This window comes from Bacteroidia bacterium (genome assembly GCA_026932145.1).
GTDB lineage: Bacteria > Bacteroidota > Bacteroidia > J057 > JAIXKT01 > JAIXKT01.
The window spans coordinates 32,429-82,330 of record JAIXKT010000050.1 but is presented as its reverse complement, the minus strand read 5'-3'; the positions used below and the strand labels follow the sequence as shown (position 1 = coordinate 82,330).

Genomic DNA, 49,902 nt, shown 5'->3' with positions numbered 1-49,902 from the left:
AAAAATAATAAAAAAAAACATAACCCAATGATACACAAAGAAAAAAATTAAAAAACTATCTTTTCGGAAGCCATCATTTGCTCTACAAGTTCTACATCGTGTGCATTTCCAATAAAAATTGGGGTTCTTTGATGCAGTTCAACGGGTATTGTATCCATAATACGGTCATTTCCGTTGGATGCTTTTCCGCCTGCTTGTTCTGCAATAAAGGATAATGGGTTGCATTCATATAGTAATCTTAATTTCCCTTTTGGGTTTTTGGTAAGTCCGGCATAAATGTAAATACCTCCTTTGATAAGATTTCTGTGAAAATCGGCAACTAATGTTCCGATATACCGGCCTGTGTAGGGGCGGTTAGTGGCTTTATCTTCTTGTTTTAAATATTGCAAAAAGGATTTTAGGCCGGGTTCAAATCGTTCAAAGTTACCTTCATTAACAGAATATGTATTTCCGTTTTGTGGGAATTTAATATTTGGGTGAGATAGTAAAAACTCTCCTAAGGATGGGTCTAAGGTGAAGCCATTAACGCTGCGTTTGGTTGCATAGACCAAAATTGTACTGGAACCATATAAGACATAGCCGGCTGCTATTTGTTTGTTTCCGGGTTGTAGGCAATCGGCAATACTTGGGGGTGCATCCTGATTTAGTCTTCTATAAATGGCAAATATAGTTCCGATAGGGGCACTTACGTCTATGTTGCTAGAGCCATCCAGTGGGTCAAATAGTACAACATATTTTCCTTGTGAGTCAGGGAGGAGAATGACTTCATCATTTTCTTCGGATGCGAGCGCGCAGACTTGCCCTCCCATAGAGAGCATTCTGATAAGTTGGTGGTTTGCAAAAACATCCAATTTGGTAACCTGTTCTCCTTGGATGTTGGTTTGGCCGGTACTTCCCAATATATTGGCTAATCCGGCTAAGTTTACTTCTCTATGAATAATCTTAGCGGCAAGCATTAAATCTCTTAATAATTTTGAGAATGAGCCTGTTGCATCTTCTGTATGATATTCTTGCTCTACAATGAATTGTTCTAAGGTTGTTGTCATTGCGGTTTTATACGAAAAATAGTGGATAATGTTTAAAATTCGGCGTTTTTGGGTGTTCTTGGAAAGGGGATAACGTCTCGGATATTGGTCATTCCTGTTATGAATAGTAGTAAGCGTTCAAAGCCGAGGCCGAATCCGCTATGCGGAGCTGCACCGAAACGCCGGGTATCTAAATACCACCAATAATTAGCCTCCGGTAATTCTAATTCGCGGATACGTTGCAGGAGTTTGGTATAATTTTCCTCTCGCTGTGAGCCGCCTATTATTTCGCCGATTCCCGGAAAAAGTACATCCATTGCTCTTACGGTTTTTCCGTCATCATTTTGCTTCATATAGAAGGCTTTTATTTCCTTAGGATAATCTGTTAAAATTACCGGACGCTGAAAATGTTTCTCTACTAAATATCGTTCATGTTCTGATTGCAGGTCTGCGCCCCAAAAAACTGGATATTCAAATGGGTGTTTACAGTCTGTTAGTATTTGTATTGCCTGCGTGTAGGTAATTCTTTCAAAAGGGTTTTCTAAGACAACGTGCAGTTTTTGGAGTAAATGGTCTTTGGGTTGGTGTTCTTCGGCGGTTTGGGCGGAAAGATAGGTTAAATCTTCAAGATATTCGTTTAGTGCAAATTGAACTACGTTTTTCAAGAGTTCTTCGGCAAGGTTCATGTTGTCATTTAGGTCATAGAATGCCATTTCTGGTTCTATCATCCAAAATTCGGCTAAATGTCTGGCTGTGTTTGAGTTTTCTGCCCGAAAAGTAGGGCCAAAAGTATAGATTTCCGAAAGTCCCATTGCAGCTAACTCTCCTTGTAGTTGTCCGCTAACGGTTAGATGAGTAGGTTTCCCAAAGAAGTCTGCCGAAAAATCAATTCCGTGTTCATTTTTGGGGATATTATTTAGGTTTAGGGTAGTAACTTGAAACATTTCGCCTGCGCCTTCGCAGTCAGAGCCGGTGATGATGGGGGTATGGATATAATAAAATCCTTTTTGGTGAAAGAAATGGTGAATCTGATATGCCATTGCATGGCGCAAGCGTAATACGCTGCTAAATGTTTTGGTTTTGGGGCGTAAATGGGCTATTTCCCGTAGAAATTCCAATGAATGGGCTTTTTTTTGTAAGGGAAAAGTATCTGGGTCTGACTCCCCAAATATCTCGATATGAGATGGTTGCATTTCTATATTTTGTTCTTTTCCGGAGGAAGCTACGATATTACCGGTGGCCGAAATGCAGGCACCGGTTGTTAATTTTTTTCGTATATCTTCTCCCAAAATAGTGTTATCTAAAACCAACTGCAACCCGGAAATAGTTGATCCGTCATTGAGTTCAATAAAGGAATATTTTTTTCCCTCCCGTTTGGTTTTTATCCAGCCCATAACTGTTTGGGTTTCATTAGCAGGCTGTTTCTGAATCAATTCTTTTATTTTTGTCCGCTTCATTTTTAAAGCTAAAAAAGTTCGCAAAGTTACGACTTATCGGTCTGTGTTTGGTTGTTTTTCTAATAACTTATGGTTTTCATGCCAAAAACTTAGTATTTTAGGTTAAGCAGTATGAAACCGATAATTTTTTGAAGCCTAAGCTATCTTTTTAGGTAGGCCATGCAATTGGTTTTTTGGATTCTATAATTCCTATGATACTGATTGCAAGTATTGAGATTAGCATTTTTAACATAAATTCATTTAGGTTAAAAATGCCAATAGTTGTAAGTTTTTGGTTTAATAAGGAAGCGGTTATGAGCAGGATGGCGTATCCAGAGATTCGCTTAATTGGATAGGGAATCCGATAGTATTGTTGCCCCACAAGATAACATAAGACTGTCATTGTTAGGTAGCAAAAAAAAGTTGCCCATGCGCAGGCTATAAATCCGAAATAAGGAATAAATACTACATTTCCGAAGATAGTTATTAACGCACCTATAATGGCAAAAAACAACCCAAAACGTAACTGTCCGGTAATTTTAAACCAGATACTTAACTGATAATAAGTAGCTAAGAAAACGTTTGCTAACAATATTAGCGGGATTGCTTTTATTCCTACCCAATAAGAATTTGGGAGTAAGGTTTTGCTGGTAAGCCCCCAAAAGTGAAATGATACTATTTCAAAAGAGAAGCTGGAAATTATAAAAAATGCAAGTAAACAAAGTAATACAAAGTAGAAGAAGCTACGTGCCAGAAAAGTTTGGCTATTTTTATTTTGGATATTTTTAAAAAAGATGGGGTCTGCTGCATACCGAAAAGCTTGTGAAACCAATGTGATGATCATTCCAAGTTTATAATTAGCGGAATAAATTGCATTGAGTTCTAAGCCTGTACGCACTGCGCCGAAATACCAACCCGTTTTCCATAAGCGCGGCAGCAAATTCCTATCTAAAGTTTCATTTAAAGAGCCTACTAAGCCAGCTACCATAATAAAACTACCGTAGTAACCCAATTGCTGCACTTTTTTTAATGACAACTTATACGGATTAGGTAAGTTTTGATACAATGCACAAAGTAACCGTACCAAAGATGCTATTAGATTTGCCAACAGCGCACCAGATACTCCCCAAGATAAAATAGTAACAAATAAAATACTTAATAACAGCGTGATAGCGATACTTACCAATGAGGTAAATACAAACTGCTTGGCCTTTTGGTCATAACGTAACTTTGCCATTGGCAAGGCTGCCCAGCAATCTAAGATAATAATTCCAGCTACCAACAAAACCCACTCAGGGTTACTTGAGTAACCTAATATTTTTGAAATGAAGGGATTAAAACTAATAATAACTATTCCGAAACAACAGGATAGTAGAAAAATTGCCCACGTAGAGTTTGCATAATTTTTATCCGCTGATTCAGTATTTTGAGAAAATCTAAAGAAAGAGGTTTCTAAGCCAAGAGTCAGCAAAATTTGGGGATAAAACATCCACGCATATAGGTCAGAGAATGCACCAAAGTCAGATAAAGAAAAATGGTGAACAAAATAGGGCGTTAATAACCAATTAATTAATCTTCCGATAATAGAACTAAGTCCGTATAAAGCACTTTGAGATGCTAACCGTCTTAGTTGCATAAGGTATAGTTCTGTAGCCGCCCGGAATTAAGCAGTTGCTGTATATCCGGATGTAAAACTGTTTTGGAAATTAATTGTAAATGTCTTTCGTGGTGTGTATCTGTTCCCAGAAAATCTATAAGATTATTTTGAATTAAATATTTAGCTGCCTTTACTGCTAACGGAGCATATACTCCGGATAAGGAGTTGATATTTAGCTGGAGTAGTAAGCCTAAGTCTTTTAGCCGGTGAAATTGCTTAAAGTCTTGCCAATAAAAATTATATCGTTCTGGATGCGCCAATATTGGGCGATAGCCGCTTGTTTTTAATTTGAAAATAATTTCCTCAAAAAAAGGCGGTTGAACCATCATAGAAGTTTCTACTAAAATATGCTGATTACCAAATGTAATGAGTTCTTTATTTTCTAACTTAGCCTCAAATCCGTCGTCAATCATATATTCGGCAGATGCTTCTATCTGAATCGATATTTGAAGGTCTGCTAATTTAGCTTGGACTTCTGCTAACTTAGTTTGGATTATTTCTGGTGTATTTCGATACTGGTCTGCCATCACGTGAGGGGTGGTGATTAACTTGCGGTAGCCGAGTTCATATAATCCGCGAATTAAAGTGATAGATTCTTCTATAGATTGCGAACCGTCATCAATACCGGGCAGTAGATGAGAGTGCATATCAACCTTCAAGATAGCCAAACTTAAAGAAGATTGGCTATCTTTTGATTTTCTAAATAAGTTTTGAAACCAGCTCATTTTGATTTAATAATTTTTTTCCACCACGGCCTATGGTCAGAATCAATATAATATCCGTAACCATAACCATAGTTGTAACCATAACCATAACCATAACCTTCGTGTTCCATATCTACATAGTTAAATACGATATAAAGGTTTTTCAACTGATTTTCATTTTGAATAGTTTCTATATTATTCAAAAAAGTTTTCTTAGAGTAATCAGAACGTATCACATATAAGGAGAGATCACTCATCTTGAGTAGGCTTAATGCGTCGGTTACTAAACCAACCGGCGAAGTATCAAAGAAAATATAGTCATATTTTTCTCGATAATAATTTATAATGTCTTTAAGTTTCTCGTTAGCAATAACTTCTGCGGGGTTTGGTGGTAAACTACCCGCAGTAATCATATCAAAGTTTTGAAAGCCTGTACTCTTTATGACGGCATCTGGTGTTTGTTCACCAAGTAAAACAGAAGATATTCCAATATCATTCTTTATATTAAAATACAGATGTAAGCGAGGTTTACGTAAATCGAAGTCTATTAGTAAAACTTTTCTACCTGTATTGGAGGCAAGAGCCGCTAAATTTATAGAAATAAAAGATTTTCCTTCTCCGCTTATCGTGGAGGTAGTAGAGATACAATATCCTTGTTTAGGTTCTCTAATAATTGAAAAGACATTGGAGCGCAGATGCCTAAACGATTCTGTTAATGCTGAACGAGTGTCTATTAACACACTAAGTGTGGACTGATTATTCTTAGAAGAACGAATAATTGTGCCCACTATCGGAATAGATAATCTGTCTTCAATTTCGCTTTTGTAGGAAATATTTTTACGTAACAGCTCTCGAAGAATAACAACTATTAAACTGGCGACAAAACCGGCTGAAATCGAAAGTCCGATTGTACGTGCTTGTAGAGGTGAAACCAACTCTACATTAGACACCTCGGCCCTATCAAGAATCCTGCTCTTAGAAACAGTAGCTGCCATACTGATTGAAGATTCAGTACGCTTTTGTAGCAACAAATTATATATCCCCTCATTAATCGTAAATTCTCGTTTAGCATCTGAAATATTACGTTGATCGGCTGTGGGAAAATTAAAAATACTTTGTTCTAATAAGCGAATTCTATTTTGAACAAATGTCTTTCTATCAGCTATTTGTGCGTAGTTAACTTGTATATTCTCATAGATAAGTTGCTGTAATTCAACTAGTTCAACGTTTAATTGTTGAATAATAGGGCTATTATGGGTATGCTTAGAGAGTAGTTTTGATTTAGTAGATAATAACTCGTTAAGTTTTAAAATACTTGCAGTCAATATTTGGCTAAATACATTTTCAATGTTAGGGGCAAAAACAATGGAGTCCTCAGGGTTTACTGAAAATTTTTCAACCATGTACTTATATAAGCCATCCAATATTTTTCTTTTAGCATCTATTTGAGCTATTTCTAAGTTTAACTCCTTTAATTCATTATTAATTTGCTCTTTTCTGGCTTGTATCTGTACTTCGTTATACTTAAGCTCATAGTTAGATAACTTCTGCTCTGATTGATTTAGATTAGATTTTATTACATTAAGTTGTTCATCAATATAATCTACGGTTTGTTTTGCAGAGAGTCTTTTGATATCCAATTCTTCACTGAGATAGACTTCACAAACCTTATTGGCGCAATCTATAGCACGTTCTGAAACAGGATCTGTAAAGATAACAACATAACCAGTACCTGTTTTACCAAACCAACTAAGGCTAAAGTTTTGCTTCATCCAATTAATCATTTGCTCAACTGTATTTACCTTAAATCTAAATTGATGCCCAGATAGTTTTTGTTTTATTTGCCCTCGCTCTATAACAAACTCACTTCCTTTAAAGTTACATTTCTTATAAAAACTACAGGTTATTGGATTTTTAGGATCAGATTCTACGAACAACTTAAAGGTATTTTCATCAATAAAATCAACTATTATGGAAGTATTGTACAGCAAAAATGCTGACGAGTCATATTTTACAATAAACGGGCTTCGTTTATACAGTTCGGAACTAACAACATTCCCTTCCTGATAGTAGGTAACAAATAAGTTTAGCTCCCGTACTGTAGTTTCTATAATTCCACGAGAGTTAATGATATCCGGAAAATCAATCCGCTGAATTTTATTATTATTATTGCTAAAAAACAGACTTTGGTCGGGGTCAGCCTCTATATTGATGCTGCAAGATGCCTTATATTTTGGAATCGTATATCTCAAGTAAATAAAATCCCCCAATAAACAAGTTAGCAGAATAGATATAATAATCCATTTACCTCGTAACAGAATAGTCGCTATCCGAGTAAAGTTAATTTCCTCTACCTTAGTAATCTCTTGATTATTCCCTTCCATAAGGCTAATTACGTTTGGTCATTAAGTATATTAAGTTATACAGATTTAGGGAAAAATTAGCTATGGAGATTATTCCCATTAATGGAGCTATTTCGCGCACAAAAGCTGATAGTGCTTTAGTTTGAATATAAACAATATCGCCAGGCTGCATATACAACGTAGGGTCATCTAAACTGCTTAACTTGGTAAAATCTACCCAAATAATATCCGGATTAGAATAAGAACCACGTATAATCTTTATTTTATGGGGCTTAGCCGTTGGAACTATTCCGCCTGCTTCTGCCAAAACTTCTATTAAATGAGTTCTTTCTTTTTGGAGTAAAAACGCTTTTTGGGAAGTCTCCCCAATAAAAAAAACTTTTTGATTTATTAAACGAACGTCTATCTGCGGGTCACGATAATAATGTGCGTATGCTTTTTCCAACTTTTGGCGAACTTCTATAGAGGTTAGCCCTGCTACCTGAACCCTTCCAATTAATAGCAAACTAATATTCCCCTCAAAATCAACGGTATAACTTTCTTTAGCTTCTGTTCCTTTTATTTCTGGGCTAAGTTCACTCGGCATATTTAAAAAGCGAATAGCCAACTCGTCATCAACCTTTATCTTACGGCGAGAAAGAAATGAAACGTTTGTATCCTCCTCTGAATGAAGATACTTAATTACCGGTGCCTTAGTTGTATGCTTTTCTTGTGAATATATCTTATCAGCAGGCGATTGTAATAAACTTGCCATAAACTTATTACAGCTACTCATTACTACACAGCACACAATAAAACTAACTACTGAATAAAACCGTACAAATTTAGTTGAAGCCAATATCAATTATATATCTAAAAAGCCTCGCAAAGGTAGATAAAATCCTTTTGATGTAAAAAACCTAAAAAATAAAGTAACCAACCCCAAAATAAACAGTAGTTTATCTAAAAATATCAAAGCTATCTAAACGAATGCTATGTATAGCCAATCAAGGATGATTCTCATCATCTTTTTGCGTAACTTCGCGGTGTGATCCCTATAAGGATTTACGGTTTATTCTAATAAATGTAGGATAACTTCCTAATTATCAAAAAAGAAAATCAATATAAATGGACAAAATAGAAACAGTTAATGACCAGACTAATCTAAATTCGAATTACACCGCAAGTAATATTCAGGTTTTAGAAGGTTTAGAGGCCGTTCGGAAACGCCCAGCGATGTATATCGGAGATATTGGCGTTAGAGGGCTACATCACTTAGTTTATGAAGTAGTAGATAACTCCATAGACGAAGCCATGGCCGGCTATTGTACAGACATCTTTGTTACGATACACCCCGACAATTCAATAACTGTTAAAGACAACGGACGCGGAATACCCACAGACATTCACCCCAAAGAAAATAAATCCGCCTTAGAAGTAGTTATGACCATTTTACATGCCGGCGGCAAGTTTGATAAAAGTACCTACAAAGTTTCCGGTGGGCTACACGGAGTAGGGGTATCCTGCGTAAATGCCTTATCATCAACCTGCATCGTGAAAGTCTATCGAGAAGGAAAAATACACACGCAAACTTATCACGGTGGAGTACCCGAAGAACCGGTCAAACAAATTGGAGAAACTACTCTACGCGGTACAGAAACCCGATTCTGGCCTGATACCTCTATCTTTACCGCTACCGAATATCGCTTTGAAACCTTAGCTTCCAGATTGCGAGAACTCGCCTACCTCAATAAAGGTATCAAAATTACCCTCGTTGACGAACGAGAAGAAATTAAAGAAGACAATAACCTATTCTCCAGATTTTTAACAAAAGTATTTTATTCTGAGGGCGGAATATCCGAGTTCGTCAAATTCTTAGACCAAAATAGAGACCCGCTGCATAGCCCCCCAATCTATATTGCCGGCGTAGATGAAAGCCAAACAACACCCGTTGAAATCGCTATCCAATATAACACTTCCTATAACGAAAACATACATTCTTATGTAAACAATATCAACACCCATGAGGGTGGAACCCACGTCATGGGCTTTAAAAAAGCACTTACCAGAACCTTAAAATCCTACGCTGATAAATCCGGCCTAACCAATAAATTAAAGTTTGAAATTACCGGAGATGACTTTCGAGAAGGTCTGACGGCTATCATTTCCATCAAAGTAATGGAACCCCAGTTTGAAGGACAAACCAAAACAAAATTGGGAAATGGAGAAGTAGCTGGCATTGTAGAATCTATTATCAATAAGCAACTTGCATATTATTTAGATGAAAATCCGGCGATAGCTAAAAAAATCATAAACAAGGTAGTTTTGGCAGCGGAAGCGCGAAATGCGGCCAAAAAAGCCCGCGAAATGGTGCAACGAAAAAGTGCCATGACAGGCGGAGGCTTACCCGGAAAATTAGCCGACTGCTCCTTTACCGACCCACAACTTTGTGAAGTCTATCTCGTTGAAGGAGATTCCGCCGGCGGATCCGCAAAACAAGGCCGCGATAGACGATTCCAAGCTATCTTACCCCTACGCGGAAAAATACTAAACGTAGAAAAAGCACACCCTACCAGAATCTACGAAAATGAAGAAATCAAAAATATGGTTATCGCCTTGGGTATCAGCGGAATCGGCACTAATGACGAGCCCGACTTATCCAAACTTCGATACCATAAAGTCATCATTATGACTGATGCTGACGTTGACGGATCACACATCAGAACCCTGTTACTAACATTTTTCTACCGATATATGAAATTTTTAGTAGAAGCCGGGCACGTTTACATCGCTTTACCACCTCTATACTTAGTCAAAAAAGGTAAAGAAGAAGTCTATTGCTGGAACGAAGAAGAGCGTACCGCCGCTATTAAACGTATCAGCGGAGGAGACGAAACCAAAGTTAATGTGCAACGATACAAAGGTCTCGGAGAAATGAACCCCGAACAACTCTGGAGTACCACCATGAACCCAGAATACAGGACACTGCAACAAGTAAGTATCGAAAGTGCCGCCGAAGCTGACTATCTATTCTCGATGCTTATGGGCGATGACGTTCCACTGAGAAGAGATTTTATAGAACAAAATGCCCGTTACGCACGCCTCGATGTCTAAAAATCTAAAATATCAGTACCATGCCTACCTATATAGTTATCGCTTTATCCCTCCTTATCAGCATACCCGCTTTCGCAAAAGATATTACCAAGCGCATCGTTGATTTTAGACATACCCGCAAAGAAGTAAGGCAAGTCATTTTCAAAACCCTAAACGGAAAATATTCCATTTCAGATTCTCCCGATGATTATGCCTACGTTAGGGTAACGCTGATAGTCCCAAATGAAAAAAAATTAGCAGACTTTGAAAGAGAACCTAACATCAAACAAGATTTCACAAACGAAACCCTGCTGATTGAACAAACTAACAGCAACTTTGAATACCTATACGAAATAAGTTTACCGGAAAAAATATCGTTGGACATCACCTCTGACGCTTCTCCGCTGAGTATCAAAAACTTGAAAAACGATATTTCTCTCAAAACCAATCATAAAGATGTTTTGTTGGAAAATATCAAAAGCGGTATGATTACCGTTAATTCAAAGTCTTCCAAAATTACGGTAAAAGGCTGCTCGGCTGCATTTAAGTTTATCACCGATAATTCTGATATGGACTTAAACCTTTTAGATGGTAAACTCGAAATTATTGCCGGAAAAGGAGAAATTCAAGTGAACCTAAGCGGTGAAATACCGGTAGAAATCACCTCTAAGTCTGCAAACGTTACTCTTTCAATACCTAAATACGTAGGATATAATTGTAATTTTTCCTCAGCAGACAATATCTTATATGACTTTCGAAACGTAAAGTTTGAGGGAAATATCAGCTATAAACTCTTAGACGGTAAGTTAAATGGCGGGGGCAAAACCCTAAAACTAACAACCAGTCGAGGAAAAATAACCGTTTACAACGCACAGTAAACACATAAATTTACCGAAAAATCATGACCAAAGTTTTTTTTGTTTTCTTGTGTCTAAGCATTGTTTATGATTTTTTGTATAGCCAAACAATTGATACACAAAATATTGAAATTATTCGGGACGAATGGGGTATTCCAGATATTTTTGCTAAAACAGATGCCGAAGCCGCCTATGGACAACTTGTATTAAATAAAGAAGAACTGCTAAAATCTACCTCCAAGGTGTATCATCCAGAATAAACCTAACCATGAACCTATTTATGAGATATTTATATTTAATAGTTCTCTTAATAGTTTCTTTTTCTACTGAAGCTCAAACTACTGCGTACTTTGCAGAGCAAACTATGTTTGGTACTTCAAAATGGCTCGATTCTACTCTTCAAAACTTATTACCGGAATACCGAGCTATTTGGCAAAATCCAAAACGATTTAAAATTCAAATTATTTATACACAAATTGATAGGGACGAAGACCAAACACCTCATTTGCGCCATTATTCTTATCAAGTAGATACGGGTTCATACTTCTATCCGGCAAGTACTGTTAAACTTCCGGCTTGTGCATTAGCCCTTGAATACATTAAGAATTTAGAAACTCTTGGTGTAAATAAGTTTACAGAGGTTCAGCATATCGCTCAAGGTACTTGCCAAACTTCGGCAACCATAGATACTACTACGCTAAGCTACAAGCCTTCTATTGCTAATTATATCAAAAAAATCCTGCTCGTTAGCGATAATGAAGCCTACGACAGACTCTATGAACTGCTTGGTCAGCAAAAATTAAACGAGTCCCTTTGGGCAAAAGGTTTTTTAAGTGCCCGACTTTTACACCGTTTATATCATCTATGCTCTACCGAACAAAATAGAGAAACAAATGCCGTAATTTTTAAACAAGGAGATTCTACTTTATGCTACCAACCAAGACAAAAAAACCCGAATATTTTCAGAAACCGGTTTAAAGACTTTCCGGTTTCTACTATTAATCCCAAAACTAAAGTAACTTCGGTCAGAACTTATCCGGTAGAATATCATACCTCAATAAGTTTACCGGACTTACATAAAATCCTGATAGCTATTATGTTGCCAAATTGTATGCCTGATAGCCAACGATTTCAAATATCAGAAGATGATTATGACTTTCTCCGAAAATATATGGGAATGTATCCCAAGGAATCATTATTTCCAAATTATCAAGACAGCCTAAGGTATCCTTCAGGCTTTATGAAGTATTTTTTATATGGAGGCATTACTTCACAGGTGGATTCAAACGTTCGCTCTTTCAACAAAGTAGGAATTGCTTGGGGATTTGCTACTGACGTTGCCTATATTGCTGATTTTAACCATAATGTAGAATTTATGCTCAGCGCAACAATTTTTGCCGATAGTGACGGAGACCTCAATGACGGTAATAACGAACTTTACTTATTAGCCCTCCCATTTTTAAAAAGACTTTCGGAAGTTTTATTACTGCTTGAACAAAAACGATTTAGGCTACACCCTCCGGATTTAGAACCGCTAAAATCGTATTTTAAATAACCCTACAACGAAATAACTTAGTTAGAAATAATAAACTTACCGATAAGTTGCTGGTTTTTAGAATTAACAGCCTTAAAGGAATACAAGCCGTCCGGTAAATCATTCACATAAAAAAGTGATTCTGCCTGAATAACATCACGAACACACTTACCGGTTATGTCATAAACAGATAATTGGCAAGATTGATGATCAGATAAAAATCCTGCCGGCATAACTATTGAAACTTTGTTTTGAGCAGGATTCGGAAATACTTGGGCAGTGTAAGTATTTGACTCTAACAGCGTTTCGTTTGATGTCAATATTTTGGATCTTACGTATTCTGTAAACTTTATGTGGTTATTTTTATCTGCATGAACGATACAAGCTGGATACGAAATTGAGTTTGTTAAAAATAGGTAGTTATTTAACGTATCTCGAATAGCTTCAACGCCATACAATAAATTCCCATTTTGATATGCATAAATACTATCTACTTTGATAACGTGCTCATGCACACGCACAACGTCTGAATAGGAACCTAAGGGTGTAGTAAGGCTACCAAAGGCATCTGTGGTAAGCGTTTTGGTAGTTGAACAAACGTAGAGCGTATCCATATTTGTAGGCACATCGTTTAAGAACAATTGCCATCTGCTAAAGTTCTGATAATTACTATTATATGTAGAAGGTGTACCAATCAATAATTCATGGGGGGTGTAATAAACGTTTCTGCCTGCGTATGGGCCGCCGTCTGCGCGGAATCCTTCAACCCAAAAGCCTGTGTTGTCTCTACGCCAAAATACATATCCGTTATTTATACCCTGAGTACCAACGGGTGCGCTTCCATAAAAGCCGCTATACAAAATAGCCGGGCCGTATGTATATAAATCCGATGTGGGAAATAAACCTGCATAAGGAGTCTTTTGGGTGCTATCATACGTAGGGACTTTTTGATAATGGTTTAAAAGATTAGTAAAATTCCAAGATTGAGCAGTGGCTGCAGGTGAACCTATAGAAACCTGAGTAGTGGTATCTGCAACCACAATATAGGTAAAACCAGCCTCCGGAAAATCACTGCTCGTAATGGTAATCTGTGCCGAAACCAAATTTATACTTAAAATAAATCCCCAAAAATATAAAACCCTTAGTGTCATAACTAATCTAATTTATCAATTACTCCGCACACAATTTTACAAAATATTTTTATTTAAATGAATATTTTTTTATTCATCTGCGAGATATAGCGGATTATTGGTTATTTACTAATGTTATTCTACGTATTTAAAAAAACACGTAGAATAACATTAGTATGAAACAAATTTCCTAACAATACGTACAAACAAAAAAATATTTTTTATGATTCGCTATATAGCTTTAGGAGTTTTGATATTTATGTTAGCAAATACATTTCTATCGCTTCACAGTTCCATTGATTTTCCGCCTTTATACTGGTTAGATGCCTTTAGGGGAATTTCATTAATGCCATTTGTTTCTGGTTTAGCTTGCATCGTTGCTTTTATCATCAGCCAAATTACGGGCTGGGCAGCTTTTCGCAATCAAAACTATGGATTTTCAATGCTTTGGGCTACCGTTCCCGTTGTGGCAGTTAAAGTAATAGCCACCTTTTTGCTCTAACTATTTTGATAGTTATTGTATAACTATCTTCTTTCGGTAGCGGATACGGTCAGTTGTAGCCAATATCCAATAAGTGCCGGCAGGGATATTTTTCAGCACTTGGATAAGTAGCTGTGATTCTGCATTGATATAGTTAGAATACACTGTTAGTCTATCTCGCATAGTTGTATCCAGCAAAATAACCCTGATATATTGTGAATATGCTGAGTAAATTCTGAGGTTAAATCCTTGTCCGGTATGTGGTGTATCGGGAAAAATATCCATCCAAAATTCAAGAGAAATTTCTTTGGTCTGAACCTCAACCGTTTTAGAGTAAACCTCTTGTCCGGGTATCCCCACAGCCTTAATCCGATAATAATACAGTTTGTTGTAGGCAATTTCTGAATCTAAATATAAATATTCTTGATTAGATCGATTACTACCTGTTGGAGTTATCGTAGCAATATCCTTAAAATGCTCTTGGTCTGTACTGCGCTGTATAGTAATTATTTGCGGGTTATCTTCGTATTGGGTATCAAAGCGGAGTTCTACTTGCTTTCCCTTGTATCTTCCCGAAAAGTTTCCAAAACCAACGCTCTGATGTGTTTTATGGATATTTGAACTAATTGGCCTCCATTTACCATTTTGTTGTGCAAAGCCAATGGCAGGGTCGTCTCCTATTGAGAAATATTTCCAAACAGGATTTTTTTCGGTAGGTATATTAAAGTGAATAATATCTTGATTCGCTAAAATACAAATTCCGGAATCCGGCAAAAAAGGCACTTCTGGAATCCAACTATAATAGAAAGCATCCATAATTCGCATAGCATGGTCAAAAACAATAACATAGTTGCCTTCCACTTTTTTGCTATACATCCGAATCAAAAAATCAGCCGCCGAAGACAGCTCTAAGTGCAACTTTTCATATTGCTGCTTTTTCCCAATTCTATAAACTTGTTTAGCTTGAATATTGGCTTTCAGCGGGATACGTACCGAATAATCTCTGGTTACAATCAGCCAGCCTCCTATAGAAACAGCCGAATTTCCGTAATTATACAATTCTATAAGGTGCAGGTTATCTGCACGATAGCTTCCGGGAACAAACCGCAAAAGACGAACTTGCCCAATACTAAACAGTGGTAAAAAGATGCCCCAAAACAGCAGAAACCTTATTCGCATATCCAACTTCCTATAAAATTCCAAGCCGGAGAACCCTTCTACGCAGATACAACGGTTTTAAGGTAGCTTTTCGTTTGCCAATAGCTCTATTTGGTTCAAGTTTTTTAGAGATTCTGCTTTTAAAGCAGTTACTTTGGAGATTAAATCTTTAGTTATTTCCTTATCATCAATGCTTTGTAGATTTATCTGCACATTATAGGCGCATCCATAAACGCAAGTATATGCGCATAACGCACCCACCAACGCATCTGTTACAGAACTCGGATTCCCATTTTGTATGAGTTCTATCAATGGTGGGTAAAGTGCTATTGCTGTTTGCATTGCCCGAAAAGGTACAAGAGCAGCCTCTAAATTTGCTTTTTGAATAGCCTGCTGTCTATCTTTTTTTTCTGATTCCGAAGACTTAGGTAACGAAAAAGCATCCATAACAGCTTTGAAAGCATCTGTATCTTGGTCAACAGTTTCTAACAATGATTGCTTAATAAGCTGTAACTCACTTGATATATCACTGAATTTCAGCAATTTATCTTCCCAGCCGCGCTTTCCGGCAGAAAGATTAGCAACCATAGCTCCCAACGCTGCTCCCAATGAACCTATCAAGGCGGAAACAGATCCACCGCCCGGTGCCGGAGATTCTCGGGATACCTCATGCACAAAATCAGATACCGTCAATGCTACCAATGAATTAGCTGACTTAAATGCAGCATATTCAATCACCCGTTCTGGCACTACAAATGGTGATAGTTCATTTAATCCCAGTGATTTAACTGCTATTTCAATGAGATCATTTTCAGGGATTCCGGTACTACGGCCTTGCCGTTCCAAAAAATATCTACCGGCTTCTATCAAGCACTTTTGGGGTACGAGACCCACTATTTCTGAGCCGGTAACCCTTAGACCACGCTGTTGGGCTGAAGTCTCACAGGCTTCAAAGGCTTTGTGTAAAGGAGTTTCCCCTAAATTGGTCAGGTTCATGGAGACTTGGGCAATTCCGTATTCTTCTACATACCAGCCAATTCCCTTGCAGTGTTTCAGCATACCGGGGATGCGTTCCGGCTCTCCGTCCGGCCCGATGATGGGTTTTCCGGTAGGTTTCCCATCTACTGTACGAACTCTGCCATTTTCACGAACATCGAATGCTACCGAATTTGCTAAACGCACAGATTTTGTGTTTAGGTTTACATTATAAGCAACCAAAAATTCCCGAACGCCAATAACCGTAGCACCGCTTTTTGCGTTAAACTCGAGTGGGCCAAAATCCGGTGCCCATTCAGGATGTTTTATTTTGGTAAAAAAGCCTTCGTATTCGCCCTCTCGAATAACCGAGAGGTTATTCCGGTAAGAGGCAGAAGCCGAATATTCATATAAATAGACCGGAATATTTAATTCTGTTCCTACCCGTTTAGCTAATTGTATCGAATAAGGCACTAATTCTTGCCAAGTGATACCGGATAGTGGCACTAAGGGACAAACGTCTGTTGCGCCCATACGCGGGTGCGCACCTGTATGCAGCCGCATATCAATCAAAGTTGAAGCCGTTTGGATTGCCTGAAAAGCTGCTTCTATTACATCTTCAGGGCTTCCGACAAAGGTAAATACGGTTCGGTTAGTGCTTACACCCGGGTCTATATGCAAAAGGCTGACTCCAGATACTGCACGTATTGACTGCGCAATTTCATCCAAAACTGCCTTATTTCGCCCTTCACTAAAGTTAGGAACGCATGAGATTAATATCTTTGACATAGATTTAAGTTCGTGAGTTTAAGCAAATTGCATTTCCGGAATATCTTCGGAGGGGATTATCAGGCGGCCGGCTGTCTTTGATTTTATTTCTGCTACTGAAATTCCCGGAGCGCGCTCTTTGAGCAAAAAGCCTTCTGGAATAATATCCAACACAGCTAAGTCAGATACGATTCGTTTAACACACTTTAAGCCGGTAATTGGCAGGGAACATTGTGGTAGCAATTTTGAGTTACCTTTTTTGTCGCAATGTTGCATAGCTACGATGATATGTTTTGCGGAGGCGACTAAGTCCATAGCTCCTCCCATACCTTTGACCATTTTGCCGGGAATTTTCCAGTTGGCAATATCGCCGGTATCTGAAACTTCCATAGCTCCAAGCACCGTTAGGTCCACGTGACCGCCGCGAATCATAGCGAAACTTTCGGCAGAATCAAAGAAAGAGGCTCCGGGTAAAGTAGTTACGGTTTGTTTACCTGCGTTTATCAAATCCGGATCCACAGCATCTTCTTTGGGAAAAGCTCCCATACCTAAAAGTCCGTTCTCTGACTGTAAAAAGACGTTCAGCCCTGCTGGAATATAATTTGCAACCAATGTTGGAATACCTATTCCTAAGTTTACATAAGTGTTATCCTTGATTTCCAAGGCAATACGGCGGGCTATTTGAAATTTATCAAGCATAAGTAGTTTATTTTTGGGTGGTGCGCTGTTCTATTCGTTTTTCGTAGTTAGTTCCTTGAAAGATTCGCTGCACATAGATTCCGGGGGTATGAATGTGATTGGGGTCAAGAGTTCCTGCCGGCACAAGTTCTTCTACTTCTGCAATGGTAATTTTTCCGGCGGCAGCCATCATCGGGTTAAAGTTTCGGGCGGTATATTTGTAGATAAGATTCCCGGCTGTATCTCCTTTCCATGCTTTTACGAATGCAAAATCTGCCGTTAAAGCGGTTTCTAACACATACATTTTGCCGTTGTATTCGCGGGTTTCTTTGCCCGTGGCAACTTCTGTTCCATAGCCTGCCGGAGTAAAAAATGCTGGAATACCTGCCCCGCCAGCCCGCACCCGCTCCGCTAAATTTCCCTGAGGCGTTAAATCAACTTCTAATTCTCCTGAAAGTAGTTGTCTTTCAAACTCCTCATTTTCACCAACATAAGAGGAAATCATCTTTTTTACTTGCCGTGTTTTAAGCAAAAGACCAATTCCAAAATCATCTACTCCTGCGTTGTTAGAAATGCAAGTCAGTTGATTTACTCCTAAGCGCAGTAATGCGGCAATACAATTTTCCGGAATACCACACAGGCCAAAACCGCCCAACATAATTGTAGCACCAGAAAATATATCTGCAACGGCTTCATCAGCACCAGAAACTACTTTGTTAATACTCATGTGCGTTTTTCTTTGGCTGCAAAGTTAAAACTCTACGGCTTGCTTTCAACTCTAAATTTGAGAAAATCTATACTTTTAAGGAAGACGTTTGTGGGTTCAGTATATGGAAAGGGGGGTGGCTTCAGGTTAATAGATTAATTGGGTTTTTCGGGCTGAGAAATGTTGGTATTTGAAGCCAATTATTTTTGACAACGGTTTGCGGAGTTGGGTTTTCTAAAAAAGGAATTTGGCCAATGACTGGTAGCTTGGCAAAATGGGATATTGTCTGAATGACTTCGGGCTGAAAATCCCCACAAAAAATTAATTCAATTGGGGTAGAAATTCGATTTTTAACAACTTCTATGGTAAGTAATGTATGATTTATACAGCCTAAATAACTGTTTATCACTATGATAACAGGTATTTTTAAAGAAGCTATCCAATCTCCGTATAGTGTAGTTTGGTTAAGTGGCACCAAAAACCCGCCGGCTCCTTCGATTATTAATGTTTGGTATTGATTATTCGGGACGTTAATTTTTTCCGGTAATATTTCTGCGCTTTCGGCGGCAGCAGCGATGTTTGGGCTTGCTGGCAAAGAAAAACAGTATTCTGTGGGATGTATCCGGCATTGGGTATCCTCCAACCACTGTTTTACCAGAGAATCATCGCGATCTTGCTCATGGCCGGTTTGTATTGGTTTCCAGTAAGTTCCATTGGTTAATAACGTTAAACTTGCTGCTACTAAGGTTTTGCCTGCTCCGGTATGGATACCGGTAATAAAAACAGTGTTAGCCATTTATTTTTCTTGACATAATTCTATCAAAACGCCGTTTGTGTCTTTGGGGTGCAAAAAGCATATCAGTTTGTTATCAGCACCGGCTTTGGGATGTTCATTGAGGGTTCGGATTCCTTTTGCGCGTAGCTGCTCCATAGCTGTTAAAATATCCGGCACTTCAAAGGCGATGTGGTGCAAGCCTTCTCCGCGTTTTGTAATAAAATTATGAATCACAGACTGCTCATCTGTTGCTTCCAATAACTCTATCTTACAGTTTTGAGTTTGAAAAAAAACAGTTTTTACATGCTCAGAATCAACAACTTCTGTTTTATATGGGTCTTGATTTAATAATGCTGAAAAGATGGGGATAGATTTTTGGGCATCTGCAACTGCTATGCCGATGTGTTCTAATTTCATGGTTTAGTGTGTTTGTTTCGGATAATTTGGTAGTCGGTTAATATTTGTTGGACGATAGTTGGGTCAAGGAGGCTGGTTGTGTCGCCAAAATTTTGGGTTTCTCCTTCTACGATTTTACGTAAGATTCTACGCATAATTTTACCGGAACGGGTTTTGGGTAAACCCGGCACCACTTGAATAAAGTCTAATTTCGCAAAAGAGCCAATCTTTTGAGTAATTATTTGCTGGCATTCTGGAATTAGGTTCGGGTATTCAGAATGGTGTGGTTCGCAGATAACGAATGCGTAAAGTCCTTGTCCTTTTACTTCGTGAGGGTAGCCTACAACTGCGGATTCAATGACGGCGGGATGCTCTGCGAGGGCGCTTTCTACTTCAGCAGTGCCAATTCTATGGCCGGAAACGTTCACTACGTCATCAACTCTGCCGGTAATTCTATAAAAACTTCCTTCATCCCGTCTGCATCCGTCTCCGGTATAGTATAATCCGGGAAAAGTAGAAAAATATGTTTGTTTAAATCTTTCGTGGTCTCTCCAAGTGGTTCTGGCTACTCCTGGCCAAGAACTTCGGATGCAGAGGCGGCCTTCCGCTACAGTATCGGTAATTTCCTTTCCGGTTTCATCTACCAAAACAGGGTCAATGCCCGGAAAAGGAAGCGTTGCAAAGGTTGGTTTTTCGGCGGTTACGCCCGCTAAATTACTAATCATAATTCCGCCGGTTTCGGTTTGCCACCACGTATCTACGATGGGGCATTTTTCCTTCCCTATTTGCTTATGATACCAATTCCATGCTTCAACATTGATAGGTTCACCTACCGTTCCCAATATTCGTAACGATGCTAAGGAATATTTAGCCGGCCATTCAGCCCCAAAAGCCTCCAAAGCCCGTATAGCTGTTGGCGCTGTGTATAAGATATTTATCTTGAATTTATCTACAATTTCCCAAAATCTACCGGCATTTGGCCATGTTGGTACACCTTCAAAAAGAACGGATGTGATACCATTCAATAACGGCCCATAGACTCCATAACTATGGCCGGTAACCCAACCTACATCAGCAGTACAGAAATAAATGTCTTGGGGCTGTGATTGAAATATATTGCGAAAAGTGTAGCCAATGTAAACCATATAACCGCCGGTTGTGTGAACAATTCCTTTGGGTTTACCGGTAGAGCCGGAAGTGTATAAAATAAACAATGGAGCTTCAGCATCCATAGCTACTGCTGTATGCGTTGAAGGTTGATTTTCCATGAAGTCATGCCACCAAATATCTCTGCCCTGATTCCAGTTTATTTCGCTTCCGGTATGTTTTAACACAATTACGGATTGGATAGATGGGCAACTTTGGCAGGCTTCGTCAGCTATGGCTTTTAAGGATACTTCTTTATTTCCTCTGAATATACTGTCTGCCGTAATGAGGATAGCACTGCCGGTGTCATGGATACGGTCTGCGAGGGCGCGAGCCGAGAAGCCGCCAAAAACAACAGAATGAATAGCCCCGATACGTGTGCATGCAAGCATAGCTACTGCGGCTTCAAAGCCGTTTGGCATATACAAGCAAACCCTATCGCCCGATTTAATACCGTGCTTCTCTAAGGCATTTGCAAACATACATACTGCGTTATACAGATCTTGATAAGACACAACCTTTGCCGGAGTAGTCGGGTCGTTAGGCTCTACAATTAACGCTGTTTGATTCGCTTTTTCCGGCAAATGCCTATCTATACAGTTATAGCACAGATTAGTTTGGCCTCCCACAAACCATTGCATATTAACTTGCTTAAAATCACCCTCTTTTACCTTTGTAAAAGGTGTGAACCAGTAAAAACTTTCTGCAACCGTTTTCCAAAAACTTTCCGGATTATGAATGCTATTTTTCCACGCTTCTTGGTACTCCGCAAGAGAACGAATTTCCGCTAACATAATATCAATTTTAAACGCAGCAAGTTACAACATAAAGAAACATTTTATCAATAGTTTCTTAAACAACAACCGTAAAATAGATAGTTTCTGGCAAAATATCTGAAACAATTCACCGAGAGAATCGTAAAAATGCGTAATTTGCTTGCACAACTTTAAAAGCTATTATTATGGGTCTTTTTGATTTTATTAAGGGGCAACTTGTTGAAGTAATCGAATGGGTTGATGACTCACGGGATACTTTGGTTTGGAAATTTCCGGACAAAGATAAGGAGATAAAAATGGGTGCGCAGCTAACTGTGCGTGAATCACAAGCTGTAGTATTTATTAATGAAGGGGTTTTGGCGGATGTTTTTCAGCCCGGCCGCCATGAGCTGATTACCAGAAATATGCCGATATTAAGCACCCTAAAAGCTTGGAAACACGGCTTTAACTCTCCCTTTAAAGCAGATGTTTACTTCGTAAACACCCGTCAATTTACCCAGCAAAAATGGGGCACTAAGCAGCCAATTATTGTTAGAGATCCGGAATTTGAAACTGTACGCATACGGTCATTTGGTGACTTTGCATTCCGAATACATGATGCCGGAGTTTTCTTTAAAGAATTTGCCGGTACGGATAGCCACCTCACAACTGATGAAATAATCGAGATGTTCCGAACTGCCTTAATTACCAAATTCAGTGCAGCTATCGCTAAATCAGGGCTTTCTGTTTTGGATATGGCCGCAAATGCACTTACGGTCGGGGATACATTACTGCCCATCATCGCTGCGGATTTTACCGGAATGGGGATAACTATCACCAAGTTTAACATAGAAAGTATCACACTTCCCGAAGAACTTCAAAAAGAACTTGATAATATGTCTTCGGCAAATATGCAGATTCGGACAAAGCGTAAGGAAAAAATGCTGGATAACGAAATGGAACTTCAAAATATGATGAACAAAGTAAATTTATCTCAAAATGTTCAGGATGTAAACAAGTTTTTACAGTTCCAAACCGGTATGGGCATGGAAAAAACGGGAGATAACCCATCTTCTGACATGATGAAAACGATGCTTCAAATGAACCTCGCCCAACAAATGATGCAAAATCAGCAAAATCTGGTCAATAATCCCAATAACCCTGCTTCAAACAATACTCCGCCACCGGCAAAAGAATCCCGCGAAACTATTATGGCTACCCTAAAAGAATTAGGTGAACTTAAAGCAGCAGGTATTCTGACTGAAGATGAATTTAACGAAAAGAAAAAAGAACTATTATCAAAACTATAACTCTCTCATCATTATTTATCCAACGGAGTATTCTACTTAGAATACTCCGTTTTTTTTATTCGCACTCCAATAAACCAGCCAGCTATAGCCGGAAAAACTTGATTGATTAAATAAATCAGTGCAGTAACAGATAGAATTGACCCGGCAGATATACCCGTAGGTGCTAAAACCCACAAAGCAATAGAGCCACGAACCCCCAACTCTGCAACTGCAATACTCGGAATAATTGATTTAATAAAAAAAACTAAAGAAACACAAGTAGATAAATCCAGTAGGCTAACATCCCCTGTATCATCGAAGAGTAGCCAATATTGCAGTAAAAAAACAATATATCGGAGACAAGATGCCCAAAAATTAATTAAAAAAAATCTCTTGGGAATAACCACTATGAGGTAAATAAAATCCCGATACTTTTGGGTTAAATAGCTGGTAGCTTTAACAAAAAAATCTGGCCTTAATACTATTGCAGAATAAAGTCCTGCAATAAAAACTCCTATGGCTAACAATAGCCACTCCGGAATTATTTCAAAAATAAAAAGGAGCTCTTTAGGAACTCGATTTGAGTTATACAATATTAAAACGCCCCAGATAGTTACAGAAAGTTGGGCTAATCTGGTTATGAACACTAAAAATAATCCCGGTGCACGCAATTCTTTGGGAATATTCCACAACCGTCCCAAATATTCTCCTAAGCGGCCTGGTGTTATTATGGCTGCCGAAAGCCCCAGTAATGTTCCGCGAATACCGTCTTGCCAACTAAATGTTGGATGTATTGATCTTGCTAAGATAAACCACTTGTAGGCTTCCAAGGCTATGTTGGCCACAGTCAAAAGAGCAGTCAGTATCAAACTAAGCACATAGCTTAGGGAAATATCAAAATTTTGATAATATTGATAAAACTGAAAGTCTTTTAATTGGAAATATAATACGCCACAAGTTAATACCGTAAAGAGGAATTTTCCGCTTATTAACCAGATTTTTTTGCTGATGGAGCGTTGCAATTAATTAGCGTAGTACCGAGGGCGGGAATCGAACCCGCACCGCCTTTTTCTGGCGACAGGATTTTAAGTCCTGCGTGTCTACCTGTTCCACCACCTCGGCACAAAAACGAAAGCGACAACGTGATTGCCGCTTGAGCGGGAGACGAGTCTCGAACTCGCGACCTCAACCTTGGCAAGGTTGCGCTCTACCAACTGAGCTACTCCCGCTTATTTCGCACTGCAAAGGTACGAACGTTTTTTTTACTAAGTCAAGAAAAAAAAACTATTTTTTTAGCAGATTTTTAATTTCCAAATTTTGGGCATCGTACAAAATCCAAGATATAGGAAACAGAAACACAAGAATACACATACCAATCATCTTGGGATTTAAACCCGCGAATATCATTTTGCCAATAGCCGGAAAGTAAACGGCCTTGTCCATCTCTGGCTCTATCGGCAAAAGGTAGTGTTCTCCCTAATTGTGTAGGGTCAGCTGCGGAACGAACGTAATTACTTCTATCGGCTAATTCAAAAGCAATAGCTCCCATTTGTCTATACATCTCTTCTGGGTTGGCATATTTATCACTTACATCATCCAGATAATCTGTAAATACTTTGCGCATTCCTATTTCCACACGTAAATCCCATTTTTCAGATAATCTGCGTTTTACTCCAACTCCAATGGGAATACAAATTTGCGTGAGTGAATACGGTTTGGGGGTTCCACTTACACCCACTAAATACTGTCCTTCTGTTCCTAAGGGCTGTAAAGCATACCATTTCCCGTCATTGGCTTTTGCCTTTGGATTAAAGGTAAACACACCTACACCTGTGAAAGCAAAAGGTGTCCAATCTCGGCGATATTTATAACGTCTATTAGAGCCAAAAAAATCATAAATGAGCTGAACACTTAACTCCGTTATGGGAGAACGAAAACTAAGATTCCGATAATTCCGCGAAAAGTTTTTGGTAACAGAATCACTTGCTCCCATCCAGCCTTGGCTAAAATTCAGGCGCAAGGACATATGCGGATGAAATTGATAGTAACCCATTGCACCTAAGCCAAACTTCGTAAATTTAAGGGTAAAGTCATCATCTAAATCTCCTTTATAGTTAGTGGTTCCAAGTGAAGGGCCAACACTAAAATAAGTATATCCCTTTCCTCTCTGGGAAAAAACAGATGAGATGCCTGCTACAAACCACGCACACGTCAACGCAATAATTAGGACTTTTTTCATGATACACAATAGCTTTCAGGCGCAAAGATAAAATAAAGACAAGATAAATGCAAAATTTTTTCCAACAACTATCTTAGGTAGTTGAAAAAACTGGGGATTGTTACTTGTGAGTGCTGTATCTAATTTTTCTTGAGTTTCTATTCGTAGTTTAATTCGCGCATATTGTTAATTTCGCGGCATGGGTTCAGTTGTGCGGATTTTAACACGATTGCTTTGGTGTGTGTGGTTAGCTGGGGTTACAGTTGGCTATGCCCAAACAATCACCGGCTTGGTAAAAGACAAAACTACCGGCGAGGCACTCATCGGAGCGCGAATTATGGTAAAAAATAGCCAAGTCGGCACAATGTCTGATGCAGACGGAAAGTTCAAATTAAACTACACTGATAAATTTCCAGTTGTTTTGGTTTTTCATTATGTTGGTTATCAGCAACTTGAAGTTAATGTTACAACTGCTGCGAAGCCGGTTGTTGCAGAAATGCTTGAGGTAGAATCCGTAGGGCCGGAAGTAGTCATTGTAGATACACGTATTACCGAAAAGCAAAAAGAATCTCCACTTACCGTAGAGTCTATGGATGTTATCGGAATAAAAGAAACCCCTGCGGCAAATTTCTATGAAGGGTTAGCCAATTTAAAGGGAGTAGATTTAACGGCATCGAGTTTAGGATTTAAGATTATCAACACACGGGGATTTAACAGTACACGCCCGGTTCGTTCTTTACAGTTAATAGACGGAGTTGATAATCAGGCTCCTGGCTTAAATTTTTCGTTGGGAAATTTTATGGGAGCTTCGGAATTGGATGTTCAAAGTGTTGAATTGGTCGTTGGGGCTAGTTCTGCCCAATATGGACCTAATGCCTTTAACGGAGTAGTAAATATGACTACCAAAAGTCCGTTTTTACATCCCGGCTTTTCTGCAATGGTAAAAGTAGGTGAACGGGATTTAACCGAAATTGTAGTTAGGCACGCATTCGTTATCAATAATTCAGCCGGAGATGCTAAGTGGGGATTTAAGTTTAATTATTCTTTAATGAAGGCATACGATTGGATGGCTGACAATATGGCTCCAACAACTCAGTCATTAGCAGGAACTAACAATCCCGGAGGATATGATGCTGTAAATCGTTATGGGGACGAAAACATAACCACAGGTGCGAATAATTTTTCGGATAATTATGGCCGGAGAAACTTCCCCGGCCTGAATATTTACCACCGTACTGGATACTTAGAAAAAGACTTAGTGGACTATAACACCCGCTCTATCAAGTTAGCTGCTGCCGCTTACTTTAAACCAACAGCTAAAACAGAACTTATTTACAGCTATAATTTTGGAACAGGAACTACTGTTTATCAAGGGGATAACCGTTATAGTTTGAAAGATATTATTTTCCAGCAGCATCGTTTGGAGTTTAAGGGGGATAAATTTATGGTTCGTGCTTATACGACCCAAGAAGATGCCGGCCGGTCTTATGATGCTGTTTTTACAGCTTTACTTCTTGAACGATACTCTAAAAGTGATAACTTCTGGTCGCAAGATTATTCTAATTACTGGAGTCGTATGTATCCACGCATTCGGCAGTTGCCGGGTATGCCCGGTGTTCCGGTATTTGACCAGCCCGGACAAACGACCAACCTGCATATTGCTGACTCAGTCTTAGGAGCTAACTATGATTCACTATTAATTTGGCATCAACTTGCTCGGAACTATGCTGATGGTATTGGAAATCCGCTATTTGGTGGCCTTCCCCGCCTACAACCCGGCACTCCAGAGTTCGTCCGAGAGTTTAACAGAATAATAAATAACACAACATTTATCGGCGGCGGATCTCGTTTTTGGGATAAATCCGCCCTTGCCCACATCATGGGAGAATATAAATTTACCCCCAAGTTTGCCGAAATAAAAGTTGGGGTAAACTACAGACTATATCTTCCGAATTCTCAGGGAACAATATTCAGTGATACCAGCGGAAAGAAAATCACCAACGATGAAATCGGCAGCTTCATTACCGCCGAGAAAAAATTTCTCGCAGATAGATTGAAAGTCAATATAGCCCTTCGGATAGATAAAAATCGGAATTTTAACACTTTATTTTCTCCTGCAGCCTCAGCTGTTTACAGTATCCGCAAAAACCACAATTTCCGCCTTTCTTTCTCTTCTGCGTTAAGAAATCCTACCTTACAAGACCAATACCTTTACTACAACGTAGGTCGAGCTATTTTAATTGGAAATATTGAGGGAGTGGATACCTTGGTTACGTTATCTTCATTGGTTAATTTTTATAATTCTGCGTTTAACTATGATACGCTTGAATTTGCCAAAATCAAACGTGTACGTCCGGAAAGAGTCCGTTCTATAGAAATAGGATACAAAGGAACACTTTTTGGCCATTTATTCATTGATGCAAGTGCCTATATGAGTTGGTACTACGACTTTTTAGGCTACCGCTTAGTAAGCACTGCTCCTTCCCGAGATCCAAATGTAAATAGACCAATTACTGTTTATCGGGTTTCTGCAAATACAGATGATATGGTTGTTACCAACGGGTTTTCCATAGCTACAACCTATTTTTTCAAACAGCACTATTCCGTTAATGGAAATTATTCTTACAATGTCTTAGATCGCTTAGGTTCTATCGACCCAATCATACCGGCTTTTAACACTCCTAAACATAAGTTCAACATAGGCGTTTCTGGCCGTGAATTTCAGCTAAAAATGGGAAAAATAAATATTCGCAACGTAGGTTTTAGTGTTAACTATAAATGGGTTGAAGGATTTTTATTTGAAGGTTCTCCGCAATTTACCGGATACGTACCCACTTATGACTTAGTAGATGCTCAAGTTAACTACCGTGATAACAAGCTGAAAACAACTTTTAAGTTGGGTGCATCTAACTTGCTGAATAATGCTCAGTATCAAGTATATGGTGGCCCAAAAATCGGGAGATTAGCCTATTTCTCGGCAACTGTTGATTTACAATAATCGGTTGAGTTTTATTTGACTATGCTGTTATAGCTTCGGGCAAAAAACTTGGGATAGGCAAAGTTTCACTGGTAAGCCCGCGCTCATAGATGGTGTCTAACAACTTAGGAAGAACGTATTCTATCTTGTGTTGGCACTTTAAACTGTCGTGTAAAACATAAATTGCACCGGCTTTGATATGGGTAAGTGCATTAGACAAGCACATTTGCGAAGAAATAGTTGGATCAAAATCTCCGGGTAAAACATCCCACATAACAATTTGGTGGCGTTGTAAAATTGCCGGTCTGGCGAATCGGCTAAATTTGCCGTAAGGTGGCCTGAAAAGAGTAGGTATTCTTCCCGTAGTTTGATAAATGACATCATTTGTTCGGTTGATTTCCTCCAGATATTTTTCTGGATGTGCTTTCCAGCCATGTAAATGAGTGTAGGTGTGGTTTCCTATCTCATGGCCTTCAGAAATAATCTGGCGAGTAATTTCCGGAAACTTTGAAACGTTATTACCAACCAAAAAAAAAGTAGCCTTCGCTTGATAGCGAGCTAACTCTTTTAGCACCCATTCCGTTACGTTTGGAGTAGGGCCGTCATCAAAGGTTAAATACAGTTCTTTGGTTTTAGCAGGAAGCTGCCACCAATATTTAGGGAAGAGTAAAGGTATAAATGGCGGAGTTTTAACCAGATACATCATGGCTCATAGGGTTACTTTTGAGCATATTTAATAATGACGCTAATTTCGTTTTTAGTTTATCTCGTGATACGATAAAATCTACAAAGCCGTGTTCTAAAAGGAATTCTGCTGTTTGGAAGTCTTTGGGTAAATCTTTACCTATGGTTTCTTTGACTACGCGCGGGCCGGCAAAGCCAATAAGTGCTTTGGGTTCCGCAATATTAAAGTCGCCTAAGGTGGCAAAACTGGCTGTTACGCCGCCGGTAGTCGGGTCAGTAAGAATAGAAATATAGGGGATTTTTTGCTGGGCTAAAAGAGCTAACTGTGCGCTGGTTTTAGCCATCTGCATCAAACTAAGTGAGCCTTCCATCATACGTGCCCCACCGGATTTTGAAATGATAATCAACGGATAGCGGTTCTCACGAGCATATTGAATTGCTAAGGAAACTTTTTCTCCCACTACGCTACCCATACTTCCGCCAATAAATCGAAAATCCATACAAGCTATTACCACCGGGCTGCTATCAATATTGCCGGTTGCTACCCGTGCGGCATCGTTTAATCCCGTAGTTTTTTGGGCGGCTTCTAACCTTTTTGCATATTGTTTTGTATCTTCAAAAGACAGGGGATCTGCCGGTAAAATATTGGAGAAAAGCTCTTTAAACTGATTATTATCAAATAAAATGGCAAAATATTCAGCGCTGCCAATTTGAAAATGGTATTCACAAGAGCTGCAAACATGTAGGTTTTCCCGTAAGTCCCGTATGTGGGATGCCTTTTTACAAGTGGGGCATTTTATCCACAATCCGTCAGGAGCTTCTATCTTTTTTTCCGTAGAAGTAGTAATTCCTTCCTTAGAGCGTTTAAACCATTCTAATGGCATATTTGTTCTTATTTTAAGGGTTTCAAAGTTACAAAATTATATTTTGCTACTCACTCAGAGTCGTCTGAATTTTGTTGTAATCGTTGGATTAGTGTCCACGAACGATAGCTGCGAAATATCCCATATAAAATCACCAAAACTCCAAAAAGAGATTGATATTTAGAATCTAACGCTGGAGGCCCTACTATTAAATAGATCCCGACACCAATGAAAAAAACACCTATTAATGCTCCAAAGTAAACCAATATCTTCTCCATAGCACAAACATACACAAAATTCCAGCCATAAAACTACAGAATTTACTTGAGTGCTATTGGGGTAGAGGGGATATTTTATTTTGGGATTACTATTGTTGCAGAAGTAGAAAGAACCAAAAAGGGGTTTGTTTTATTGTAAAACAAACCCCTTTGAAAGCGATATGAATCCGTTTTTTATGATTCTGGATTTTCCTCTGTTGGTCGGTTGGTATTTTTTTCTGCTGCTTTTTCTAATTTTTCCTTAGCAGCATCTCTTTCTTGTGCCATTAAATTAGCTTTTAGAGCAGCTAAAGCATCAATTTCTCCAAGTGTAGAACGTTCAGCATCAGCTAATTTCTTGCTGACTTTTTCTTTAGATGATGATGTACGTGTCTTTTTGGTTTTATCTTCTAGCTGTCCTTGTAAGTCTTTCCAGTATTTTGTGTGTGAAAAAACTATTTTTTTGGCATCTTTACTAAATTCAATTACTTTAAAGTCAATCGTATCTCCCACTTTTAGAGCAGGTTCTCCGGGAGCAGTAGCCAAATGTTTGGTTGGTGTAAAGCCTTCTACGCCGTACTCCATTTCCAACATAGCTCCTTTATCTGTTATTTTAGTAATGAGACCTTGGTGTACAGAATCCATACTGAAAATGGATTCAAATGTAGCCCAAGGATCTTCGGTCAATTGTTTATGGCCTAAACTAAGTTTATGATTCTCTATGTCAATTTCGAGAACTATAACATCTAATTCCTCGTCTTTTTTGACGTATTCGGAGGGGTGATTAAACTTCTTAGACCAAGAAAGATCTGAAACGTGGATAAGCCCGTCAACGCCTTCTTCCAGTTCTACAAAAAGACCATAATTGGTAAGATTTCTAACGATACCTTTATGCGCCGAATTAACCGGATATTTTGCTGCGGCGGTGAGCCAAGGATCTTGGGTCAGTTGCTTTATTCCCAAAGACATCTTACGCTCTTCTCTATCTAAGGTCAAGATAACAGCTTCCACATCTTGGCTAATCTTGTAGATTTCTGTTGGGTTTTTAGGATGCTGAGACCAAGACATTTCGCTCACGTGAACAAGACCTTCTACGCCCGGTATGATTTCGATAAATATTCCGTAGTCAGCTATGGTTACTACTTTTCCGGTAATTCGGCTACCGGCCGTTAAAGTAGCATCTAAGGTATCCCACGGATGAGGGTAGAGCTGCTTTAATCCTAAGCTGATACGTTTTTTATCATCATCGAAGTCTAATACAACAACGTTAATTTTATCATGTAATTTGAGCACTTCTTCAGGTGAAGTAATCCTGCCCCAAGAAATATCCGTGATATGTAACAAGCCGTCTAAGCCACCTAAGTCTATAAACACACCAAAGTTAGTCATGTTTTTGACGGTTCCTTCGAGAACTTGGCCTTTTTCCAATTTATTTAGGATTTCGAGCTTTTGGGCTTCTAATCCTTTTTCAATTAGGACTTTATGTGAAATTACTACATTGTCATGGGTGGAATTTATTTTAACTATCTTAAATTCCATGCGCCGGCCTACAAAAGACTCGTAATCCCGAATAGGTTTTACATCAACCTGCGACCCGGGCAAGAAGGCTTCTATTCCTTCTAAATCAACTACGAAGCCACCTTTGGTTCTGCGTTTAACAATACCTTCCATGATAACGTCTTCCTCTAATGCCTTGTTGATTTTCTCCCAAGTTTTAATAGAGTTCGCTAGTTTTCGAGAAAGTACCATCTCACCAGATCTATTTTCGATAGCTTCTAAGTAAACTTCTACTTCGTCGCCAACTTTTAGATTTGGATAGTCTTTAAACTCTGACAAAGATACTACTCCGTCAGACTTAGTACCAATATTCACAACTACTTCGCGTTTGTCCATAGCAACTACTTTGCCACGCACAACATCTTTCGAACGAGGTGGAGCATGAAAGGTGCGCTCATACAACTTTCCTAATTCAGTACGAGTTGTCTGCGAATACCCCTCAACAGTATTCCAAAAATCTTGGTCTTCTGCTGATGCTAAATTTTCTAATGTGTTATCCTGATTCATTCAGAATATTTTTTTGATTTGAAGGGCAAAATTACGGATTATTTTTTATTATCTAAAACAAACTTTCAAAAAAACTTTTTATTATGCTGTTTTTGTAGAAAATCATCTCGTGTTTTAGGTTTAAAATCAATAAATTGCAATATTCTATCGTTTGAGATTTTTAATATTTCAGAACATTTTTCAATTTTGCTAAAAAATGGCAACAATACTTACGGGGGTTCAGAGTTCCGGCCGGGTTCATTTGGGAAATATTTTGGGCGCAATCTTACCCGCAATCGAGCTGGGAAATACGCAAGAAAATTCCTATTTTTTTATCGCAGACTTACACTCTTTAACATCATTAAAAAATAGTAAGCAACTGCAAGAGAACATATTGCAGGTTGCTACAGCGTGGATTGCCTGTGGGCTTTCTGTTGAGAAGTCTGTCTTTTTTCGCCAATCTGATGTGGTAGAGCATACCGAAATGCAGTGGTATCTGCAATGTTTCGCTCCGTATGCTATGCTGGCAAACGCCCATTCATTCAAAGATAAATCCGAAAATTTAGCCTCTGTAAATGCCGGCGTGTTTACCTATCCGGTTTTAATGGCTGCCGATATTTTGCTCTATGATGCTAATTTTGTCCCGGTTGGTAAAGACCAAAAACAACATCTTGAAATCACACGGGACATAGCCGGAACCATTAACCATACTTTAGGAGATATTTTTGTGCTCCCAGAACCAATTATTGCAGAAAATGTGATGACTATTCCCGGTATAGACGGACGTAAAATGAGTAAGTCTTATGATAACTACATTGATATTTTTTCGGAAGAAAAACTATTACGCAAAAAAATAATGTCTATCGTAACGGATTCTTTACCCGTAGAAGCCCCTAAAAATCCAGATACCTGCACCATTTTCAGCTTGTTTCGTTCAATAGCTGATTCAGCCGAAGCAGAGTTGCTTAGGCAGCAATATTTATCCGGTGGAATGGGCTACGGAAAAGCTAAGGAATTATTGTTTGAAGCTATTTTAACCCGCTTTGCAACTGAAAGAACTAAGTTTCAGGAGTTAATCAAACACCCGAAGTACATTGAAGAACAGCTCTTAGGCGGAGCTTCAAAAGCACAACCGAAAGCAAGGGAGGTACTTAACCGAATCCGCGCTAAACTGGGAATCCGTACTCGATAATTTCAAGTATCTACGAAGGCTATTTGTAATATTTCTCATTATAGCCAAGAGTTGAGATACTTTTAGTGGATTATTTTTGGGTAAAAATATCCGCATTTCCACAGCAACAATGGCTGGTGTATTTCCACATTAGTGAACAAACTGCGTAGGCGTATAAATGAAAACTCTTAGAGTGCTTAGGTAATAGTAAGCTATACTTTTGCCCATTCAAACTTTGAAATTTTATGGAACGCAACACATTATTAGCGTATTTACAAGCAGCTTTTCGGGAACTTTCAGCCTTTTCTATGCCGGGAATAGGCTTTTTTTCAAAAAGCTATCAAAATGCTCGTTTAGATACCCAGCAAAACGTACTATTACCTCCGGGTGAAACCTACCAATTTAGCCCCGAAAATCGAGGCGATGACTTTTTGCAGCGGCTATTAGAGCAACGCCTAAATTTATCTCCGGCACAAGCGGCTATGTTGGTAGCAGACATCGTTCGTATGATACAAATGGAACTGAGCCAAACAGGAAGTTTTGAAGTCCCTAAGGTCGGAATATTACGCCGTAACGCTCAAGGTATCGTTTTTGAAGCAGTTGGTTCTACACCCGGATTAGAACCAATCAATATGGAAGCTAATAATAATCATACAAAAGAAGCTACCGAAAATACGAATGACTCATCAGAGGAATTGACTTTCCCCGAAACGAACCCACAGGCTACCCGAAAACTAATGTGGTGGATGGCCGGCATAGCAGCAGCTCTAATGCTCGGAATCCTAACATTTAGTTTCTACAAAACCTCTACCAGTAGCCAAACAGATGCTACACAAGAAGAAGCCCTTGCCAGTGAAGTTGTTCCAAATGACGAACTTGCCGATAATACTGATGCAAACACACAGCCAAGTTGGAATTCAGATGATAACACCTTGGGGGATGAAAATACTGATTCAAGCGTTCCGCAAGACCAGTTGAAAACAGATTCTGCTATGCCGGAATCCCCTAAAATTGACGCAAGTTCAGCCGGAACACAGAATACGAACTTAGCAGCAGCCAAAACAACAACGCCTCCTGCCAATAAATCAAACAAAACGCAACCAAAAGCTACTCACCCCAAAAGTAATAGCTCTTCAAAATCTACTAAGGCTAACAAATCATCAGAAAGTACCAAGACTTCAGCCAAAAAAGAAGCCAATAAAAATTCAAAAACAAGCAAAAAAACTACCCAAAAAGAACCCACAGCTCAAAAAGATTCTCATTCCAAAAAAAGTAAAACTACTCCAAGCGGCACAAAAGACAAAAAGACTTCTGCCGACAAAATCAGACCGGCTTCTATAGTGGCTCACAATGAGACGAATGCTGCTAGTTCCAAATATTTTGTGATTGCAAACTCATTTAACAACCGTGAAGATGCTGAAAAAAGTGTTCGTTCATGGAAAAGTAAAGGTGAAGATGCTGAACTGATTTGGATGAAAAAAGACGGTAAATTTGGGGTTTCTTTGGGCACATATTCCCAAGACGAAGATGCCAAAGCTGCCATCAAGCAAAAGTCGCTTGGTGCATCTGCTAAGGTGTATTCGGTGAAGTAACCTACATCATGAATAAAAAAAAACTATTTTTTCTTTGCATAAATTGTTGGCTGGGGTTCACGTTGTTTGCGCAACTACCCCAGCCAATCGTCTTAAATAAAGATTCCGTTACAATACGTAACCAAGCCATATCAGACATCACCCTTCTGTGTTCAGAATATATGTCCGGAAGAGGTTACGTAGAAGATGGACACCTGAGAGCTGCAAACCACATTGCCTCTACTTTTCGTAATCTTAATCTACAAGCCTTTAACACCCACCCTAACTTAATTCAGCCTTTTGAGTTTTCTATTAACTTGATTACAAACGCTACTATTGAAGCACCATTTCCGCTAAAATACGGCCAAGATTTTATTGTTCAGGCAGATTGCCCGCCTATAAACTTTGATAAAACCCGTTGTGTAGATTTAGAATACGGCCTTCCTGATGATTTTTCAAAAAATACAGTAAAAGAACGTTGGGTCGTAATCAAAGAAGGATTACCCAAAACATTGCAAAATGTAGATAGTTTAAAACAATATTTAAAAGAAAAGCCCAAGATTGCTTTAGCTGAGCAACGCGGCGCACTTGGTGTAATCGTTCTTCGTAAAAAGCTAACGGCATCATTTAGCAAAGAAGCCGGTGTTTTTCCGGTAGTCGAGGTTTTAACATCTTCTTGGAAAAAAACGAGTTGGGTTAAAGTACACGTAGAATCAGGGGACCAAGTCATCCAGAGCCAAAACGTAGTTGCTTGGATACCTGGCAGTGAGCATCCAGATTCAGCCATTATTTTGTGCGCTCATTATGACCACTTGGGCAAAGTAGGGAATGCTATTTTTCCCGGTGCAAACGACAATGCCTCTGGAGTAGCTTTTCTGATGACCTTAGCACGATACTTTTCCGTACCCCAGCACAAATGTCGCTACTCCCTGATTTTCATAGCCTTTGGAGCTGAAGAAACCGGACTCACAGGCTCTTTGTTCTATGCGCTCCAAGAACCTATTTTTCCCATAGAACGAACTCGGTTTGTGCTAAACTTTGACCTAATTGGTAATGGCCAAGAGGGAGTTATGGCTGTGGGAGCTGAAACCTTTCCGGAATTATTTGCTAAGTACAAACTTCATAATGATTCATTACAACTTGTTAATCCTTTGCAAACGCGCCCGAATGCTCCCAATAGCGACCATTATCCGTTTACATTGAAAAAAGTCCCTGCTTTATTTTTCTATACACAAGGCGGTTCTAAATTTTATCACGATATTCATGACAAACCCCGTGCACTCAAGCTGCCGATATTCTATAATTTTTACAAGCTAACAGCTACCTTTTTGGAAAAACTCTAAGGTTTGCAGTAATTAGTTGGTAAAAATCTATTTTCTTTTTACCAAGAAATATCCTGAATGGCATCTTGAATATTCTGAATAGAAAGCCATCGGTCATTTTTTTCTGAAGAAAACTGAAAGTTTTCAGGCACTGCTGATGCCATTGGAAATTGTTGTTTCCAGAAAGGCATTTTGGGAGAGTTAGATAGTTGTGGGATTAGCAAAAAGCAGTTTTCTAATTCTAAAATAAAAGGTGCGTCCTCTTCGGTGATTAGTAGTTCATGGAAACGTTCTCCCGGTCTTGTTCCTAAATATACCCATTTATCCGGGTTAGGTTCAATTACTTTGGCTACATCTACCAGGCGTAAGGAGGGGGTTTTGGGTATCCAGATTTCGCCGCCTAAGCTGTTTTGGATAGCAAAAATCACTAATTCTACGGCTTCTTGGGTAGTAAAAGCAAAACGGGTCATACGAACGTCTGTTATCTGCAATGGTTCGTTGCGTTTATGTTGGGCTAATAATCGGGGTAAAACAGAACCTCTTGACCCCAACAAATTTCCCAGACGAACGGCAGAAAAACGAATATTGTTATTCGGAAGATAATTTTCGGCAATTAATAACTTATCTGCACAAAGTTTTGTTGCGCCGTATAGGTTTTGAGGCTTTACGGCTTTATCTGATGACAAGGCTATTACTTGTTTTACATCGGCATTTTTAGCCGCTTCGATGACGTTTCGGGTTCCTTCAATATTGGTTTTGATAAACTCATCTGGGTTTGATTCACCTAAGGTTACGTGCTTCAATGCTGCCGTATGCACAACCAACTCTACGCCGCGGCAGACAGTTAATACAGATTTATAATCTCGAATATCCCCTAAACAAAATACAAGTGCCGGATTATTTCTAAATGCAGGTTCGTCTTGCATTCTATAATGCTTCTGTTCGTCCCGAGAAAAAACAACAATACGCCCCACCTCCGGAAAATTCTTCAGGATGTGTTTGATAAAAACCTTACCAAAAGAACCAGTTCCACCGGTTACCAATATTGTTTTAGGAAGTTTGACAGATGAGCGCAATTTATGAGAATAAAAAGTTACAACTCGGCAGCAAAAATGATACTTTTTTAGCAAAGAAATTAATTTTTGCTATTTTTTTTGCTGAACTTTCAGGAGATAGCCTAAACTTTAGAAAGCTACTGTTATATTTCTCTTATAGCTGAAAGAAGTTTGAATGTCTGGATAAACTCAAGATTCAATTTTGGCACTTAGGCCGGCATCTAAGATGCGCTGTGCAGTAGGGTTCTAACTTAAGGTAGCTTCTAAAAATTAGTTTTTTTTATTTTTTTCAGACACAAATTAGAACCCTTTTAAATCTGGGTTGAAAAAGTAAGTAATTGTACAAATTATTTTTTAATTCAGATACAAAATTTTTATTTTTTATTCGATAATTCGCAACTAACTAATTAACAATATTTTAAGATTTGAGCAAATTTAGTCTTTGTACTTGTTCAAGCCTGAATAAGTTGTAGGTAAGGTTGATAAGCCCGATTATACAATAACATTGCTTATTCTTTCTAAAGGATTGCCAATTGCAGACAAATGTTCAATAGTATATTGCTCTTCAAATAATCCTTTTTGGCCATTGGTTTTATACTCTTGTGATGTCATATTATTTTCGTGTTAAATTATACGCAAATATACATATAATTGCTTGAATAACAATGATTTAAATTATAGAACCCACCTTATATAAAGTCTATTTATGTTTTTACTACAAGTAAGATTTTTTCTTTATAATGAATAAAGTTTACTTGTTTGGTAATAGTCCCAAGTAAATCTGTTTAAAGCATGTTTAGGATTAATAATTCCATTTTTAGCTAAAGCATTTATCGCCTGATTTGCCATATCAGAACCTACTTTTGTACAATTTGGTGGCTCAAATCCTATTTTTTCTTTTTGCCAACAAACTTCTTGTGGCAAGATATCTTTCATAACTTCTCTTAAAATTACTTTCGTCCAGCCGTTATTAATCTTAAATTCATCTGATAATGAAAACACAAACTCGACTAATTCATGATTTAAGAATGGCAATCTAACTTCACGGCCATTGGCCATTGAATTTCTGTCTGCATATCTAAGTAATGTATTTAAACCCCTTTTTGTAGCTGATATGTATAATGCTTTGTTTAAATTATTAGGATACTCAAACGGTTCTTCATAAGAATCAAATTCGTGTATAAAATCACTTTTAAATTGTGAGATGTAATCCGGTTTGACTATTTTATTACGCAAGTACCTTAGTCTATGTCTTAGGTGGGGAAATCTTGAATGTAGCCAAAAATAATTTTCTATATTATATTTTGTATTATGAAGGTTGTTATACTCACTTAATTGTCTTTGAAATTTATTTTTATCGGAAAGGATTAAGGAGCTAAAAAAATTTCTAAAATAACCGATATAACCTGCTAAAATCTCATCTGCACCTTGGCCGTCCAATAAAACAGTAATATTGTTTTCTTTGACTAATTTCATCACATACCATTGCGCTACTATACTTGTGCTTCCATAAGGCTCTTCTTGATAATAAAAAACGTTGTCAATTTCTTTAACAAGCATTTCCGGAGTTAAGAAAACTTGATATGACTCAACATCGTTATTTTTTACAACTAAATCGATACGCTTCCCTTCGTCCTTATTAAAATCTTTAAATCTTGCTGAAAATGTTTTTTGCGTTTGATTGCTATCCTTTACTTTGTTGATAATTGAAACTATGCTAGAAGAGTCTAAGCCACCGGAAAGACACGAACCTACGGGAACATCTGACCTTAATCTTCGTTTGATAGATTGTTCAAATAGAAAATAAAATTTTTCTTTGGCTTCGTTATGAGATATAGTGGATTTATTACTTAAATCAATATCCCAGTATCTGGTATTAGAGATTATTTTTCCGTCTTTAATTATTAAATAATGAGCCGGTTCTAATAAAAATATATCTTTATAAAATGTACTTATCGGGTTTTTTATATCATCTGTGGTATTGTAAGCTAAGTATAAAAAAACTCTCCTTTCATTAGGTTGTTTTTTTATTCCTACTGCCCATAAGGCTTTCATTTCTGAGGCAAAATAAAATGCATCATTGGTTTGGTGATAATAAAATGGTTTTTCTCCAAAGCGGTCTCGCGCACAAAAAGTTAGCCTTTCTTTATTATCCCAGATAGCAAAAGCAAACATCCCATCTATATCATCTAAACATTTTTCTTTTTTTAAATCATATAAAGCCATTAATACTTCGGTATCTGAATTAGATTTGAATTGATAGCCTTTCTTTTGGAGTTCTTGTTTTAATTCAATATAATTATAAATTTCTCCGTTTAATACGATAGTATAACGATTTAGATAATGCATAGGTTGGGATCCGTTTTTGCTTAAATCAATAATAGACAATCTTCTGTGCCCAAAGCCAATCGTTCCATCTTCGTTTATCCAGTGTCCGTCCCCGTTATGTCCACGGTGCGCAATGCTGTCTGTCATTTGTTTCAAAACAAATAAATTGGTTTTGTTTGGATTTAGTGATAAGACTCCCGCAATTCCACACATATTTTAAATCGATCGTTGTTTAGAGGGTATAAAAAATGGCAATAAAGAAAGTAACTTTACAATTTATGTCTAAAGCAAACTATCTGTTACTGCCCTCATTACCAAAACACAAAAGTATCCAAAAATAGATTAAGAAAAAGTGAAGCATAAAAATTATTGGTGTACCGGTTGATAGTAACAACTTTTCTCTGAATGCGAGAACAAAGACACAGCTTCTCCTAATGCTAAATATTTGATATTAGAAACAAGAAACGGCAGAAGCCACAGGGTATGTTTTGGAAAAAAAGAAATCTAAAGCAGGCTCTAAAAGATTCAAACTCATAGTTTTTAGCTATTTGATGGATGTTAGTAATCATTATTGAAAAGGGTTTTTGATTTTGAAAAAGAGCTTTGTTTTAGTTGTGCAGTGCTTGATTTTTAACGTACTTGCATCTAAATATTAGGATTTATGCCAGAAAATATCCCGTCAAAAGGCCGCAATACATTGTTTGTAACGGTTGTTTTGTCTGTATTAATTCTGGTTTCTGGGGCAATCGCCTTAGTGCAGGTTTTTGATGGTAAAATCATCGTACAAAGTAAATTACAATCAAGATGGGATTCTATTATTAAGGAAACATTCTTTACGCACCAGCGGATTGTAGGTAATAAAGATTATACCCTCCCCAAACACGTACTTCATTTAGAATTTGATAGCTTACTTCAACTTAAATCTTGGTCTTCAAACCAAAACTTTCTGGATATAGCCAGCATTCAAGGGCAATGGAAAAGGCCGGAACCTGAAATTTTGCAAATTTCTCAAAGCACTTTTTGGCATTTAAAGATAAAGCAAGGAAATACTTATCATAGTTATTTAATCACTTTGGTAAAAACATATTCAATTGATAATGAGTATTTTCCTTCTTACGTTTTTGGGCAAGAGAGTTTTCCTGAACTGATTAAGCCGGATAAGGTTTTGCTTTATGCAGATACAGATTTTCCTGTTTTGTCGTTATCATCTAAAATACAGTTGAGTTATAAAATTTATTCTTATTATCCTTTATCGAACTTTTATTGGCTTATTGTTAGCACATTATCGTTTATTTTATTTAGTTTTTATTTTTATTTATTATTTTTTAAATTACAAGTTAAGTACGGTATTTTTGTTGCGGAATGTTGCCTAAGTGCCGGTTTAATATTTTTTCGGCTGTTAATGTTATGGCTACAGATTCCGCATAGTTTTTCATCCATCAAGCTATTTTCTCCGGAGGTTTTGGCTATTAGCAATTTAAATCCTTCATTGGGAGATGTTTTGCTGAATTTCATTTTACTGGCGACGTTAGCATTTCGTTGGCGATATGTTTTAGGCCGTGTAAATTTGGTTAGTAACCCAACAAAGTCTGCTTTAGCGGGTATTTTTTCGGTAATAGCATCAGGTTTAGGGAGTTGGGCTTTTTTTCAGCTATTTCGTACTGCTTGTATCAACTCTAAAATTTACTATGAGGTTTCGGATATTTTTCGTTTAGATAGTTATTCGATTTATTTATTTACGGCAGTATTGCTGATTTTGAGTAGCTTTTTGTTGCTTATTCAGTTATTGGTGCGTCTGTGGATTCGGTTTATGGCTGAAAAAACGCTCACACGTATGCTTCAAGAGGGAGCCGTATTTGTGGTCGGCGTAAGCCTAATGATGTTGGCTACATTAGGGCTTTCTCAGTGGCCAATTGCCTTTACGGCAATGTTGCTTATGATATTAGCTTTGTTAGCTGAGATTTTATCCGAAATTGAACCCCGGAGGTTACATATTCCCCAAATCATTGCAACTGTGGCCGGCTTTGCATGGATTACAAATTTAGCTATTTCAGAAAGTTATCAGCAACAGCTACAAGTTCAATTAAGCCGCTATGCAAACCGGTTTATCAGCCCCAGAGACTTAATTACCGAATTTGAGTTTGATAATATGGTTTTAGAAATACAAAAAGATACCGTTTTGTATCAAACTGCGGCAAAAAGTACCAACATAATTGCCTCTGAATTTATCCAAAAACTATACAATATTCATTTAAGTGTAAACCTTCGGGGATACGATATTCACATTTTTTTATTTGACCAGAATGGCTTACGTATTGATAATCAGTTGATGGATTTGCCCTCTATTCCGTATGATTTTAGGCAAAATATTGGTAAACCCACTGTATCAAAGGCATTATTTCGGATTACTGGCCCAAGTAGTTTAAGTGATTATGCCTACTTAGGGCGGTTTAAAGTACCCTTAGAACCTTGGAGAGAGGTCTGGGTTCAGGTTGAGCTTCAGCCTAAAATTGGTAAAACGGATAGGTTGTATCCACAATTACTCTTAGATAATAGTTTGCGTCAGCGATTGAACTTGCCCTCCGGTTTTTCTTTGGCTGTTTATCGTAATCAGCATCTTGTAGAGACTATCGGAGAATATGAATTTCCGCTAACTTATACTGTGCCGCCTGCCGAAGCTGTACAAGGATATTGGGAAGATAGATATTCAAGTTATTTTCAGGCAGAGAGCCCCGGCGGCAGAATTGTACGGCTACATTCTTTTAAACGAACTACATTTCAGATAATTACTGCTTTTTCTTTTTTGGTATATTTTTATTTAGCATTTTGTGGCTTTGCTTGGGGCGTGTTGTCGGTTATCCGCCGGCAAAATAACTTACGTCAGTATAAACCCAGTTTTGCCCGCCGAATTCAGCTAATATTAGCCGGAATGACCCTTTTGCCACTTCTGATCATGGGGATAATCTCCACCCCACAGTTTAGATCTTTTTATCTACAAACGATACAGCTCCGGCTTAAACAAGACCTAATCCAATGTGCAAATTTACTCCAGCAACAACCTTTTTTATTGGCAGAAATTTCCAAGCCTTCAAGCTTAAATTCAGCTACTACCGAAACACTTAACCGTTTCGGGCAGATTTTAGCTGCTGATTTAAACTTATTTAGAATAGACGGCAGACTCTTTGCCTCTACAAGACCCCGAATATTTCAAGCCGGATTAATTTCAGAAAACATAAACCCATTGGTACTCGAAAAAATAAAAGAGAATAAACTTCGGCACTTCATTACAGAAGAAACCATTGGGAAACTAACATATCTATCCGGTTATCATGTAATTATGGATAATCAGTATAAAATTATCGCTTTTTTAAACCTCCCCTACCTATCTCAACAAGATATTTTGGAAAACCAATTAAAGCAGTTTTTGGCTTATTTGATTAATTTGTATGTAGTTACACTTCTTGTTGTGGTAATTGCAGGCTATTTTATTGGCCGTTCCGTTACCTATCCGTTACAATTACTGAAACAAAGGATGGGGGACATTTCTTTTGGCAAAAAAAATTACCATACAATTAACTGGGAATCTTCTGATGAAATCGGTGCCATCATTCATTCTTATAATGAAATGCTGGTAAAGCTCTCAGAAAGTGAAAAACAGTTGGCCAAAAGTGAGCGCGAAATAGCTTGGCGGGAAATGGCAAGGCAGGTAGCCCACGAAATTAAAAACCCGCTAACTCCCATGAAATTAGGGCTTCAACATCTGCTTAAACTTTCAAGCCATGGCAATATCCAAGCCCAACAGTTTCATAAAACCATTCAGTCATTACTTACCCAAATAGATTCTTTAACCTACATTGCAAATTCTTTTTCGCAGTTTGCTGCCATGCCTTCTGCCCAAAAAGCAGTAGTTAATCTCAACCAATTATTACTTTCTGTGCAGCAGCTATACACAAATTCTCCGGAAGGTGATGTTACCTTTTTAGGAGAAACGGACACTGTATTTGTTTGGGCAGATAAAGACCAACTGATGCGCGTCTTTGCTAATTTAGTCAAAAACGGCTTACAAGCTATGGCAGATTATGGCTTAGTACAAATTATTCTAACAACAAACGACGGCTCTGCAATCATTCAGATAGCAGATAACGGCTCCGGCATACCGGAAGAAATCCAGTCAAAAATATTTGAACCTAACTTCTCTACTAAAAATTCCGGCATGGGATTAGGGCTTGCCATTTCACAGAAAATTATTGAGCAATGCGCCGGTAGTATCTCTTTTGAAAGCTTTTTGGGAAAAGGAACAACATTTACCGTTATACTGCCTATAATTAACGCTGAACCCTAATTACAAACAAATTTAATGGTTATTTTTGCAGCAATAGAGTTACTTAGTATATGCGTTTTTATCCGTTATTAATCATTTTTCTTGGGCTGTTTTGGGGGCAATTATTTGCGCAGCAACCTTATACAGAGACACTCACCGAAGTTTGGAACGATAATACTTCAACATGGGATTCTTCATCTCGTGTATTTGTTACCTATAATACCAACCAAAGAGCCGAAACCTACCGGGCAGAAAGCTATCAAAATGCAACATGGCTCAAGTTGGCTTTAACAAACTATACTTATGTAAATGGTACTGATATTGACCAAATTACCCAATACAACTGGAATCTACTGCAGGGAGTTTATCACCCCGTTACTTTAACAGCCTATTCTTACGTTTCGGGAAAAGTCTCAACAATTGTGAGCAGTGCTTGGAATAGTCTATCACAGCAGTTTATTCCGTCTTCAAGAACAGTATATACTTACAACGCCGGCTTAGTTCAGGTAGAACAATCTGAACGCTATGATACAACAACACAAACCTATACACCACTAAGCCGATATACCTGCACCTACACCCCCACAAACAAAATCCAAATACGCCTACAAGAAAACTATAATGCCGGCCAATGGCAAAATAGTGCTCGAATCACTTATTCTTATGACCCAAATGACAATATTACATACATTTTAACCGAAACATATCAGCAAGGCTCCGGACAATGGGCAAACAGCTACTCCCAAAGCTATTCCTATAATATGTATCAAGAGCTGAATCAGATACTTACAAGCATCTGGAATGGCTCTTCTTGGCAGCAACAAAACCGGCTTATTTATACCTACAACCAAGATGGTACCATGCATAACTACACAACTTATGTCTGGCAGCAAAATAACTTTGTAAACTCGCAACGGACTACATTCTTTTATCAGCCCTTAACTTCTTTGGCTTCTGTACCGAATAAACCCAATATAAGACTCTATCCAAATCCGTCTCAAGATTATTTCGGTATTCAGGGAGTTAGTCAAGGAATGGTTTCACTAAAAACTTTAACCGGTCAAGTAGTTTTTCAAACCTATTTTTCTGAAAATCAGCAATTTTCTATTTCAGATATTCCTGCGGGAATCTATATAGCAGAGGTTAGCAATGCAGAAAAAGGCGCACCGGTAGCCAACCTAAAAATCACTATTTGCCATTAATCACCAAAGTTGGGGTGAGTAATCCACTAAGGTTAATGTCTTAATCACAGCTTAGTTTTACCCCAAAAGCCAGTTCGGGCTGTATCGTAAAACACACAAGAAACGTAATATCGAGAGTTTTCTTCAGAAAAAAACTCTCGATATTGCATTATTTTGGCAGTCAAAACAATCTTTGAGTATTTTCTCTTTTTAAAAAAATATCTTGTAAAAAAAACGAAGCATCGAAAATTACCAGTAATGTGATACCATAATTCCAAAAATATTTTGCTGTTTATATCGTAGGTGCATAACTATTCCTATTTTTGCTCACATGATTTTTGGATTTTTACTATGATTATTAAAAATTGGATTTTAACTTGTGTATTATGGTCATTGACGCTTGGCGCAGTTTTAGCTCAGCCTAAAATTGTTATCTCAGGAAAAGTTACAGATAAAGCTAACGGAGAGGTTTTAATAGGAACCAAAGTAACCGGCAACGGAGGCGAAGCTGTCGTTGGCACAAACACAGACGGAAAATATAGCATACAACTTAGCCGGAAAGATACTATCGTATTACGATTTACTTACATCGGATATGAACCTGTTGAGATAAAAATAATCAAGACTGTCGCTACAAATTTAGTGAAGAATATAGACATGAAAGAAGAAGGCACCCAAAGTGAAGACGTTATCATTACGGCAGCCAGAATTGAACAAAAGAAAGAAGATTTAACTATTTCTGTAGAAACACTAAACCCTAAGAAACTTGATAATCAGGCTTCTACGAATATTATGTCGGCGATGGAGCAAACTCCGGGTGTTCAGATTATGAAAGATCAGCCGAGTATTCGCGGCTCAAGCGGATATACCTACGGAGCAGGCTCGCGGGTTATCACTTTGTTAGATGGCTTACCCATGATTTCTGCAAACCGCAACTCAGTAGGCTTTGACTTACTACCCACAGACAACATCCGCCAAATCGAAGTTATCAAAGGAGCGTCTTCGGTAATCTTCGGCTCCGGCGCTATGGGGGGAGTTATTAACGTACTAACCGCTGACCCCACACCGGAACCCAAAATATCTATTCGTGCTAAATACAAAGTATTTGACAACCCACCTCTGATAAAATGGACACTTAAAGATGATAACGGAAACCCCATCAAAGACACCACTATTTCTAATAACTGGGATGGCCGTAGTGCTGCCCAAAACCCATCAATACACTTTTTTTATAGCCAAAAAATCAAAAGCCGCTTAGATCTAACCACCCAATTAGACCTAATCAAAGATACCGGATTTAAACAAGAAGAATTTTCAGACAGAATTCGGGCAATTGTCATGACCAAGCTCTATTTTCCCAAACTACCCGGCTTCTATATAGGATTAAATGCTCAAGGTTCTTGGGATTCTTCCGCAGCTTTCATCGCTTGGGCTGGTTTCCCTGATAGTGCCCTCATTCCCGGAAAAGGATTCTTAACCTACCAATACTTACCGCGTTATGCAATTGACCCAAGTATCTCATACTTAGCCAAAAATGGAGACCATATTATTTACAGAGGGCGTTGGTTTTATGCTATTGACAGACTAAGCACCCCGCAAAGCGGAACTTCCAGCCTCATTTACAACGAAATTCAATATACCAAAAGATTAGGGAAAAATATCACCCTCATCAATGGTGTGAACTATGTAGGTACATTGGTAAAAGCAGATAGTGTTTTTGGGAAAGCCAAAGGCAACCAATACGCAGCCTATGTTCAAGCAGAAGCAAAATTTTGGGATAGATTAAATATTTCACTTGGCGTCAGATACCAAATTGAAGATATCACCGGCGATACTGCCGCTTCGGTAGAAGCCAAAGGGAAGTATCCGATAGTTAAATATCGTACCATGCAAGAGCCTATTTTCCGTGCAGGGATGAGTTTTCGGGTATTACAAGGAAGTTTTCTGCGGTTTTCTATTGGGCAAGGGTTACGCAGCCCGTCTGTAGCAGAACGCTTTACGGCTACTGCTGCCGGTACTATCGTAGTATCTCCCAATCCTCTTATTCATATCGAAAAAGGATATACCGCAGAAGCAGGTATCCGCCAGCTATATAAATTCGGCGAATATTGGAAAGGCTTCATTGACATCGCTGCCTTCAAGATGGACTTCAAAAATATGGTTGAGTTTTATGTAGATAATGATCAATTTACCAGGTTTGGAAATTTGGCTTTTAACGCTCAAAATCTATCCAGAGCGACCATTACCGGCTTAGAAGTTTCTACGGTTACTGCCGGAAAAATTGGGCCAATTTTACTCAATTTAACTGCCGGTGTTACCTATATGGTCCCGGAAGATAAAAATGGAAACCCCGACCTAAACGGAGAAGACAAAGCCAATGAGTTTATCCAAGCATTGTTAGTTGCCCAATTTCATAACAGAATAAACCCCAACAACCCTGTTCTAGCACCCCCGGATAACCCTTCTTTCCTAAAATACCGAACCAAATGGATGTCCAGAGCCTCTCTTGACCTAACCTATAAGCGCCTTACCTTTACAGTTAATCATAGATACCTCAGCCACATGATTAATATTGATAAAGTATTTTTAGTTGCGCTAAATGGTGCTATTAACTTTAGAAGATATGACACAAACGGGTTCAACGTTTTTGATGCTATTTTAGCTTATACACAAGGAAATTCAACTGTTTCATTCCACGTATTTAATATCATGAATGAGTTATATGCAACGCTCCCTGGTGCTGCAATGGGAGAGCAACGCAGTTTTGCCGTTCAATATCGCTTCCTCTTCAACCCGAAAAAGAAAAATACAGAAAAAACAGAGGGAGAAAAAAACTAACCTTTCTATAATCTCTTACTTTACGCTAATTTCATTGCGAACCAATGAAATTAGCGTTTTTTTTGTTTAATCTCATACACATTTTTATTAAATATGTTGGTTATGTGGATATTTGCACCTTTTTAAGGCTAAATGGATTCGTATGACATCATAGTAGTTGGCGGGGGGCACGCGGGCTGTGAGGCAGCACTTGCCGGAGCAAATATGGGTTGCAAAGTATTGCTAATCACGATGAATATGAATACCATTGCCCAGATGTCTTGTAATCCAGCTATGGGAGGTATCGCCAAGGGCCAAATTATCAGAGAAATAGATGCTATGGGCGGCGGCTCTGGAATCATCACAGACAAAACCAGCATTCAATTTCGAATGCTAAATCGCTCCAAGGGCCCTGCTATGTGGAGCCCCAGAGCACAATCTGATAGGGTGCGCTTCATCGAAGCATGGAAAATATTGCTCGAATCTAATACCAACATTGACTTTTGGCAAGATACCGTTAAAGAGATTGTTACACAAGGAGATACTGTAACGGGTGTAAAAACCGCAATGGGACTTACTTTTTCGGCAAAGTGCATTATATTGACAACCGGTACATTCCTAAATGGCGTTATCCATATTGGAAACCAGCAGCTTACGGGAGGGCGTATGGGCGAAAAAAACAGTACCGGCGTTACAGAACAACTTCGCCAACTTGGCTTTGAAACCGGACGTATGAAAACCGGAACTCCTCCCAGAATTGACGGTAGAACTATTAATTATCAAGAACTCGAATGCCAATATGGTGATACTATTCGGGGTAAATTTTCTTTTCTTGAAACTGACCATCTTTTAGAGCAACGCCCTTGCTACATCACCTACACCAATCCAAGGGTTCATAAAGTTTTGGAAGAAGGCTTTCAGGATTCCCCACTCTTTACCGGAAGGATTCAAGGCGTGGGGCCAAGATACTGCCCATCCATAGAAGACAAAATTGTCCGCTTTCATGAGCGAGATAGACATCAGATTTTTATAGAGCCGGAAGGATTACAAACTGTTGAAATTTATCTAAATGGTTTTTCTTCTTCACTGCCGGAACATATTCAGCGAAAGGCGTTAGCTTATATTCCGGGTCTCGAAAGAGCAAAGATGTTCCGCCCCGGCTATGCCATAGAATACGATTACTTTCCACCCTACCAACTCAGAGCCTCCCTTGAAACACACCGAATACACCACTTATACTTTGCAGGCCAAATTAACGGAACAACCGGCTACGAAGAAGCCGCCGCACAAGGGCTAATAGCCGGTATTAATGCCGCCAGAACAATCCAAAACCAAGAACCTATTATCCTACAAAGAAATGAAGCCTATATCGGTGTTTTGATAGATGACTTGATAAACAAAGGAATAGAAGAGCCTTACCGAATGTTTACGTCCCGCGCAGAACACCGGATTTTACTGCGCCAAGATAATGCAGACCTAAGACTTACCGAAAAAAGTTATCAGATTGGCCTCGCTTCCGAAAATAGATTCCAAAAAAATCAACAAAAAAAACAAGCTATAAACGAACTGAAATCTTCCTTACAAGAAATTTCAGTTGAGCCCAATGCTGTCAACTATTTACTTGAGAACCTTGAAGAACCCCTCCTAAAACAAAAATCAAAAATAAGTAACGTCATTTTGCGCCCAAACGTTACATTACAAGATTTAGCTAAGGCTATTCCAGCCCTACAAAGCAAATTAACAAATTACTCAACAGAAGTAATAGAACAAGTTGAAATCCAGCTAAAGTATGCCGGCTACATAGAAAAAGAAATGATGATGGTTGAAAAAACACAGCGTTTTGACAGCCTAAAACTTCCAGAAAACTTTAATTACCAAAAAGTTATCGGATTATCCAATGAAGCACGGGAAAAACTAACCAAAATTAAACCGGAAAACTTAGGGCAAGCCTCCCGTATTAGCGGAGTAAATCCGGCAGATATTTCTATACTAATGATTTTCTTTGGACGATAGCTCCTGATAGCTTATCAAGTTAAGAGACTTGGGGTTATGTTTCAAAAAAGGTATGAAAGTTATGATTTCGTTAGTGTATCATTATTGCAATTAGGGCATCATGGGTTTCGTTAATTGTAAGGTTATACGATAGTGAAAAATAAACAAGACCAATATTTTGCATATTGGATTTTTTA

Annotated in this window: 36 protein-coding genes and 2 tRNA genes; 14 read left to right on the top strand and 24 right to left on the bottom strand. The window is 38.4% G+C overall.

The window, feature by feature from the left end:
* Nucleotides 1-47 precede the first annotated feature (47 nt).
* The 6 genes from fbp to LC115_11575 all read right to left on the bottom strand — a co-directional run bounded on the left by fbp (nt 48) and on the right by LC115_11575 (nt 7,939).
* Nucleotides 48-1,046, bottom strand: a complete 999-nt coding sequence (gene fbp, locus LC115_11600) for a class 1 fructose-bisphosphatase (GenBank protein MCZ2357307.1) — start codon at nt 1,044-1,046, stop codon at nt 48-50.
* Nucleotides 1,047-1,078: 32 nt separating this feature from the next.
* Complete coding sequence (asnS, locus tag LC115_11595) at nt 1,079-2,482, bottom strand: asparagine--tRNA ligase (protein MCZ2357306.1); 1,404 nt, start codon at nt 2,480-2,482, stop codon at nt 1,079-1,081.
* Nucleotides 2,483-2,630: 148 nt separating this feature from the next.
* Complete coding sequence (locus LC115_11590) at nt 2,631-4,097, bottom strand: oligosaccharide flippase family protein (protein ID MCZ2357305.1); 1,467 nt, start codon at nt 4,095-4,097, stop codon at nt 2,631-2,633.
* Nucleotides 4,088-4,843, bottom strand: a complete 756-nt coding sequence (locus tag LC115_11585) for a hypothetical protein (GenBank protein MCZ2357304.1) — start codon at nt 4,841-4,843, stop codon at nt 4,088-4,090. Before LC115_11585 ends, LC115_11590 begins: the two co-directional genes overlap by 10 nt.
* Complete coding sequence (locus tag LC115_11580) at nt 4,840-7,206, bottom strand: polysaccharide biosynthesis tyrosine autokinase (protein ID MCZ2357303.1); 2,367 nt, start codon at nt 7,204-7,206, stop codon at nt 4,840-4,842. Before LC115_11580 ends, LC115_11585 begins: the two co-directional genes overlap by 4 nt.
* 4 nt (nt 7,207-7,210) lie before the next feature.
* Entirely contained in the window at nt 7,211-7,939 is a 729-nt protein-coding gene (locus LC115_11575; protein MCZ2357302.1) for a polysaccharide biosynthesis/export family protein, read from the bottom strand.
* A 353-nt stretch (nt 7,940-8,292) separates the two neighbouring features.
* Here LC115_11575 and gyrB point away from each other — a divergent pair, with 353 nt between their 5' ends.
* From gyrB to LC115_11555, 4 genes are read left to right on the top strand one after another with little or no spacing between them, the layout of a single operon-like run.
* The gene (gyrB, locus tag LC115_11570; protein MCZ2357301.1) at nt 8,293-10,278 is read left to right on the top strand and encodes a DNA topoisomerase (ATP-hydrolyzing) subunit B; all 1,986 of its coding nucleotides are present in this window, start codon (nt 8,293-8,295) and stop codon (nt 10,276-10,278) included.
* Nucleotides 10,279-10,298: 20 nt separating this feature from the next.
* The gene (locus LC115_11565) at nt 10,299-11,135 is read left to right on the top strand and encodes a DUF4097 domain-containing protein (protein ID MCZ2357300.1); all 837 of its coding nucleotides are present in this window, start codon (nt 10,299-10,301) and stop codon (nt 11,133-11,135) included.
* A gap of 23 nt (nt 11,136-11,158) precedes the next feature.
* Nucleotides 11,159-11,374 carry a penicillin acylase family protein gene (locus tag LC115_11560; GenBank protein ID MCZ2357299.1) on the top strand — a complete coding sequence of 72 codons (216 nt, stop codon included), beginning with the start codon at nt 11,159-11,161 and terminating at the stop codon, nt 11,372-11,374.
* Nucleotides 11,375-11,394: 20 nt separating this feature from the next.
* Nucleotides 11,395-12,669: a class A beta-lactamase-related serine hydrolase gene (locus LC115_11555; protein MCZ2357298.1), complete on the top strand. Its 1,275-nt coding sequence runs from the start codon at nt 11,395-11,397 to the stop codon at nt 12,667-12,669.
* A gap of 17 nt (nt 12,670-12,686) precedes the next feature.
* Here the strand turns inward: LC115_11555 and LC115_11550 are convergent, their stop codons facing one another.
* A complete protein-coding gene (locus LC115_11550; protein ID MCZ2357297.1) occupies nt 12,687-13,799 on the bottom strand; it encodes a T9SS type A sorting domain-containing protein in 1,113 nt (370 codons plus the stop codon).
* Nucleotides 13,800-14,001: 202 nt separating this feature from the next.
* On the opposite strand from LC115_11550, the gene LC115_11545 reads away from it, so the two are divergent.
* Complete coding sequence (locus LC115_11545) at nt 14,002-14,280, top strand: hypothetical protein (GenBank protein MCZ2357296.1); 279 nt, start codon at nt 14,002-14,004, stop codon at nt 14,278-14,280.
* Nucleotides 14,281-14,292: 12 nt separating this feature from the next.
* On the opposite strand, the gene LC115_11540 is transcribed toward LC115_11545, so the two are convergent.
* From LC115_11540 to acs, 7 genes are all read right to left on the bottom strand, one after another.
* Nucleotides 14,293-15,438 (bottom strand): lamin tail domain-containing protein, encoded by a 1,146-nt coding sequence (locus tag LC115_11540; protein MCZ2357295.1) that lies wholly within the window; start codon nt 15,436-15,438, stop codon nt 14,293-14,295.
* Nucleotides 15,439-15,495: 57 nt separating this feature from the next.
* Nucleotides 15,496-17,181, bottom strand: coding sequence for a glutamate formimidoyltransferase (gene ftcD, locus LC115_11535; protein ID MCZ2357294.1), 1,686 nt, complete (start codon nt 17,179-17,181; stop codon nt 15,496-15,498).
* Nucleotides 17,182-17,199: 18 nt separating this feature from the next.
* The gene (locus LC115_11530) at nt 17,200-17,859 is read right to left on the bottom strand and encodes a CoA transferase subunit B (protein ID MCZ2357293.1); all 660 of its coding nucleotides are present in this window, start codon (nt 17,857-17,859) and stop codon (nt 17,200-17,202) included.
* Nucleotides 17,860-17,866: 7 nt separating this feature from the next.
* Nucleotides 17,867-18,565: a CoA transferase subunit A gene (locus LC115_11525; GenBank protein MCZ2357292.1), complete on the bottom strand. Its 699-nt coding sequence runs from the start codon at nt 18,563-18,565 to the stop codon at nt 17,867-17,869.
* A gap of 121 nt (nt 18,566-18,686) precedes the next feature.
* Nucleotides 18,687-19,340, bottom strand: coding sequence for a dethiobiotin synthase (gene bioD, locus LC115_11520; protein MCZ2357291.1), 654 nt, complete (start codon nt 19,338-19,340; stop codon nt 18,687-18,689).
* On the bottom strand, nt 19,341-19,736 hold the full coding sequence (gene mce, locus LC115_11515; GenBank protein MCZ2357290.1) for a methylmalonyl-CoA epimerase: 396 nt from the start codon (nt 19,734-19,736) through the stop codon (nt 19,341-19,343). It abuts the gene before it with no gap.
* Complete coding sequence (gene acs / locus LC115_11510) at nt 19,733-21,655, bottom strand: acetate--CoA ligase (protein ID MCZ2357289.1); 1,923 nt, start codon at nt 21,653-21,655, stop codon at nt 19,733-19,735. The genes mce and acs overlap by 4 nt, the downstream gene beginning before the upstream one ends.
* A 167-nt stretch (nt 21,656-21,822) precedes the next feature.
* Between acs and LC115_11505 the strand changes: the two genes are divergently transcribed.
* Nucleotides 21,823-22,926 (top strand): SPFH domain-containing protein, encoded by a 1,104-nt coding sequence (locus LC115_11505; GenBank protein MCZ2357288.1) that lies wholly within the window; start codon nt 21,823-21,825, stop codon nt 22,924-22,926.
* Between the two features lie 32 nt (nt 22,927-22,958).
* Here the strand turns inward: LC115_11505 and LC115_11500 are convergent, their stop codons facing one another.
* The 4 genes from LC115_11500 to LC115_11485 form a co-directional block, all read right to left on the bottom strand.
* The gene (locus LC115_11500) at nt 22,959-23,927 is read right to left on the bottom strand and encodes a flippase-like domain-containing protein (protein ID MCZ2357287.1); all 969 of its coding nucleotides are present in this window, start codon (nt 23,925-23,927) and stop codon (nt 22,959-22,961) included.
* Nucleotides 23,928-23,940: 13 nt separating this feature from the next.
* Nucleotides 23,941-24,027: transfer RNA gene (locus tag LC115_11495), tRNA-Leu, on the bottom strand.
* 34 nt (nt 24,028-24,061) lie between these two features.
* A tRNA-Gly gene (locus LC115_11490) sits at nt 24,062-24,134 on the bottom strand.
* Nucleotides 24,135-24,208: 74 nt separating this feature from the next.
* Nucleotides 24,209-25,144, bottom strand: coding sequence for a DUF6089 family protein (locus LC115_11485; protein ID MCZ2357286.1), 936 nt, complete (start codon nt 25,142-25,144; stop codon nt 24,209-24,211).
* A gap of 178 nt (nt 25,145-25,322) precedes the next feature.
* Between LC115_11485 and LC115_11480 the strand changes: the two genes are divergently transcribed.
* On the top strand, nt 25,323-28,121 hold the full coding sequence (locus LC115_11480) for a TonB-dependent receptor (GenBank protein ID MCZ2357285.1): 2,799 nt from the start codon (nt 25,323-25,325) through the stop codon (nt 28,119-28,121).
* Between the two features lie 19 nt (nt 28,122-28,140).
* Here the strand turns inward: LC115_11480 and LC115_11475 are convergent, their stop codons facing one another.
* The 4 genes from LC115_11475 to rpsA form a co-directional block, all read right to left on the bottom strand.
* A complete protein-coding gene (locus tag LC115_11475) occupies nt 28,141-28,806 on the bottom strand; it encodes a polysaccharide deacetylase family protein (GenBank protein ID MCZ2357284.1) in 666 nt (221 codons plus the stop codon).
* Nucleotides 28,790-29,668 (bottom strand): acetyl-CoA carboxylase, carboxyltransferase subunit beta, encoded by an 879-nt coding sequence (gene accD / locus LC115_11470; GenBank protein MCZ2357283.1) that lies wholly within the window; start codon nt 29,666-29,668, stop codon nt 28,790-28,792. Before accD ends, LC115_11475 begins: the two co-directional genes overlap by 17 nt.
* A gap of 50 nt (nt 29,669-29,718) precedes the next feature.
* On the bottom strand, nt 29,719-29,925 hold the full coding sequence (locus tag LC115_11465) for a hypothetical protein (protein MCZ2357282.1): 207 nt from the start codon (nt 29,923-29,925) through the stop codon (nt 29,719-29,721).
* 174 nt (nt 29,926-30,099) lie between these two features.
* A complete protein-coding gene (rpsA, locus tag LC115_11460; GenBank protein MCZ2357281.1) occupies nt 30,100-31,968 on the bottom strand; it encodes a 30S ribosomal protein S1 in 1,869 nt (622 codons plus the stop codon).
* A gap of 196 nt (nt 31,969-32,164) precedes the next feature.
* Between rpsA and trpS the strand changes: the two genes are divergently transcribed.
* The 3 genes from trpS (at nt 32,165) to LC115_11445 (ending at nt 36,032) form a co-directional block, all read left to right on the top strand.
* Nucleotides 32,165-33,139, top strand: coding sequence for a tryptophan--tRNA ligase (trpS, locus tag LC115_11455; GenBank protein ID MCZ2357280.1), 975 nt, complete (start codon nt 32,165-32,167; stop codon nt 33,137-33,139).
* 224 nt (nt 33,140-33,363) lie between these two features.
* Nucleotides 33,364-34,710: an SPOR domain-containing protein gene (locus LC115_11450; protein ID MCZ2357279.1), complete on the top strand. Its 1,347-nt coding sequence runs from the start codon at nt 33,364-33,366 to the stop codon at nt 34,708-34,710.
* Between the two features lie 8 nt (nt 34,711-34,718).
* Nucleotides 34,719-36,032, top strand: coding sequence for a M28 family peptidase (locus LC115_11445; GenBank protein MCZ2357278.1), 1,314 nt, complete (start codon nt 34,719-34,721; stop codon nt 36,030-36,032).
* A 38-nt stretch (nt 36,033-36,070) separates the two neighbouring features.
* Here LC115_11445 and LC115_11440 read toward each other — a convergent pair whose 3' ends face one another.
* Nucleotides 36,071-37,087 carry a polysaccharide biosynthesis protein gene (locus LC115_11440; GenBank protein ID MCZ2357277.1) on the bottom strand — a complete coding sequence of 339 codons (1,017 nt, stop codon included), beginning with the start codon at nt 37,085-37,087 and terminating at the stop codon, nt 36,071-36,073.
* Nucleotides 37,088-37,801: 714 nt separating this feature from the next.
* Complete coding sequence (gene asnB / locus LC115_11435; protein ID MCZ2357276.1) at nt 37,802-39,607, bottom strand: asparagine synthase (glutamine-hydrolyzing); 1,806 nt, start codon at nt 39,605-39,607, stop codon at nt 37,802-37,804.
* 448 nt (nt 39,608-40,055) lie between these two features.
* On the opposite strand from asnB, the gene LC115_11430 reads away from it, so the two are divergent.
* The 4 genes from LC115_11430 (at nt 40,056) to mnmG (ending at nt 49,726) form a co-directional block, all read left to right on the top strand.
* Nucleotides 40,056-43,736 carry a hypothetical protein gene (locus LC115_11430; protein MCZ2357275.1) on the top strand — a complete coding sequence of 1,227 codons (3,681 nt, stop codon included), beginning with the start codon at nt 40,056-40,058 and terminating at the stop codon, nt 43,734-43,736.
* 50 nt (nt 43,737-43,786) lie between these two features.
* Complete coding sequence (locus LC115_11425; protein ID MCZ2357274.1) at nt 43,787-44,917, top strand: T9SS type A sorting domain-containing protein; 1,131 nt, start codon at nt 43,787-43,789, stop codon at nt 44,915-44,917.
* 330 nt (nt 44,918-45,247) lie between these two features.
* Nucleotides 45,248-47,734, top strand: a complete 2,487-nt coding sequence (locus LC115_11420; GenBank protein MCZ2357273.1) for a TonB-dependent receptor — start codon at nt 45,248-45,250, stop codon at nt 47,732-47,734.
* A 132-nt stretch (nt 47,735-47,866) separates the two neighbouring features.
* Nucleotides 47,867-49,726, top strand: a complete 1,860-nt coding sequence (mnmG, locus tag LC115_11415) for a tRNA uridine-5-carboxymethylaminomethyl(34) synthesis enzyme MnmG (GenBank protein ID MCZ2357272.1) — start codon at nt 47,867-47,869, stop codon at nt 49,724-49,726.
* The last annotated feature ends 176 nt before the right edge of the window (nt 49,727-49,902 follow it).

Bases quoted from the DNA above. Each gene is read 5' to 3' on its own strand.
- fbp (MCZ2357307.1), bottom strand. From the start codon at position 1,046: ATGACAACAACCTTAGAACAATTCATTGTAGAGCAAGAATATCATACA.
- asnS (MCZ2357306.1), bottom strand. From the start codon at position 2,482: ATGAAGCGGACAAAAATAAAAGAATTGATTCAGAAACAGCCTGCTAAT.
- LC115_11590 (MCZ2357305.1), bottom strand. From the start codon at position 4,097: ATGCAACTAAGACGGTTAGCATCTCAAAGTGCTTTATACGGACTTAGT.
- LC115_11585 (MCZ2357304.1), bottom strand. From the start codon at position 4,843: ATGAGCTGGTTTCAAAACTTATTTAGAAAATCAAAAGATAGCCAATCT.
- LC115_11580 (MCZ2357303.1), bottom strand. From the start codon at position 7,206: ATGGAAGGGAATAATCAAGAGATTACTAAGGTAGAGGAAATTAACTTT.
- LC115_11575 (MCZ2357302.1), bottom strand. From the start codon at position 7,939: ATGGCAAGTTTATTACAATCGCCTGCTGATAAGATATATTCACAAGAA.
- gyrB (MCZ2357301.1), top strand. From the start codon at position 8,293: ATGGACAAAATAGAAACAGTTAATGACCAGACTAATCTAAATTCGAAT.
- LC115_11565 (MCZ2357300.1), top strand. From the start codon at position 10,299: ATGCCTACCTATATAGTTATCGCTTTATCCCTCCTTATCAGCATACCC.
- LC115_11560 (MCZ2357299.1), top strand. From the start codon at position 11,159: ATGACCAAAGTTTTTTTTGTTTTCTTGTGTCTAAGCATTGTTTATGAT.
- LC115_11555 (MCZ2357298.1), top strand. From the start codon at position 11,395: ATGAGATATTTATATTTAATAGTTCTCTTAATAGTTTCTTTTTCTACT.
- LC115_11550 (MCZ2357297.1), bottom strand. From the start codon at position 13,799: ATGACACTAAGGGTTTTATATTTTTGGGGATTTATTTTAAGTATAAAT.
- LC115_11545 (MCZ2357296.1), top strand. From the start codon at position 14,002: ATGATTCGCTATATAGCTTTAGGAGTTTTGATATTTATGTTAGCAAAT.
- LC115_11540 (MCZ2357295.1), bottom strand. From the start codon at position 15,438: ATGCGAATAAGGTTTCTGCTGTTTTGGGGCATCTTTTTACCACTGTTT.
- ftcD (MCZ2357294.1), bottom strand. From the start codon at position 17,181: ATGTCAAAGATATTAATCTCATGCGTTCCTAACTTTAGTGAAGGGCGA.
- LC115_11530 (MCZ2357293.1), bottom strand. From the start codon at position 17,859: ATGCTTGATAAATTTCAAATAGCCCGCCGTATTGCCTTGGAAATCAAG.
- LC115_11525 (MCZ2357292.1), bottom strand. From the start codon at position 18,565: ATGAGTATTAACAAAGTAGTTTCTGGTGCTGATGAAGCCGTTGCAGAT.
- bioD (MCZ2357291.1), bottom strand. From the start codon at position 19,340: ATGGCTAACACTGTTTTTATTACCGGTATCCATACCGGAGCAGGCAAA.
- mce (MCZ2357290.1), bottom strand. From the start codon at position 19,736: ATGAAATTAGAACACATCGGCATAGCAGTTGCAGATGCCCAAAAATCT.
- acs (MCZ2357289.1), bottom strand. From the start codon at position 21,655: ATGTTAGCGGAAATTCGTTCTCTTGCGGAGTACCAAGAAGCGTGGAAA.
- LC115_11505 (MCZ2357288.1), top strand. From the start codon at position 21,823: ATGGGTCTTTTTGATTTTATTAAGGGGCAACTTGTTGAAGTAATCGAA.
- LC115_11485 (MCZ2357286.1), bottom strand. From the start codon at position 25,144: ATGAAAAAAGTCCTAATTATTGCGTTGACGTGTGCGTGGTTTGTAGCA.
- LC115_11480 (MCZ2357285.1), top strand. From the start codon at position 25,323: ATGGGTTCAGTTGTGCGGATTTTAACACGATTGCTTTGGTGTGTGTGG.
- LC115_11475 (MCZ2357284.1), bottom strand. From the start codon at position 28,806: ATGATGTATCTGGTTAAAACTCCGCCATTTATACCTTTACTCTTCCCT.
- accD (MCZ2357283.1), bottom strand. From the start codon at position 29,668: ATGCCATTAGAATGGTTTAAACGCTCTAAGGAAGGAATTACTACTTCT.
- LC115_11465 (MCZ2357282.1), bottom strand. From the start codon at position 29,925: ATGGAGAAGATATTGGTTTACTTTGGAGCATTAATAGGTGTTTTTTTC.
- rpsA (MCZ2357281.1), bottom strand. From the start codon at position 31,968: ATGAATCAGGATAACACATTAGAAAATTTAGCATCAGCAGAAGACCAA.
- trpS (MCZ2357280.1), top strand. From the start codon at position 32,165: ATGGCAACAATACTTACGGGGGTTCAGAGTTCCGGCCGGGTTCATTTG.
- LC115_11450 (MCZ2357279.1), top strand. From the start codon at position 33,364: ATGGAACGCAACACATTATTAGCGTATTTACAAGCAGCTTTTCGGGAA.
- LC115_11445 (MCZ2357278.1), top strand. From the start codon at position 34,719: ATGAATAAAAAAAAACTATTTTTTCTTTGCATAAATTGTTGGCTGGGG.
- asnB (MCZ2357276.1), bottom strand. From the start codon at position 39,607: ATGTGTGGAATTGCGGGAGTCTTATCACTAAATCCAAACAAAACCAAT.
- LC115_11430 (MCZ2357275.1), top strand. From the start codon at position 40,056: ATGCCAGAAAATATCCCGTCAAAAGGCCGCAATACATTGTTTGTAACG.
- LC115_11425 (MCZ2357274.1), top strand. From the start codon at position 43,787: ATGCGTTTTTATCCGTTATTAATCATTTTTCTTGGGCTGTTTTGGGGG.
- LC115_11420 (MCZ2357273.1), top strand. From the start codon at position 45,248: ATGATTATTAAAAATTGGATTTTAACTTGTGTATTATGGTCATTGACG.
- mnmG (MCZ2357272.1), top strand. From the start codon at position 47,867: ATGGATTCGTATGACATCATAGTAGTTGGCGGGGGGCACGCGGGCTGT.